The sequence below is a fragment of the Bradyrhizobium sp. Ash2021 genome (assembly GCF_031202265.1).
In the GTDB taxonomy this organism is placed as follows: domain Bacteria; phylum Pseudomonadota; class Alphaproteobacteria; order Rhizobiales; family Xanthobacteraceae; genus Bradyrhizobium.
This window is the reverse complement of sequence record NZ_CP100604.1, coordinates 2,896,259-2,953,929: the sequence shown is the minus strand read 5'-3', so window position 1 is coordinate 2,953,929 and position 57,671 is coordinate 2,896,259. Positions and strand designations below refer to the sequence as shown.

Here is a 57,671-nt window from a genome sequence, read left to right as displayed (position 1 = left end):
GAACGGATCGCATCTTCGTAAAGACGCTCAGCGTCGAGCTGGCGGTCCTCGATGCGGGCAATCTCGGCACCGACTAGTGCAGCACGGCTCTCGAAGTTCTTGGGACAGTTCTCCGCCCAGCGCGCGAGTTGTCGGTGATGGGCGAGGAGCACAAGCAGATGGCGCGGCCGGTCCTCGGCGGGCGCCGCGCCGAAGTGTGCTGCCCTCGCGAGCGCGCCATAGAAATGGTATTCGGCTTCCTCGAAATTGGATTGCGAAGTCCAGAGAAGTTTTTCTGCCTTCGACGCGGCGGCAGCGGCATCAGCCCAATCGCCCGCGTGAAAACGTGCCTGCAGTTTGCGTATCCAATACCAGCAGACGGCGATCGCGGAACGCGAACTTGCCTCCAGGTGGTGCTCAAACCGGCTCTCGTCGAACTCCCCATCGTCGAACGATCCCAATTCCGCGGTCAACCCCCGGAGCGTGCGAATAAGTCGCAGCGATCCCGTCATCATGTCGGCGACGAGACCGAAACCCGACTTCCGGACGAACGCAAGCGCACTGTCGGCTTCCCGCTGCACGTCGGCGAGGGTATCACCGGCGGCAAGGCGGAGGGTGATCAGAGAGTTGCTGGCGTAGGCCGCAAAAGTGAGATCGCCGGTCTGCTCGCCGGTATCGAAAGCACGCCGGAGCCACTCGACGCTAATGCGTAGCTGATCGTTCCAAGGACTGATCGAATGCCCGAACACCAGGTAGACGCGGGCTTTGAAGCGGTCCAGACCACGTTCATCCACCAGATTGAGGCCGAGCCTGCCGAAGCGGTACCCGGCCTCGAACTCGCCGAGACGAGTCAACAACTGCCCGACCCAAACATAGCCCAGCGACGTTGCGTCGCTGTTCCCGTGGTCAAGGCTGAGGTTTGCCATACGACCGGCAAGGAGGCGGGGCAGATTTTGGTCGGTAAATCGTGCCGGTGCCTGGAGCGACGTAAGCACATCGAGAGTTGCCTGGCATACGGGGTCCTCAATTGGGGGTAGATCGGCGAGATCCTCGATCGAACGGGTCCCGAGTTTCCGCCACATCCGCTCGTATTCAAGCTGGACCTCACTGCTCGTTGGATGCGGCGACCAGTTGATGTCAACGCTATGGAGGTAGTCCAGACATATTTCGACAGCGCGGTCGCTCCGATGCAGGGTTGTGTACAGGTCGAGCCGCAATCGCGTCACGGAGGCCTTGTCGACGACGCTCTCGGCGCGAGCCCAAAGCTGGAGAAGCCCTTCTTCAGCCGCTGCCAGGTCACCGGCCAGGAACTCGCACTCGGCGCGGTGAAACGCTAGGGCGAAGGCTAGATTGTGCCTCCGCTCCCAACTGTCCTTCGCGAGTAGCGCGCAGCCGGCTGCGAGATATGTCAGCGCCGACGCGTAGGCCATGGAGGATCTGGCGCGCTTGCCTGCAATGAGATCAAGTTCGGCAATCTGCTCCCGTTCCTCGACCGTTCCGATCAGCGCCGTCGCCCGGTTGAACTGATTGACGATCTCAAAAACCTTCTCTTCAAGTTCCTGCGAAGGGGTTCGTGTCACCAGCACTCTGGCGATATGCAGGTGAGAAGCCGCCCGCTCGCCTTCAGAGATCAGCGCATAAGCCGCCTCCCGAACACGGTCATGGGCAAACGCATAGCCGCCGTCCAGTCGGAAGATAAGCCCCGTACGCACAGGCTCCAGCAACGCTGCGTGAATTTCCCCCTCGGGCAGCCCGGTGACCATTCCTAGTTTGAGGGTTTGAGCGCTGTTCCCGAGACAGGCGAGACATTTGATGATCTGCAGTGCACCGGTTGGAAGGCGACCAAGCCTGCCCGCCATAAGATCCGCCACGTTATCAGTGATGCCCTTGGCGCGAATCCGGTCGAGGTCCCAGCGCCAAGCCAATGTGTCCGGCTCGAACGCGATCAGCGCTTCGTCCACCAACGAATTGAGAAACTGTATGGTGAAGAACGGATTGCCGCCGGTCTTCGCAAACATCAGCTCGGCCAAAGGCTGCACAACTTCCGGTTTCGCATGCAGGGTGTCGGCGGCCAGCCGCCCGACGTCCTCAGACGCCAGTGGCCCGAGCTGGAGCTCCTTTATCTCGCTTCCCGCGTCAGCAATGGTTGCGAGCATCCGCTTGAGCGGGTGCGCCGGGCCGACCTCGTTATCGCGATAGGCCCCGACCAGCAGCAGGTGCCGCACTTCCGAGTGCGTAACCAGATGCTGGAGGAGGTCGAGCGTTGCCGCATCAAGCCATTGCAAATCGTCGAGGAACAGGGCGAGCGGATGCTCCTTGCGCGCGAACACCCCGAGGAAGCGCCGGAAGACCATCTGGAAGCGATTCTGCGCCTCCTGCGGCGGCAGATCCGGCACTGGCGGTTGTTTTCCGATCACGACTTCTAGCTCGGGAACGAGGTTGACGACGAGCTGGCCATTCGGGCCCAGCGCCTCGTTGAGAGAGTCTCGCCACCGGCCAAGCTCGGCCTCGCTTTGGCTGAGGAGCGAGCGGACAAGGCTCCGGAATGCCTGGCCTAGGGTCGCGTACGGGATGCCGCGCTGGTACTGGTCGAATTTTCCGGACGCGAACAGGCCACGGGACGGCACGAGCGCCTTGTGCAGCTCGTGCACCACCGAGGACTTGCCGATGCCGGAATATCCGGACACAAGCACGAACTCCGGTGTGCCGCGAGCCACAACCCGGTCGAAGCAAGCCAGCAGAGCATCGATCTCTCGCTCTCGACCGTAGAGTTTCTCCGGGATCAGCAGGCGGTCGGATACATCGCAAACGCCGAGCAGGAACGGATCGATACGGCCATGCGACTCCCATTCCACCAGACTCCGCCGCAGATCGGCTTCGACACCCGCGGCGGTCTGGTAGCGCGCCTCGGCTGTCTTGGCGAGGAGCTTCATCACGATTGCGGAGAGCCGCTCAGGGATGCCGGCGACCCGCTCGTCGGGCGGCACCGCTTGCCGCGCGATGTGGCAGTGCACCCACCCCATCGGATCAGTGGCGGAGAAGGGGAGTTGCCCCGTCAACATTTCGTAAAAGGTGACGCCTAATGCATAGAGATCGCTGCGGGAGTCCACCGAGCGGTTCATCCTGCCGGTTTGTTCCGGCGCCATGTAGGCGAGCGTCCCCGCGATCACTTCCGGCGGCGCGGGGGCTTGATGTTCGCGCGGCAGACGCGAGGCAATGCCGAACCCCGTCAGCCAGACGCCGCCGCTTGCCGCGTCAAAGAGGATATTCGCCGGCTTGATGTCCTTATGGATCAGGCCGCGCTCATGCACTCGGCAGAGCGCCCCCGCGAGAGAGATCGCGATGCGCAGGAAATGCAATACGTCCAGGGGGTGGCCAAGTAGTCGATCGACGGGCGTCCCGCCGGGATCGTCAAGCACCAGCGTCATCCGGTCGTCGTAGTGTGTCAGCGCGATGGGTCGCGCTGCCCAGTCAGCGTCAAGGTCAGCTTTGAGCGCATATTCGTTTTCGAGCCGCGCGACGCAACCGAGCGAGGTTTCTTCCGCGGCAACGAGCAGGATCGGTGCCAAGTCGTTGCCGGAGCCTCGGTAGAGAGAGATGTCTCCCTCCCTCAGCGGCGAGAATACGTAGCTCAAGAGCTCGTTCACGAGGGCCTCCTGCCAGGAGGACTGGTTCGGTATCTTGATTAGGTGACGTTTGCTCTCGCCCGTCAACCCAAAAACAGGCGCCCAAAAATGCGATCGGATCACGCTCGGTGCTATGTATGGCCAGGACGATGACGAGTTCCGCGCTGGCCCTTGCTCACAAGGCCGAGATGTTTGTCGAGGCAGAATGCGCCGACGAAGTGATCGATAAATCAACTGACTTCGCTGTTGGCAGATAGTATTGAAAAAATCCTTTTTGGGTGACGAACGAAATTTCTCAGGACCACTGATGCGTTTCGCTCGCGGCTACGTGAGGGGCCACATCGTTTCACGCAAAAACGACCACCAACCTTCATATACGCGCTAAAGAGGGTTGCAGCCGCAGAGATAGCTCAGAATCAATTATCGCGAGATTTTCGGCGTCGTCCGATTTTCGACTCTTGCAACAGTATCGGCACTTAGCTGATAATTTCCCGAATGTCCGCTCCGCGCCAGAAGCGGCCATTCAGACCAAGTCAGCTTTTGACCGACCCTCGACGGACATATAACTCGACGTCCGTGAAGAACCCTGATTTCAGACTGGATTGGTCGACGGCGCGGCGAAGAGAGCGGCCAGGATTTGGCGCAACAAAATCCTGAGCCAGCGGATCAGGCGGCGGAAGTTGTAGCCGACGGCGGCGAGGACGGCGTTGTTGGCGTCGCCGCGCCGGAACCAGAGATAGTTGCGGCCCATGCGGTGCTCGGCTTTGAGATGGCCGATGACGGGCTCGACGGCGGACCTGCGGCGGAGTTCGCGCTTGATCTGCGGCGTCACCCCTCGCTTTTGCCCCGAGATGAAGACCCTGAACTTGTAATCGGGCGGCGCATTGTGGCCGCGGTAGCCCTTGTCGGCGAGGATGCGCGCGATGGTGTTGCCGACGAGCGCTTCCATGTCCGGGATCACGGTTTCCAAGGTGTGGCCATCATATGGATTGCCGGGCAGCGCCTTCACATGGGTGACGAACTGGCCGCCCTTGCAGTGCTTGAGGGTGGTGGCAACGCTGACCTTGACGCCGAACTCGTAAGGCCGATGGGCCTTGCCCTTGCCGATGCATTCGACTTCCGGCGCATGCAGGGAATAGACCTTCGGTCCGCGTTGACGTTGCTGCTGCTCGCGCACGCGCCGCGCCAGCAATAGCAGCTGTGCGAACGTCCCTTCGAGCCCGCTGTTGCCCTCGATCTTGCGGCCGATGTCGCGGATGACGCGGCCGAGATAGGTGCGCAGCTTCTTGAGCATCCGGTTGGCACGCTTGAACTGCTTGGCGTGGGCATAGCGCTGATGCTGGATCAGGGCGAACTTGCCCAGGCGCGCATAGGACTGGCGCAAATCTACCCCGTGGCGCTGCGCCAGCCGCACCAGTTTCTCGCGCGCCCGGTTCAGAAGCTTCGCGTCGGTGGGGAACGTCACGTTCTTGGGCTGCACGGTGGTATCGACGATCACCCGTGACAACTCGGACGGCTTGATCGCCTTGGTTCTGGTGGCCACCGACAGGCTCTCCTGCAGCAATGCCTGCAGCCGCTCCTCGCCCATCCGGTTGCGCCAGCGCGTCAGCGACGAGCGATCGAACACCAGCCGGTGCTGGAAGAACTCCTCGCCGCAGAAGAACTGGTAATAGGGGTTCTCGACCCAGCGCTCGCACAGCACCTCGTCGGACAGGTCGTAGGTGTGCTTGAGGATCGCCAGCCCCGCCATCAATCGCGTCGGCAGTGGCGGGCGGCCGGGATCATCCGTGTAGACCGCCCCGAACTCCCGTTCCAGGAACTCCCAATCCACCGTGCGCCCCAGCGCCACCAGCGGATGCTTCAGGTCGATGATCTGGTCGAGCCGAGAGCGGAACAGATCCTGCTCTCCTGTCTCCCGCCGTTCCGGTGGTCGCATCTGGTCCCCCGCCAAAACATCCAAAGGCGAGTGAATCACAAATCAAATTTGCAAGGAATCCCCTTCCGCACACCCGATTCCCGGCAAACTCGGTTGCCCCAGCCTGCCGTTTCCAGATTCTAAATCAACGACTTGGGAATTCTTCACGGACGACCAACTCGACGCCAAGCGTCGTCACGAGCGAGCAACGGGCAATCCCGCTTGGAATGCGCAAAATTGTGGGAGCGCTTCAGGGCTTTTGCGGGTCGAGAGTTGCCAAGAATTGATCCGCGATCGGTCGCCACCGGTCTGGATAAAGCAGTAGCAAGTGGCCGTTGCCTGGAATCCCGTGGAATAACTCGAAGCGCGCGCAGCCGCCGGCCGCTGTGAACGCATGATAATATTCGCGGATCAGCTTCATCGTAGAGGCGGTCATTGTCTGCATAGAACCAAAGTTGCGGGACCTTTGTCCGCCGCGCCTAGGCCAGCATTCGCATAGTACGGTGTGGTGACCGGTCCATATGGGTACCAGCCGCCGGAGAAATTCACCACACCCATGACCTCACTCGGCTTGAGACCAGCATAGTGGATGGAAAGAAACCCGCCGCGCGACTCCTCGCCAATCTCGGTTCATGAGTTCGTGGCCTGAATTGTCATGGAAATAGCGCCTGGCGCCTGGCGCCTGGCGCCTGGCAGCGAAATTCACTCCGTCTTCTCTATATTCCAGAAGACCGGCGTAGCCGGTCCGCCGAGTACGCCGGTGAGCGATTTCCGCCACGCGCTGGGCTGGAGAAATTGTCCGAGCGGGACAAGAATCGCTTGATCATAGACTTCCTTCTGGATGTCGGCAGCGATCTTCTTCTGCTCCTCCGGTGACAGCGAACGCGCAAAGGCGTCCTTCAGCTGTTCGATCCTGGCGTCTTCCGCCCAGCCGAACCAGCCGCCGTTCCTGCCTCTGCCGCCGATGGAGACACTGGCGATAGGGTTCGCCGCGTCGGCGCTGGTGAAATTGGTGAAGAACATATTCCAGCCGCCTTCCTTCGGCGGCTTCTGGCTCGCGCGGCGGGAGACGACGGTTTGCCAGTCGGTCGCCTGCAGATCGACCTTGAAGCCGGCTTCGCGCAGCAATTGCGCCGCAACGACCGGCTGCGCCTTCAGCGACACCACATCGCCGGGCGCCAGAATCACGACGGGCGTGCCGTCATAACCGGATTCAGCGAGCAGCTTCTTCGCCTCCGCCATGCCGTCGCCCTTCACCAGCGTCTCCGAGCCGACATCGGTGGCAAACGGCGTGTCGCAGATGAACACGGCACCGCAAATCCGGTAGTATTCGGGATTGCCGACCAGCGCATCGAGAACGTCCTTCTGGTTCAAGGCTATGAAGGCGGCGCGGCGCACCTTGACATTGTCGAACGGCGGATAAAGGAAGTTCATTCGCCCGCCCGTCTGGAAGCCGAACTTGCTCAGGGTATCGACCTTGATGTCGTTGTTGGCGGCCAGCATCGGCAAGATATCGAAAGCCGGAACTTCCATGAAATCGATATCACCTGACTGCAGCGCGTTCGCCGCGGTCTGTGCGTCCGCCATCGTGATCCATTCGACGCGGTCGACCTTCACGACCTTAGCCCCGGCGGTCCAGCTCGGAGGCTCCTTGCGCGGAACATAGTCGGTGTTTTTCTCGTAGACCGCCTTCACGCCCGGCTGGAATTCGGCCTGCACGAACTTGAAGGGGCCCGAGCCGATCTGTTCCTTTATTTGCTGGCCGGCCGGGGTTTCCGCCAACCGCTTGGGCATCATGAACGGCGCATAGGATGAAGGCTTCCCGATCGATTCCAGCACCAGGCCGTAAGGCTCCTTCAGCTTCAGCGCGATGGTCCTGGCATCGGTCGCTTCAAGGCTGGCGGTGAAGTCCATCAGCTTCTGGCCCATGCCATCGTTCTTGCCCCAGCGCTTCAACGAGGCCACGCAATCTTCCGCGGTGACCGGCGTGCCGTCATGCCACTTCAGCCCATCGCGCAGCGTGAACGTATAAGTGAGCTTGTCGTCGGAAACCTTCCAGTCCGCCATCTGCGGCTGGATCTTGAAGTTCGCATCCATGGCCAGCAGCGTGTCGTAGACCATGTAGCCGTGATCGCGCGTGATGTAGGCGGTGGTGAATCCGGGATCGATGATCCGCAAGTCGGAATGCATCACGGCGGTGATGGTCTTGGCATCCGCCGGCGGAGACACGCCGAGCCAAGCCGCGAGCGCGCCCGCGGCCAAATACAAAAGACGTCGATGAGGAAGTTTCATAGCGCTCCTGACACCACAATTGTGCAATTCCCGTGCCCGGGAATGGGTCGCGGTTCCAGTTTAGCACAGATCGGCGCCTGTTGAGGACGAGCCCGGCGCATTTATGGGGTTCATCATTGCACTACCGCGCCACACGATGATGGTCATCGGCTCGAGCCCGGAGTGAATGACCTTCCATCACGCCGATCGCGCACGCGGGGTATGCCACAGGCAGCGTTGTTGCCGGTCCGAAAATCTGCCTCTATGGGTGTCGCGACGGCCCGTACGCGGCCGGTGCCACGCGCTTCCGAAAGCTGATGCCGGCTTTGGGTGGAGTTGGCCTTCGGCATGCGGGAGTGGCGACATGGCTGGCTTGGTAATCACTGGTGGCCGGGTGGTGGATCCGGCCAGCGGAATGGATGCCATCGGCGATGTGGCGGTGCTGGATGGCCGGATCGCCGCTGTCGGCACCGGACTCGGCAGCGCCGAACGGTCGATCGACGCGACCGGACTGGTGGTCGCTCCCGGCTTCATCGACTTGCACGCGCACGGCCAGTCGATCCCGGCCGACCGCATGCAGGCGTTCGACGGTGTGACGACGACGCTCGATCTCGAGGCGGGAGTCTTGCCGGTCGCATCCTGGTATCGACGCCAGGCCGCCAAGGGACGGGTGCTGAACTACGGCGCCTCCGCCAACTGGGCGTTCGCGCGCATCGGCGCGATGACCGGCTCCAACGCGGAAAGCTCGCTGGATGCGTTCGGCAATGCCATGCGCGATCGCCGCTGGATCGAGAACGTGGCCAGCGAGACAGAGGTGGCCGGCATCCTCGAGCGCCTTGCAGGCGGGCTGAATGAGGGCGGCATCGGCATCGGCATCCTCAACGCCTATGCACCGGGGGCCGGCGTGCAGGAATTGACGGCGGTGTGTCAACTGGCGGCGGCGCATGATGTGCCGACCTTCACCCACGTCGCCTACATGTCCCGCATCGACCCGGAGAGCGCCGCCGAGGCCTATATCCGCCTGATCGGCTATGCCGGCGCCACCGGCGCGCATATGCACATCTGCCATTTCAACTCTTCCAGCAAGACCGACGTGGAGCGCTGTGCCGTGCTGGTGGCCAAGGCCCAGGCCCAGGGGCTTCCGATCACGGTCGAAGCCTATCCCTACGGCACCGGTTCGACGGTGCTTGCGGCGGCGTTCTTCAGCGACCCCGAATTCGTGGCGCGCAACGGCACGGGCTACGATTCGGTGCAGCGGGTGACCGACGGGCGCCGCTTCCGCGACCGGGAGGAACTGCTCGCGGCACAGGCCACCGAGCCCTCCACGCTGGTGCTGTGGCATATCCTCGATATCGAGAACAACTCGCACCATCGCGACCTCCTGGATATGTCCGTGCTGTATCCCGGCGGCGCGATCGCGTCTGACGCCATGCCCTGGACGTTAGCGGACGGCCGCACTTACACCGGCGACGCCTGGCCACTGCCCGAGGACGCGACGTCGCATCCGCGTTCGGCGGGTTGTTTCACGCGCTTCATCCGCGAGTGGGTGCGCGAGCGGCGGGCCGTGTCGCTCCTCGAAGGCATCCGCAAGTGCACGCTGATCCCGGCGGAGATTCTCGGCCCCAGCACACCCGCCATGCGTTCCAAGGGAAGGCTGCAGCCGGGCGCGGATGCCGACATCGTGGTCTTCGATTTCGAAACGCTCACCGACCGGGCGACGTTCTCGGCGATGAATCGTCCGTCAGAGGGCGTGCGACACCTGATCGTCAGCGGCCAGCCGCTGATCACGGATGGCGTGCTGGATCTGGCGGCGAGGCCCGGCCTGCCGGTGCGGCGGACAGTTGGCGGTCGCTGAGGTGTCCGTCCCGGTTGTGCTCGTGGCCGGATTCCTCGGGTCGGGCAAGACCACGGTCGTGAACCAATTGCTGACGCATGCCGAGGGAAGGCGGATTGCCGCCGTTGTCAACGATTTCGGCGCGATCAACATCGATGCGGAGCTGATCACGGGCGCCGCCGGTGGCGTCGTCAGCCTGAGAAATGGCTGCATCTGTTGCTCGCTGGAAGGCGATCTGCTGCGTACGCTGGCCGTTCTCCTGCGGCGCGATCCGCGGCCGGAGCTCATCGTGATCGAAACCAGCGGGGTGGCCGATCCGACGGACGTCGTGCGCAACCTGATGGACCCGGTGATCTGGCGGGAGGCGCCGTTGGAAACGGTGCTGTGCGTGGTGGACGCGACTAGTCCTGTGACCATGCTGGACGATGCGCTCCTGCGCGCTCAGGTGCGGGCGGCCGACGTGGTGGCGCTGAGCAAAGTGGACCTCGCGGACCCTGCGAACCAGACACAGGTGCGCGATGCTGTCCGGGCGATGCGTCCGGCGGCGGTGCTGGTCGATGCTCCGCATGGCGACGTTCCCGCAGCGCTTCTTTTCCCTTCGGGCGCGGATCGTGTGCCGGCGCCGCGCGAGCCGGGGCGACGACGGCCGGCGGCGGATCGGTTCGAGACGCTGAGCTGGACGTCGGAACAGCCGGTGTCGTTATCGCGGTTGCAGCTGGCGATCGGTCGGCTCGCACCGAAACTGGCGCGGGCGAAGGGGCTGTTCGAAACCGTGGAGCAGCCCGGCAGGTTGATGGTGTTTCAGTTTGCCGGCGGGCGGGCGACACTGGCGCCGGGCGGGACGCCAACGGCGGGAACGCCGCGGACACGGATCGTATTCGTTGCCGAGATCGGCGTCCTGTCGAGCGCCGAGATCGACAGGATCATGGAAGGATGCATCGAAGCTGGCGCGAAGTGAAGGCGCGCGTTTTGGTCGCGATGCTTGTTACCGGAACTGCATGGATGTCTCTTCGTGGCACTTAGCCGAACCTTGCCGATTCGCTGATCTCCGCTTTGCGCCAGAAGCGGCCGATCAGGAATGGCATTGGGTGAGATCACGGCGCATTTTCTCATCGCTTCCCTTGAGGCCCCTGTCATCAAAAGCCCCTAGGGAAATCTTGCTGGCACGCCCGCCGAATGAGATTGGTAACAGACTGACCGCCAAGTCATTCGGCCATATTATTCGGGAGCTGTGCCACGAACGCAAACGGCTCCCGAGCGGCCCCCTATCGTGTTTCAATCTTCTGTCGCGGCATATCATCCCCACCAAAGGCGACATCTGCGACCTCCCATCCTCCCCCGAGGGCGCGATAAAGATTGACGAGATACGTCGCGATCTGCGTGTCGCTGTCGGCAAGATCATTTTCGCTCTGCAGCAACTGTGCTTGTGCCGTGATGACATTCAGGAAGTCGATCGCACCCTCCGAGTAACGTTGCCTGGCGGCTTGCAGAGCGGCCTGATTTTCAGTGACGGACCGGGCGACGTGGCCGCGCCGTACTTGCGCTTCGCGATAGGCCGTGATGGCATCGTCGACCTCTTTCCAGGCCCGCAACACGGTTTTCTGAAAGATGACGGCGGCCTCCCGCTCTCGCGATTCGCGCAGCGCCAGGGTACCCCGCAACCGTCCCCCCTCGAAGATCGGAATGGAAACGGACGGCCCCAGAGCGAATGCGGTCGACGTCGGGGAGAACAGATTGGTCAGCTGCAAGCTTTCCACGCCGACGGCACCGTTCAATGTCACGTCAGGATAAAAGCTCGCCACCGCGACTCCGGTCTGCGCCGTGGCTTCATGCAGTCGTGCCTCAGCCTCGCGCACGTCTGGCCGGCGGCGTACCAGCGTTCCGGGCAAGCCCACCGGAACCTTGTGCGGCACACGCGGCAATATTTGAGAGCGATGCAACTCGGCCTCGAGCGCGCGCGGAGCATAGCCCAGCAAGAGTCCGATAACGTTAATGAGCTCCGCCTCCTGGGTACGCAGTGGCGGCAGGGTTGCGGCGATGGTGGCCTGTTGAGCCCGGGCTTGCGCCAGGTCGAGCGTCGTGGCGACTCCGTCGCCGAAACGCTTGTTCACCAGGTCCACATTCTCTTCGGCAAGGCGAAGATTGCGTTTCGCGATCCCAAGACGGTTCTGGGTTCCGCGCAATTGCATGTAACCTTGCGCCAGTTCGGCGACCGCCGCGAGCGCGACGCCGTGCCGGTTCTCCACGGCCGCCAGGGTGGCGGCGTCGGCGGCTTCCACCGCCCGTCGAACGCGACCGAACAGATCCAGTTGCCATGATGACGTCAAGCCATCCCGGAACAGGGGATATTCCAGCGGCGCGCCGGGTCTAGGGACGAGCAAGGAGAGCGTGCCGTTCGGGCTCTCGCGATTATAGGTACTTGATGATTGTCCGTCGATCTGCGGCAGTCCCTGAGAGGCTGCGACCCGGCGCTGCGCCATGCTCTGGATCACGCGTTCCGCCGCCGTCTCGAGGTCCAGGTTTTGCGATACCAGCCTTTCGACCAGCGAGGACAGCTGAATATCCCGGAAGCTTTTCCACCAGGCTAAGTCGACCGCGCCCTCGACTGTCCGGCTCGGCACGCTTCCGCCATCTAACGCCGATCTCCTGGGTGCTTCTCTTATCTCGGGGCTCTGGAAGTCCGGCCCAACGGTGCAGCCGGTCAGACCGATGCCTAACATCGGGCCGGAGAGGTACGCCGCAAGACGTAAGGCACGCACCAGTTAACGCCCGGTCACGCGATCGGTTGATCTGCGCTGTTCGTCCACGACGTCCTCCAGTCCCGTATGAATGGTCGTCTCGACCGACAGGCCCACGCGCAGGAGCTTAGCCAAAGGTTGCCCGGGCGTCACGACGATCTTGACCGGCAGCCGTTGCACGATCTTGGTAAAATTGCCGGTGGCATTGTTGGGCGCGATCGGTGCAAAGGCGGTGCCGGAGGCCGGAGGCACGCTATCCACCGTCCCTTTGAGGTCGATGTCGTAGGCGTCAAGATGGATGGTTACGGGCTGGCCGCTGCGGACGTGCCGCAGTTCCACTTCGAGATAGTTCGCTTCGATATAGACCTGATCGAGCGGCACAACGGTCATCAACGTCGTGCCGGGGGCGACGTAGTTGCCGGCCTGCACGGACCGCTCGCCCACCATGCCGTCGATCGGCGCCCGAATCTGCGTGTAGGACAGATTAAGCCTGGCCTGTTCAAGTCTGGCCTCGTCGGCCTTGAGCGCTGCCTCCGCCGCGGATCTCTGGGCCTTGAGTACATCCAGTTGCCGGCGTGCCGCATCGAGCGACGCTTCGGCACTATCCAGCGAGGCCTGACCCTGCTGAAGCGTGCTGTCGGCCTCCTGGTGCTCCCGCATGGTGCCGGCTCCCGTCGTGGCGAGATTGTCGTAGCGGCGCGCGTCTGCCTGCGCGAAAGCAAGCTTGGCGCGCGCCGACGCAACGGCGGCCTGTTGTTCTGCCACGATCGACGGCTGGCGAGCCACAGTGGCGCCGATCTCATCGAATTGCGATCTGTCACGTGTGACCGCCGCCTCGGCCGCAGCCACGGCGGTCCCATTGTCGCGCGAGTCGAGCGTTGCGAGTACTTGTCCAGTCTTGACGACATAGTTGTCGTCAACCGGCACCGTGGCGACTTGACCGGAGATGCGCGGTGAGATCGTGGCGTAATGGACCATCACATAAGCATCAGCCGTCCGTACGTCCGGATGAGGCCGAAAAATGATGTACAGGACCACCGCGGCGAAGATCGCTACGACGAGTCCGACCACAACGAAGGGCCGGCGCGGCAGAGGTGCGGGAAGCTTATCTGCTTCCTGCACCTTGCGGTCCGTCGAATCGTCGTTCGTGTGCATCGGGGCCGGGTCTGACCTTTCGCTGCGCTTCGACTCGGCAGGCCGCGTCTCGAGTTCGGCTACATCCTCTGCCATGCGGGTTCCCTAATGCTTTGCAAAATGGATGCGCGGCGGCATGGCCCGGACCGGCAGCGTCATCACCACGACCATCAAGAACACAGTCACGGCTCCGAGGATCAGGTAGGTGTCACTCGTCGATAAAATCGTTACCTGCTGCTCGACGACGTGGCTCAAGGCCTGCAGGCTGCCCGGCACGCGCAGGCGCCCGTCGGACATCAACGGTGGCGGATATTGCGGCAGCACGCCATTGCTCTGGATCACGCGCCAGCGGTCCTGGCCGGCCTCATCGACAATGCGGTCGGAATGCAGTGCGTTGCGCCAACGATCGATCAGTTCCAGGAACCATGCGCCCGTTGCCTCCGCGATGGCCCGGGATGTATTCAACAGCGCAGACGCGAGAGGGCCGTCCGCCGGGCCGGTAACGGTGTTGGTGGCCTTCATCAGAAGTGGCATGACCACCATCGGCTGACCGATCGATTGGAACAGTTGCCAGATATAAAATTGATCTCGGTTCCAATAGACCGTGAGGAAAGACGAACCGATGCAGGATGCCAGGATGAATCCCAGCCCGACGATCGTGACAAGACGCGAATCTACCTGCTTGTAGTCCAGCAACAGCGCCATGGCGGGCAGCATCGCCAGCTGCAACGCGGCGATCTCCAGCGTGATCAGGTTGGACTGCAGCGGCCGGTAACCCTGGACTTCCTGCAGGTATCGTAGAGGCACGGTGGAGCCGGATTGGCTGATGATCACAAAGAGGAACAGACCGAGCACGCCATAGGCCAGATTACGCCGGCCGAGCATCTGCAATTTTAGAAGCGGCAGAGGGTGGAACCATTCATTGACGAGCAGCAGCGGGATGGTGATTGCGCTCACCAGAGCCAGGACGCATATGACCCGTGAGTTGAACCAGTCCAGCCGGTCTCCCTGATACAACATGGTGCTCAAGGCGCCGACCCCGATCACCAGCAGCAGCGCGCCGCGCCAGTCCAGCATCCGGAGCCGCTCATATTTCGGCTGGTCCTGGTCCACGCAGTACCAGACGAGAACGCCGGCCAGCGAGCAGAGTGGGATCGTCTGCAAGAACACGAAACGCCAATCCACGATATCGGTCCAAAGCGCGGCCACCGTCTCGGCCAGCGCGGGCGTGAAGGTCGCGGTCAAGGCGTAGACGGCCAGGCCGTAGAGCCGAATCTTCGGCGTGAGAATGCGAAAAGCCGTGGTCATCACGAGCGGAATGATCAGGCCTCCCGCGAGCCCCTGGAGCAGCCGCAGAGCATTGATCGCCTCGATGTTCGGGCTGAACGGGATCAGCACGCTCGAAACCCCGCAGAGCGCGATCGCAAAAAGCGTCCAGCGCCTTAACGTAAAGGTCACCAGCAGCCAGGGCGAAATCGCCATGCCGATGATTTCGGCCGACACATACAGGCTTTCGATCCAGGTTCCGGCATCGTGGCTGATCCCGAGTGCACCGCGGACGTCGCTCAGCGCGACCGACGTAACCTGGTCGTTAAACTCGGACGTTATCGCAGCGATGAGAGCGCCACAAAGGCCTAACAACGGCTTGATATCCATGAGCTATGACAACTCTTTTTCAATCAGTCGTGATTGCAAGCAGCTTGCGGACCATTCGGCCCGCCGAAGGCATTTATGATCAGTGGCGCGATAGCGACGGTTTGAACGTACGTCGCCGATCTTGCGGATCAACAATAGCGATGACGAAGACGTAAGAATATTAAATCCCTTTTTAATCGATCCTTCCGGCGCGGCGTATCATGCTGCTTGTGCACGGGCATCGCGGGCTTGCACAACAGGAGAAGCGAAATGACGCTGGCGGCTGAGAAGACGTTCGCAGTCGAAGGAATCCAGATTCCCGACAGTAGCCTCGCCCGTGAGATCACAGAGCTCGTCCGGGATACCGAGTCCGCACTGCTGTTTCACCATTCGAGTCGTGTCTACTACTGGGGTGCGCTTGCCGGAAAGCGTCGCTCGCTGAAGTTCGATCGCGAACTTCTCTATGCGGGTGCCATGTTTCACGACATGGGCCTGACGCCTGCGCACTGCAGCGCCCATGAACGCTTCGAAGTCGACGGCGCAAACGCCGCCCGCGATTTCCTCCGCAGCCACGGGGTTGCGCAGCGCGACATCGATACAGTCTGGACCGCGATCGCTCTGCACACGACGCCGGGCATCCCGCAGCACATGCACCCCGTCGTCGCCCTGGTGACGGCCGGAGTCGAGATGGATGTGCTGGGGCTGGCCTATGCCGAATACAGCGACGCTGAACGTGAAGCGGTCGTCCGCGCGCATCCGCGCACCGAACACTTCAAGGAAGACATCATTCAAGCGTTCTACGACGGCATCAAACACAAGCCCGAAACGACATTCGGCAACGTCAAGGCCGACGTGCTCGCGGACAAGGATGCCGCTTTCAGGCGCGGCAATTTCTGCAGCGTGATTCGTAGATCGGCCTGGAGGGCTTGACGGTCCGCGAATTCGACCCGGACTCGACGGTCCAGAGTGAAACCCAAAGGAGATTGAGATGGCCTCCAATTCCAACCGCGGCGTTGTCTACCTCAAACCCGGCCACGTCGAAGTTCAGAAGATCGACTTTCCAACCTTTCGCAATCCGGCGGGAAAAACGATCGATCACGGCGTCATTCTCAAGGTGGTAACCACAAACATCTGCGGCTCCGACCAGCACATGGTTCGGGGCCGCACGACTGCGCCGGCCGGCATGGTGCTCGGACATGAGATTACCGGCGAAGTGATCGAGAGGGGTCGGGACGTCGAGTATCTTGAGATCGGCGATCTTGTGTCGGTCCCTTTCAACGTCGCATGCGGCCGCTGCCGGACTTGTCGAGAGGGTGACACAGGCATCTGCCTTCACGTCAACTCCGATCGTGCCGGAGGCGCTTATGGATATGTCGATATGGGCGGATGGATCGGCGGCCAAGCCGACTATGTGATGGTGCCCTACGCGGATTTCAACCTGCTCAAGTTTCCGGACAAGGCGCGGGCAATGGAAAAAATCCGCGATCTGACCTGCCTGTCCGATATTCTGCCGACCGGATTCCACGGAGCGGTCACCGCCAAGGTCGGCGTCGGATCGACGGTCTATGTCGCGGGCGCCGGGCCGGTCGGCCTCGCGGCCGCAGCGTCCGCGCGCATCCTGGGCGCAGCAGCCGTGCTGATCGGAGACATGAACCAGGAGCGGCTCGCCCACGCCAGGAAAGTCGGCTTCGAGCCGATCGACCTCACCAAGCATGATCGCCTGGGCGAACTCGTCGCCGACGTGCTCGGCGTTCCAGAGGTCGATTGCGCGATCGACTGCGTCGGCTTCGAAGCAAAGGCGCAGGGAGCAGACGGAAAGACCGTCGAAGCGCCTGCTGTCGTGCTCAACAGCCTGATGGAGATCACGCGGGCAGCCGGCGCGATCGGCATTCCCGGCCTGTACGTAACGGACGATCCGGGCGCGCAAGAACAAGCCGCCAGGCACGGCAATCTCAGCCTGCGCCTCGGGCTAGGCTGGGCAAAGTCCCATGCCCTTCATACCGGCCAGACGCCGGTTCTGAAATACAATCGGCAGCTCATGCAGGCGATCCTTTGGGACAGACTGCCCATTGCTGAGATCGTCAATGTCAAGGTGATTGGTCTTGAGCAGGCCCCGGACGGCTACAAGAACTTCGACGCCGGCGTCGCGAACAAGTTCGTCATCGATCCGCACGGACAACTCTCCAAGGCTGCCTGATACGAGAGGCTGCCTAAGATCCGTGCGATTCGCAAAAGCGCGCCAGTGGCGGGCCATTCTGCGAGGATCAGGGACCTTTTCTCTGACAGCGGCAATGCCTGGCTGGCGACGCAGTGCTAATCGCACCCGTCTCCAGGCGAATTCCCTGCTAACAGGGAATTTCGCGATTTCAGGGCCCCGAGATCCAGCTTCGGGGCAAGAAACGGCTATACTGCAACGTCTTTTCGTGAAATTCCCACGAAACTAACAGGGAATTTCTTTCGGAAGAACAGGGAACCAAAGTACCAAGAACACGGAATTAACCTGCAAAAAGCGCCGCTCCCCGACTCTGATTCCAAAACTGATAGGCTCGCTCTCAACTCGCGCCCTCTCAGTCACGAGATGCTGCGTGCGTACGAACGGCCGCTTGGCGCCATTAGCGGAAGTTGGTCACGGCACGCATGATCTGGCAGAGCTACCGCCTGCGCTCTAAGTCCCGGCCATATTGCTCGTACAGTTTGGCGGCGTTGTCCCAGCGAATAGCTTCCATATAGACATCGACGTAGCGCGCGGCCGCCGCGTAGTCCATGTGAGACACCGAATGCCGCGACAAGGCGCAGGAATTTCGAACGAGAAAGCTGTGTTTCCATGATTTGATCTCCTATCAGCGGATTCAGGCCTGCGGAATCCGAGGCAAGGCGGCCCCCTGTTGATAGGGTGAGACAAGGGACGTTGTCGGCAATCTGACCGGAATATGTGGCTGCTGTCCGCGTGTTGTAATAAGAGGCGACGTGACCGCCCCGCCGAGAGTAGAGATGGAGGTACGTCGCCGCATAGGCGCGCGCCTAAGACCGGTCTTGTCAGGCGAAAGCGAGGGCGAGCAAGCTCGAACACAAGAGCACGAGGGCCGCCGCGGTTACGACCAGAAATCCGTCCGATACGAAGTCATGATTTCGCATGGAACACCTGCTAATCCCAATGCTCGTCCGAATTTATTAGAGTTTTCGAAACGAACTCACTGAGGCGGGTGATGCTGCCTCGTGTAACGACACACCCCTTTTGCGATCGATGAATTCAGAAGAACCTTTCAATCGCTGGGCGAAACTCTATTCCACGAAGAACAGCATCACCGCGAGGCCTGTACCAACTGCTGCGGCTATGCCTACAGCTGCATTCAATTTTCGCGGTAAGATCGAGTCCAACGCCAAGGCTCTAACTAATTCCTCGGTTTTCATCGCAATCTCCAAGGGCATTTTGATCGCATGCTTCAATGCGCGCCGACCCCCCTCAACGGAAGCAGCTGTATGTCCCGGCTCCGTTCCCGCTCCGATGTGCCTGTGGGGATGGATCGAAAGTATCCACTGCGTGCCGGCCAGATGATCTCTGCGCGCAAACCCAAGCGGTCTGTCCTATTGGCTAGATTCAGGCTGGCACCGTTCGCACGCAACGCAAGTTCGACGATTGCGAGCCCCAACCCGCTCCCCGACGCGCTTTTGTGCCGCCCCCGAAAAAAGCGACTGGTGACCAGAGGAAGTTCCTCTTCCGGAATTCCAGGACCCTCGTCTTCTATCGAAACGATCGTGTTTTGTACGTCGTGCTTCACGTGCCATCGGACGGTGCCACCGCTGGGCATGTGATGAACGGCATTTTCGTGCAGATTGCGTAGTGCAAGGACGAGAAGCTCGTAGTTTGCGGTGAAGAATGTTTCGGCCAGCGCCGGATCCACGACCACATGAATGCGATGGTCCCGGATGGGCTGCATGTCGACAATCTCCTCGACAGCAGCTCCCACATTTAGATATCCATCCCTTCTCACGTTGTCCGAGGCATCCAGTTTTGCGATCGAAAGTAGCTGACGAACCAGGCGCGTGGTACGGTCAACGGCAACGAGGATTTGGTTGAGCGCCGTGTCACGCGTGGTGGGATCTGCCGTTGCAATCGCGATTTGAGCTTGCGTTCGCAAGCCGGCGAGCGGCGTACGAAGCTCGTGCGCGGCAAAGGCCGTAATCTCACGTTCGTGCTGGCGGGCGCTTTCAACCTTCGAGAACAGTCCATTAAGCGACGCGACGACGGGGCGAATTTCCGTAGGAACCCTGTCGGACTCTATCGGACTCATGTCATCGGCGTTTCTGCCTTGAAGCTCAAAGGCCATCGAACGCAATGGTCTTAGCCCGCGATTGAGGCTCGCCCAGATAAGAAAGCCCAAGAGGGGAATGATGAGAGCCATCGGGGCCAGCAGTCCCTTGATAAGGTCGGCGAGGAGTTGCTCCCTGATTCCCAGCCTGTCGCCGACGAGTACACGTATCCCTTTTCCTGCAACTTCCATCGTGAAAACGCGCCATGTGTCGCCGTTGATCAAACGCTCCGAGAAACCCGCTTTGCTATCGCTCAAGCTCGTGTCCGGAGCGCCGCGCGTCCGTGCGACAAGCCGGCCGTCCAGCGACCAAATCTGACAGGATAACTGCCGCTCGTAGTTGGGTACTGCCAAGATGTGGGGAGAGTCCGAGTCCTCGGATGGACTTGCAATGTTGTTGCTTGTGACAAGGGAGGACACCATCCGGGCTGCCTCCTCCAGGCGGGAATCGAGAACGTTCTCGACTTCGTGTTTGGTTTCGACGGAGATCCAGCCGATGGCAAACAACCAGATCAAACTGGTCGCAGTGACCAGAATGATGAAAAGCCTTGTCCTTAGGGAACTCACGATGCGCCTACCCTCATTCGGTATCCCAAACCGCGCACGGTTTCGATCACGTGCCTGCCAAGTTTTGCGCGCAAGTTATGGATGTGCACCTCGACGGTGTTGCTCTCTATTTCTTCCTGCCATCCATACAGGCGTTCCTCCAGCTTGTCCTTTGACCGGATTGTGCCGGGACGATCCATAAGCGCGGCGAGAACCCCAAACTCTCGGCGCGAAAGGCTGACGGACTCACCGTTCTTTGTCACGGAGATCTGAGCGGGATCAAGCACAATTCCGCTGCAAGACAAAAGCGGCGACGCGCGGCCTGACTGACGCCTGCTTATCGCCCGTACGCGAGCGCCCAATTCGTCGAGATCGAACGGTTTGCCGAGGTAGTCATCCGCACCCGCATCCAATCCTTTGATGCGATCGGTAACCTCGTCGAGCGCGGTCAGCAGAAGGACCGGTGTCCGGTCGCCGCGTGCGCGTAGTTCTCGCAGCAGATCGAGCCCACAGCCATCTGGCAACCCCAAGTCGAGAACGAGCGCATCGAATTCGGTCAGAGCCAGCGCGGCGCGCCCGTCTGCACAGCTCGAGACGCTATCCAGCGTCGCTCCGAACAAACTCAAACCGACCCGAAGCCCGTCGGACAGGACGGGGTCGTCTTCAACAACTAGAATGCGCATCGATAGACCCTCGGTAAGGGCTTGATCTCCCAACCCAAGCTTAAGGCTACCTTAAGGGGCCCCCGGCAAACCAACATTCGCGGCTCACAGGAGTGCCTTATGAAGTACGTGCGCTTGATCAGATTTGTTACATTGGTTCTGTCTACCCGCTGACGGCGGTGGCCGCTCTCGCAAATGTGAAGCCGGCAAACCAACCCTTCCGGCTCAGCGTCCTATTGGACGAAAAGGACAGGCTTGAGCTCCGCTGGTCGGTCGCTCCTGGCTACTTCCTTTATCGCGACAAGGTTTCTGCGACACTCGACGGAAAACCCTTGAAAGTCAGCACCGCGCGCGGAGACATGACGATCCGACGCTTGGCCCGCCCGAGATTTATCATCGCGAAGCCAAAGCGTACGTCGATGGCGAGGATCTGTCGGAGTCCGGAGAAATACTGGTCACCCATCAAGGGTGTCGAGAAAATGCCGTCTGCTATTCGCCGATCACAAAGTCGATCGACCTCGCCACGCACAGCCGGATGCAAGCTGAATGAAGCGGTCGTCAGATCTCAACGATGAGATGATAGAGGCTTTCGCGGCAAAGTTGTTGCGTGTCGCCGACCGGTGAACCACACCATAAAAGAAGTCGGACTGACGGCATTTTCAGCCCGACCTCTTCGAGGGGAGTCGCGTCCGCACCGATACCGATCCGGATTTGTTGCGTGGCAGCAGCGGACCGCCAGGTCGGTTCGCGACACGCGATGGATCAATAACGTAGCGCAGGTTCGCAAGGGGGGCCGTTCTCCCAGGGCTGTGTGGCAAATGCCCCAACACGAGGGAGCTATCGCCAATTTTTGGTGACGGCCTGATCAGTCAGGCGGCGGCGGTTGCGGGCTGAGGGGCGGCCAGCTTGGCGGTGACCTCGATCCCGTCGGTGAATTTCACACCGAGAATGATCTTTGGCAAGTGTGCATGTCCGTCGAGCCGTCGCCAGGATCGTTGCGCCCCTTCGACCAGCTTGAATACCATGGCGAGAGCGGTCTTGTTTGAGAGGCAGCCTTTCGATCGGATCGTGCGGTGGCGGACGGTCGCGAAAGTGCTTTCAATCGGGTTGGTGGTGCGCAGGTGCTTCCAATGCTCGGCCGGGAAGTCGTAGAAGGCGAGCAGCAGGTCGCGATCCTTCGTCAGACAATCGACGGCCTTCTGGTATTTCGGCGTGTAGCTTTCGATGAAGGCGTCGAAGGCGACTTCGGCATTGGCCTTGGTCTCGGCCATCCAGATTTCCTGCAGCGCCCGCTTGGCCTTTGGTTGCACACTCTTGGGTAATTTGCCCAGCACGTTCGCCGTCTTGTGCACCCAACAGCGCTGCTCGCGTGCTTTCGGCCAGACCTCGCCGGCCGCTTTCCAGAAGCCGAGCGCGCCGTCGGCGATCATCAGCTCGGGCCGGGCATCGAGCCCGCATCGCTTCAGATCCAGCAGCAGATCGCGCCAATCCTGCGCACTTTCCCGAGCGCCATCGGTGAACCCGACGAGCTCTTTCTTGCCCTCGGGCGTCGCGCCGATCAGCACCAGGATGCACTGCTTTTCATCTTCCAGCCGCGCCTCGAGGTGGATGCCGTCCGCCCAGACGTACACGTAGCGCTTGCCCGACAAATCACGCTTGCGCCACTGGGCATGATCATCCTGCCAGCCGTCCTTCAGGCGGCCGATGGCGCTGGCCGAGAGGCCGGGCGCATCCTTGCCGAGCAAGGCCGCCAGAGCGTCCGAGAAATCGCCGGTCGAGATGCCCTTCAGGTAGAGGATCGGTAGCAGCGTCTCGATCGACTTCGAGCGGCGCATATAGGGCGGCAAGATCGATGGCGAGAAGCGGATGCGGCGGGGATCGCCGGCTGCGGCCTCGCGATCGCGCACGCGGGGCTGGCGCACCGGGACCGCGCCGATGCCCGTCATCACCTCGCGCTCGGGCAGATGACCGTGGCGCACCACGCGTTGGTGGCCATCCTCGGTCTTCAAATCGGCATGCTTGGAAAGAAACCCGGCGACCTCGGCCTCCACCGCCTGGGCGAGAAGGGCACGCGCCCCATCGCGCAAAATGTCGGTGAGTTGGTCGCTGAAAGTTCCTGGCTGAATCAGTTTTACGACGGTATCCTTAGACACGGCATATCGCTCCTTTGGTGGAGAAGTGGAGGCGTTGAACACCCCCACGATATGCCGCCTTCCCGATTCACGCCGTCACCAACTTTGGGCCATAGCTCCAACACGAGGAGCTAGGTGGCAGTGACGCTCGTCACTATTGCGTGCGCCGGACGTGACGCTCGCATTGGCGTCCTCTACGAGGTGCCGCGAGGTTACATGGTTCTTCCGAGCCATAGCGGGAGTTGTGATCATGGCTGTCGCGATCAGTGCAGCCGACAGCAGTTTAAGCTTGGTCATACAGGTTCTCCATTTATGAAAAGCCAATACCATTTGGCTCCTTAGGGTTGCGGGCTTAGCTTCCGGCGATCGCCGAGCGACAGAGCCTACAAGATGGCTCTGCTATTCCGCATCAATTAGAGACTCGGCAGGCGATTGATCTATTCCGGCGAACCTTGCTTGCTGGGACAAGTATCGTATCGACGACCCAACATTCGCGTGAATACAGGTTTGCAATCACGTTGCCACTTGCGTTCCCGGCCACTGTCGTGACGTTAAAGTTGGGTCGACCAGCGCGCAGCGCTGTTACTGACGGTCTCTGTGATGAAAGGATGCCGACCGGATCGGCAGCCTTCCATCATCTCTGGCAAGAACTCCGATTATTCGGGAGCCACGTCTTCGAATTCCACTAGACTGCCCGATGACCGGCCAAGACTGTGATCGTGATTCCGAATCAAGAACTGATCGATGGCCAGTGGTCCCGATCCTCCCAGCACCAGGGCACAGAGCGCTGCCAGATACAGAAGATCGGTCTCATACCCCGGCTGCCCGAAGTGGGCACCCGCTGCAGTAACCGCTTCCAGCTTGATCGAGCTGAACCCGTACGGGAGATGAACGGTGAAGATGGCCACCAGCAGGACCGCCGCCATTGGAATGCTGGCAAGTGGAATGAATGCCCCTATGAGGACCGCGAAGCCCCCGATGAGCTCTACCAGAATAGTAAGCCCGCCGAGGAGAGATGGTTCCGGAACCCCAATTGCATGCAGAATGTTCACGAATGATTCGGGACCGCGAGCGAGCTTTGCGTAGCCGTGTTCCATGAAGCCGTAGCCTACCATCAGTCGCAGCGGGATGGCATACCAAGCCCCTTCAAGCAGAGTGGTCAAGCGAGCGTAACTTGCGACAAGTGCATTCATAGTCAAATTTCCCGTTTTTGAGTTTAGGTTGGCGACGCCGTGCAGAGGGATTGCCAGCGCGTCGGCGGGGATATCGATCATTGCCGCCTTAAGGCAGACTTAAATGCAGGAATGGTCACTGCCGCATCGCAATCGCCAGTGGCTGCCGACGTGGATCATCCGATTCCCTACTGGCGTCGAAATTTGAATGCTGGCAGAGGTTGCGGCGCCGGTTTAACAACTCTTATTTTTCTCGCGCTGCCAGACGTCCTCGAATACCCTTCGCGCGCGTGCCAGACGCGACATGACGGTGCCAATCGGCAAGGCCGTGATCTCCGAAATTTGACGATAGGAAAGCTCGTCGAATTCGCGCAACACCAATATTTCGCGCAAAGGAAGAGGCATCGTATCAAGGACGAAATGGACGGTCTGTCTTTCTGCTTCCCGCACCAGCATCGCTTCCGGAGTGCATTCATCAGAGGATATATTAAGGATGAGATCTTCGGTGTACCCGGCGTCGTGGGAATCGACCTCCAACCGCGACTTTCGTCTTCGGCTCATCAGCCAGCTGAAACAGCAATTACGCACAATCTTGAGGATCCAGGCGCGCGCATTCTCGCCGCGATATCCAGCAAAGCTTCGATGGGCTCGAAGGAATGCCTCCTGTACGATATCCTGGGCCGCGTCAGCATCTCTGCTTAGAAGACGCGCGAGCTTGTGGGCAGCGCCGAGGTGAGGAACGATATTCTGCTTAAATTCGGCAAGGGTATCGTCCGCACTCTGCCGTCCGCTTTGCACCAGCAGTTCCCACTGGTCCAATGCCGACGTCGCCGTAGATTCGATGTGCCAGCCTCGCTCGTATTTCATAGGACACTCCCGGTCAGCAGGGAGCTCCGATTTGCGGGTGGCGCCTTAAGGCAGTCTTAAGTCCAGGTTGGGAGGCCAAGCCGTACCGCAGGATCTGCAGCATGCGCATTTTCGCCCAGTTGCGCTTGAGCAGTCCATTCGACTGGACGCAATCACTCGCAACACTCGATGCTCGTGACGGGAGGCGCATTCGTGGCTGCCCCACACACAATTTGGTTGCCGATAGCGAAGCTGGCTCGAATCAAAACAACCATCTCATCTCGTGTAAGCGCGGGGCCACGGCGTAGCGCCGCCGTGCAATGGATCCGAGGCAACCGCCGTGGCGTTTACTTTCGCGGCCTACCCCGTTTCGGAACCACTAATCCCCGCGCGTCGGCAGTGGACCGAAGCTGGCCTGCCAATTTGAGTGCCTCGTTGCGTTCCGGACCATGGGGCATCTGGCGGGCAAGCTCCAAAGCGTCTGTTGCAAGGCTGTCCCAAGCAAGCCTGTCAGATGAGTATTGTGTTTCTTTGTTCATCGCTCTGCAGATCTCCGGCTGCCTTGACCTGTGAAGTCCTCTCTCAAAGCAAGACCCTCATGCGAGGGACGTTATTCTCACGGCTTCGATTGCTTCATGACGAACCACGATTCCGGCTGACGCTCTCGCGAGAGCGTCGCACCGCTGCAAGGCGACCTTAGCCTAAGATCAACAATGTGATCGATGAATTCTGATCCAGCAAAGGGGTTGATTGTCCGCACCATTACTTTATCGACATTCGCCGGAATAAGTCGCTCGCCGATCCAGTCTACCAATCTATGAATCAGATCATCGCGAATAGAGAAGGTATCTCAACAATGAACCGTTCCAACGCAAATGGATTTGCTCAAGTCGCAGAGAGGACTGGTCTCGCCATTATGGGTGCGCTGAGCGGACTCTATGTTGCAGCGCTCATGGCTAAAATAGATATCGAAGAGATCAATTCCGTTGGAGTTCTCTTCTTAGTGATCCTGTACGGCTCCGTCGGCTTCTATTTGGGAACCAACCTTCCCTCGCTGCCTTCCGGCGTATCACGCCGCGTTTTTTCCGATGGCGATTCCAGACCGAGGACGAATCTCATCGCGCTGGTCAGCGCCACCGGCACATTAATTGCCGCTCTAGCAGCGCTCATGTCGGTTTCCATGATCGTGCTTGACGAGATTCCGCCCGTCACCTGGAATGTTGCCATCGCTTTCTCATGGATGCTTGGCGTTCTCCTGCAACTCGGCGCAGGTACGGCAGCGCGCCTTGGACAGTTCACAGGCGCCGCTGGTCAAGCGCGACGCGACGCGAAGCGCGCATAGTGGGGCGGGATGGATTCTCCCGATGGCGATATCGCAGATCGCAGCGCGGTCTCCTGGTCATCTCTCGGATTATCGACGTGCGACGGCCGCGCGGCTACTGCAGGGATTGTTTATGAATTCCACCTATCGCTAAAGGTTTGTTGATCTCCGGAAGAACCCTTTCGCTTTTCATTTTGAGCTGGCCCCGGTTGTCTGAACAAAAATTCCGCGTCGATAAGTGGAGCCTCTGCCGAGGTTAGGCCGCCGCGCGGAGCGGCGGAAGATCGAAGTAGGCTTGATCCGGGGTCATGTCGTCAAGACTCGAATGAGGACGTCGGCCGTTGTAAAAGTCGAGATACCGGCCGATCGAATGTCGCGCCTCGCCGACGGTTTCGTAGGCTCGCAGATAGACCTCCTCGTATTTGACGCTGCGCCACAGCCGTTCGACGAACACATTGTCCCGCCAGGCCCCTTTGCCATCCATGCTGATGGCGATGCCATTGCTGGCGAGCAGGCCGGTGAACGCCGCGCCGGTGAACTGAGAGCCCTGATCGGTGTTGAAGATGTCCGGCTTGCCGTGGCGAGCCAAGGCATCTTCCAGGGTCTCGACGCAGAAGGCCGCCTCCATCGTGATCGACAGCCGCCACGACAGAACACGACGTGTCGCCCAGTCCAGCACCACGGCGAGATAGACGAAGCCGTGCGCCATCGGAATGTACGTGATGTCCATGGCCCAGACCTGGTTCGGCCGCCGGATCTCGATGCCGCGCAGCAGATACGGATAGATCTTGTGGCCGGGCTCGGGCTTGGTGGTGCGCGGACGGCGATAGAGCGCCTCTATCCCCATCCGCCGCATGAGCGTCTTCACATGCCGGCGGCCGATCTTGCACCCCTGCAAAGCCAGCAGGCCTCGCAACATACGCGAACCGGCGAAGGGATACTCCAGGTGCAGCCGATCGAGACGCTGCATGATCTCGAGGTCGGCTGAAGAGACTGGACGCGGCAGATAGTACACGCTGCCGCGACTGACCTTCAAAATCTCTGCCTGCTTGGTGATCGACAGATCGTGCTTACGGTCGATCATCGCTTTGCGCTCAGCAATCCCGCCTTGGTGAGCGCGCCTTCTAAAAAATCGTTCTCCAGCGTCAGCTCCCCGATCTTGGCATGCAGCGACTTCACATCGACCGCGGGCGTGGCCGGCGTCCCGCCCCCCGATCCGAAAATATCAGAGGCGCCGCCCTCAAGCTGTGATTTCCAGGCCGTAATCTGATTGGGGTGAACGTCGAAATGCTCCGCCAGCTGGGCTATCGTCCGATCGCCCTTGATGGCGGCCAGAGCCACCTTCGCCTTGAAGGCCGGTGAGTGGTTCCGCCGGGGTCGTCTGCTCATGGTCTCTCCTGTTCACGGCAATTATCGCCGCTGTCAGGCAGAAATTCCACTTATCGTTCTGTCCAGATTTCCGCGACCGGCTCTTTTCGTCCTTGCTTCTCGCGCCGTTTCGGCCCGTGGGCCTCGCATATAGTGAGCTTCGGGCCGATATTGCCTGACCGATCCTCCCCAGAAGGTGCTCAGGAAATTTTGAGCGATCTTACGTAATCCTGTTCGCATCGCCCTGAGGGCAGTATCGGAAGACGAATACTCACTCACTTGAGTCTCGTGTCTCTTGAGCCCAGTTCATCAACAAAGCCGGGGGTCGTTACTCTGTCTCCCTCCGGCGAGGGCCGCCTTGTTGGATTAGTCCAATTGGTGCGTAACAGTCCTTATGGACAGCCATAAGCGCAGTACTCAGCTTGAACGGCTTGAGAGCTATCGCTGAAAGTTGGTGACGGCGGGAATCGGAAAGGCGGCATATCGTGGGGGTGCTTGACGCCTCCACTTCTCCACCGAAGGAGCGATATGCCGTGTCCAACGATAACATCATCAAGCTGATTCAGCCAGCAAACGTCGACGATCAACTCACGGAAATCTTGCGTACTGGGGCACGTGTTCTGTTGGCCCAGGCGGTCGAGGCCGAGGTCGCGGACTTTCTCGGCAAGCATGCCGATTTGAAGACCGCAGACGGCCACCAGCGGGTCGTGCGCCACGGTCACCTGCCGGAGCGCGAGGTGATGACCGGTATCGGTCCGGTCGCCGTCCGCCAGCCGCGTGTGCGCGATCGCGAGGCGGACGCTACCGACCCCGACCGCATCCGGTTCTCGCCCTCGATCCTGCCGCCCTATATGCGCCGCTCTAAATCGATCGAGACGCTGCTGCCGATCCTTTACCTGAAGGGTATCTCGACCGGCGACTTCTCCGAGGCGCTGGCAGCACTGCTCGGCAAGGATGCTGCCGGATTGTCGGCATCCGCCATCGGCCGCCTGAAGGACGGCTGGCTTGACGAACACACCGCGTGGCAGAGGCGCGATCTGTCGGCGAAACGTTACGTCTACATCTGGGCCGATGGCATCCATCTCCAGGCACGCCTCGAAGACGAAAAGCAGTGCATCCTGGTGCTGATCGGCGCGACGCCGGAAGGCCGCAAGGAACTGGTCGGCTTCACCGATGGCGCCCGCGAGAGCGCGCAGGACTGGCGCGATCTGCTGCTCGATCTGAAGCGGCGCGGGCTCGACGTGCCGCCGCGGCTTACCATCGCCGATGGCGCGCTCGGGTTCTGGAAGGCCGCCGGTGAGGTCTGGCCGAAAACGCGCGAGCAGCGCTGCTGGGTGCACAAGACCGCGAACGTACTCGCCAAGTTGCCGAAGAGCCAGCAGCCGAAGGCCAAACGCGCGTTGCAGGAGATCTGGATGGCCGAAACCAAGGCCGCCGCCGAGCTGGCGTTCGACGCCTTCATCGCGAGCTACACGCCCAAATACGAGAAGGCGGCCGACTGCCTGGGCAAGGATCGGGACACGCTACTGGCGTTCTACGACTTCCCGGCCGAGCACTGGAAACACCTGCGAACGACCAATCCCATTGAAAGCACCTTCGCTACCGTGCGCCACCGCACGATCCGATCGAAGGGATGCCTGTCCAACAGGACGGCGCTCGCGATGGTCTTCAAGCTGCTCGAGGCCGCGCAGAAAAGCTGGCGTCGTCTCGATGGCCACAACCAGTTGCCAAAACTCGTTCTCGGTGTGACATTCAACAACGGGATCGAGGTCATCGCTAAACCCGCTGACCGTCAGCCCATAACCGCCGCCGCCTGACCGGCCCGGCCGTCACCAAAAATTGGCGATAGCTCACGGCTTGAGGTGGTCGAGACTGGTCGCCGGCGGCGCTGGTCGGATGACGAGAAGCTGCGGATCGTCACCGAGAGCTTTCAAGCGCCGCGCGCGATATCGTCGACGGCGAGACGCCATGGCATATCGCGTTCGTTGCTGATGACATGGCGGCGCTCGTTCGGTCCCGAGCCGATCAGCCCTCAAAGCGAGCAATCCGGCTTTGCGCGGGTCGTCCTTGCCGCTGAGGTCGATCCGGCGGTTGCTGCCACGCCGACGAGCGGGCAGATGGTGATCGTCGTTGGCAGGGATCGTCGGGTGATTGTCGATGCCGGCGTCGATGCGGCCGCCCTGGCGCGGGTGCTGCAGGTTTTGGAGCGTCGATGATCCCGATCTCTTCGAGCGCACGCATCTGGATTGCGACCGGCTACACTGACATGCGCAAGGGCATGCAGGGTTTGTCATTATTGGTGCAGGAAAACCTTGGTCGTGATCCGTTCGCCGGAGATGTCTTCGTGTTCCGCGGACGCGGCGGTTCGCTGATCAAGGCCTTGTGGCACGATGGAATTGGATTGTCGCTCTACGCCAAGCGGTTGGACCGTGGCCGTTTTGTCTGGCCGGTGACGGTGGGCGGTGTGGTGGGGCTGACCGCGGCGCAGATGAGTTATCTGCTGGAGGCGATCGACTGGCGCAACCCGCAGCACACGTGGCGGCCACAGAGCGCAGGATAGGCTTAAAAAATGTTCTGAGGTGCGGAAGAAAAGACGCCTCAAATCGCCCCTTTTGTGATTCCATCAGGGCCATGGGTGACGGCCTTGAATCGCTGCCAGACGACATCGAAACGCTGAAAGCGGCATTGATCGTTGCTCGCGCGGAGGCGGCGGCCGCCCGCGCTCGGCAATCCGACGACCAGGCATTGATCGCCCATCTGAAGCTGCAGATCGAGAAACTCAACCGCGACCGCTATGGCCCGCGCTCGGAGCGTACCGCGCGGCTATTGGATCAGCTCGAACTGACGCTGGAGGAGCTGGAGAGTTCGGCGACGGAGGACGAACTCGCAGCCGAAATGGCCGCGGCCAAAACCACGAAGGTGGCGTCGTTCACCCGCAAGCGGCCGTCACGTCAGCCGTTCCCGGAGCATCTGCCTCGCGAGCGGGTGATCGTACCGGGACCTGTGGCGTGTGCCTGCTGTGGCGGCGCGCAGCTGTCCAGGCTCGGCGAGGACATCACCGAGACGCTGGAGGTCATCCCGAAGTCCTGGAAGGTGATCCAGCACGTCCGCGAGAAGTTTACTTGCCGTGATTGCGAGAAGATCAGCCAGGCCCCGGCGCCGTTCCATGTGCTTGCCCGCGGCTGGGCGGGGCCAAGCCTGCTGGCGATGGTGCTGTTCGAGAAGTTTGGTCAACATCAGCCGCTGAACCGGCAAGCAGAGCGCTATGCCAAGGAGGGCGTGCCGATCAGTCTGTCGACCCTGGCCGACCAGGTCGGCGGCTGTACGGCGGCGCTGGCACCGTTGTTCAGGCGCCTCGAGGCCTATGTGCTGAGCGCCGAGCGATTGCACGGGGACGACACCACGGTCCCGGTCCTGGCCAAAGGCAAGACCGATACCGGCCGGATCTGGGTCTATGTGCGCGACGACAAGCCTTTTGGCGGGCAGGCCCCGCCGGGGGCGGTGTTCTATTACTCGCGCGATCGCGCCGGCGAGCATCCCCAGGCTCACTTGGCCAACTACAGTGGAATCTTCCAGGCTGACGCCTACGGCGGCTATGGCAAGCTCTATGAGCTTGGCCGCACGCCTGGGCCTATCCTGGAAGCGGCCTGTTGGGTCCACGCCCGGCGGCCATTCTTCGTGATGGCCGATCTGGCCGAGAACGCGCGTCGCAAGGCTCAGGGCAAGAAGCCGGCAGTGATCTCGCCGCTGGCGCTGGAAACAGTCCGCCGGATCGACGCCCTGTTCGAGATCGAGCGGGCCATTAACGGTCAGAGCGCCGAAAGGCGCAAGGCCGTCCGGCAGGAACTCAGCGCGCCGCTCGTGGCCGATCTGCAAGCCTGGATGCGCGCGCAACGCGCCAAGCTCTCGCGCGGCAACGATGTCGCCAAGGCCATGGACTACATGCTCAAGCGCTGGAGCGCATTTACCCGCTTCCTCGATGACGGCCGCATCTGCCTGTCAAACAATGCGGCCGAGCGTGGCGTGCGCGGCATCGCTTTGGGTCGGAAGTCGTGGTTGTTCTGCGGCTCGGATCGCGGCGGCGAGCGGGCCGCGGTGATGTACAGCCTCATCGTCACCGCCAAGATGAACGACGTCGATCCGCAAGCCTGGCTCGCCGACGTTCTCGCGCGCATCGCCGAGCATCCTGTCCAAAGGCTCGACGAACTGCTGCCATGGAATTGGCGCTCCGCCATCCGCAACGTTGATCAAGCAGCCTGAGCCGAAAATGACCCGCGCGCGGTCTTCGCCGGATGCTTACGTTACTCTGCCGAGTCTTGGCCTTGCGATCTTTGCGCCAGGAAGAGCGCGCAACCTTAAGCAACGACGCTGCTTGCGACGACATAGACCAGCACCGCTCCCGTCAGGGCGATGCTAGGTTGCAGATCATTCAGCCCGCCGAACGTTTGCGAGTGAGCAACTCGGGCCGTCTTTGCCGAGACTTTGGCCACCTCGGCTCGACGCTGATCCGGGATTGAGAAAGGATCAACGCGAGCGTCGATCGAACGACATCGTTCTTTGACTAGCGACAGCGCCACTCGTTCGATCCGGTCAAGAGGCGGATTCTCGCCCTTCGGCGTGACCTTCATGATTCGCCGACCGACAATCATCGCCTCTTTCATGTGGTGAGTGAACTCAGACACCACGGCCGGGCATCCTTAAGGTCCGCTTAAGGTGGTGAGCTTCTGCTCATTCCAGCAAAGAGCTGGAAGGAAAGCGCATCATGCGTGGTGCATTGCTTCCGCGGTCGCTCGCGGACCTGACGCCGTTGCCCATCAGGCGAACTGTTTTCGTCACCGAGAGCGGTCACATTTCCCACGAACTCGGCAATCGTTGCTCAGCTCAAACCAAGGAATGTCCAAATGTCTCGTCTTACAGTTTTCGCCGCGGCAGCTGTTCTGTCGGCGTTGGCGACAACCGCGGTGGCCTTCGCTAAGGAGCATCACCACACCCACAAAGTGCTGCAATCCACCAGGATCGTTCGTCCCAGCCACGTTTACGCGGTTCCGGGCTGGTCCTACGCAGCGCCTCGGCCGACAGTCCACCACGACGATACGCCTAGCTACGACGATCCGTCCAAGTTTGGTGGCGACGAGGCCTTGCCGGTAAAGTAATCGCTGCGAGGTCCAGTCTCTCGGTTAGACCGGACAAAGCCGCTCATCCCGAGCGTCTCGAACGGAGAGTCACCTTGGCTAAGCTCGTTTCCAGAATCGCTCACGCGAGCAGCGCAACATACAGGCGTGCGATCGGATATAGCGCAGCCTTCGCAACAGGACTCGTCTTGGTAGGTTTGGTTGCGGCGCCAGTCAGAGCCGATCGGTCCGTTGCCAGGAGAACCGTGATCGGACCTGCCGACGAGGTTCATGCAGCGGCTTCCCAGAACCGGACGATACCATTGACCTCGAATCTGCCTTGGCTCGCTCCCGTCGGTCATCGTCAGCCGAGCAGATCCGACGTGCCTATCGAATCCTTGGGGCCGATTGACCGCGAACAGCAACTCTTGGACGCGGCGGTCGATCGTAAATTTACCATCTGCAGAGGATGCTGAAGAAACCCGCCTATTCGCCGGCCGCATAAACCTTATCACTGGCTTGCCGCTTCGCGGATGGGATGGGGTTGCTCAATTGTCCTCCCGCGACGAACGACCATCATGGTCGCAAACAGAAGAAGATTAAAATGCGTGTTCGGGACATTCTTCAAACCGAGAGCACTGAGACTGCAGAGAGACGCGCGCGTGAGCAATAGCCCGACCTTGATCGCCAGCATCGGCATCGCGATGGCGATCCCCGGCGGCGGATTGAAGATTATCCGGCGCCAAAAGAGCTTGCGAACGCGGCGCTGGTCGAACAGGTAGAATGTGAAAACGTGATCCCGACGCAGTCCCTTCGGCGATATGCCGATGAACCGCAAGGTGATGGCAACCGCGCTGCGCGGCACGAAGCACAAGGGCAAGGTGAAAACTCCCGGCATCTGCGCGCCCCTCGGCCTGCGGCCTTTCACGCCGCACGACCTGCGCCGGACGGCGGCGACCTTGGCTGGCGATTTCGGCTTTGATGATGCGTGGATCGCTAGGTGTCTCGATCACGCCGCGAGCAAAAAGCAGGAGCAGATCGTGCCCAGCGTCACCGGCAAGGTCTATAATCGCTCAAAGCGGATGAAGCCGGAGCGCTCGGTGCTGGACGGCGTCGCTGCCGAGCTGCGGCGGATCATCGGCGGCGAAACGCAGCAGGTTGAGACGCGTATGGCTGCCTGATCGTTTCAACAGTTTCTCGCCACGCTATCGAACCCGCCGGAGCCGTCCAGCGGGTTTTCCTATTCGCGCCAAGCGCACAATGTAGAGGCTGAGCGTCAGGCTGCGAGATTAGGCTGCGGGCCGAGCGCAAGGCTGGCGCGCTGTTGCGCGAGATGGAGAAGGCAAAGGGTGGTGGTCCGATGAGCCAAGGTCACCGCCTGTGGGATCGATGTCGCTGCACACTCACGGAGCCGACGCCACTTTCTCTTGCGGCATAGGCCTGCAGGGCGGCGGGCCCCTCTAAAATCAACCTGGCGGCGGGGGTTGGCGCGCCTCCGTTCAACACGTCGAGATAGGGATGATAGAATGCGAATGCGCCCGGCTCTTGGACAGCGGCCTGCGCGAACACCGGCGTAGCCGCAAGCGCGAACAGCGCGACGGCCGCTGCGACAGTCTTGAGTGAACTCTTAGTCAACGTGTGACTGCGAACGAGATGATGAGACATGATGCACTCCTTTGGTTGCATTGAGCAACGATTGCGGAGTGAACTTAAGTGAAACTTAAGGGCTGAGATCAGACCCTGAATTCCAGCCAGTCTTGTTCATATGCTCGATGGTCTCGAACTCGACGAAATGTGGTCGTCCGGCGCCCACGCGCGTGCTGATCTACTGCGGTGATTACACGTGTTCGGTTCAGCACGGCACTGCGGGGACGAAAGGTGAAGGCCGGCTCCGTTCCACGGATTCCAACGCCTGAGATCGAAGCCATCGTCGACAATGCGGTGAGGGAGCGGTTGAAGGACCAAGGCGCGTCAAAGGAAGCCCTATTCGGTCAGATCGAGCGCGTTGTCCTAAGGGAAGACGGGATCGACGTGACGCTCAACTCCCAAGATAAGAAGGAGCTTGCGCCGGCCGAGTCGATAGTGATCCCGTGGGCAAGAACCGAGCCGTGCAACCGTCTCGGGGCTACCTCCAGCCGAGCAACCCGACCAAAAGCTGTTGCAAGGCATTATCCAAGCCCATGCATGGCTGAACGACATCACGACGGGCCGACATTCCTCCGTCGAGGATCTTGCGCGTGCTGCCAAGCTGCATCCGAAGGTCGTTCGCCAGGGACTACGGCTTGCGTTCCTATCGCCCGCCGTAACGGCAGCGATCCTGGAAGGCCACCAAGGTCTCACGCTGGTAAACATTCCAAAATTGCCGCCGCTGCCGTGGCGCGAGTAGCAACGCCTGCTGGGCTGAATTTCGGGTCCCCATGCCATCACATCTGCAGTTAACGCTTTCTCCCTTCAAAGGCAGGCGATGCTCATCGAAATCGGGTACGGCCTGTATGCGATTGTGCGCTCGAGCAGCAGTCCGCTCTCATCGTCGGTCAGGAGCTCCAGGCTCTCGATATTGTGCCCTTGGACGGTGCCTTGGTCGTGCGAGCGTCGATCTTGCCTTCGAAGATGTACTTGCCGGGATCGTCGCGGCTCTGTGCCGAGCTTGGAATCGCAATCGAAACGAGCGCTCGGCCGACGATCGACCTTATCAGAACCGGAGTGTGCATCACAACGTTTTCATTGAGAACCACAGCGGCCTGTGCCGGAGTCATTGGGCCACCTTCTCGAAGTTTACGGAATGGATGCATTGTATCGACCCTTTCGTTTCTGGCTTTGCGTGAGTGATAGTGTTGAGATTGGATCAAACATGTCCGTGAATTGGGGGCTCAATCGAGACGTCGTCGAACGGGAGTTCAACGAGATCTCCGCCATGCGGCCGGCCAGCCTTACTCCAACACAACTGGCGCTCGGGCGGGTCTGGGCCTGATCAAAAGCAAGGTCGGAACGAGGCCAATGAGGGTGATCGCCGCCATAACCCACCAGGCCACTCGGAAGGCCTGTACCCACTCCGCGACCTCATGAGGCACGCCGACGATGGCGACCAGCAGAGCGACTCCGATTGCGATTCCAGTCTGGCGGATCATGTTGATTGCTCCGGAACCTGTCGCGAACGATGAGGGAGGCAGCGATGACGTACTAACCCCCCATCAAGGTCGGCAGCGCTAATCCGACACCGAGGCCGATCGGAAGCATGCCAAAAGTCGCGGCGAGAAAGCTCGGCTCAAGACCGGGCACAACGGACCACCAGACCTGTCCGAGAGCGAATGAAATCATCCCCGCGGCGCAAACCGCGGCGACGCCGAATCGGGCTATGAGCCGGCGCGAGAATAGAAGCGATACGACGGGTATCAGCAGCGGGCCGGGCGCCATCGCGAGACCGATCTTCAGAGCCGACCAACCCCAGATCATCTGATCCCACAACACCATCGACAACAAAAGCGCGCCAAAGGCCGCCGAACCCGGAGCGATAGCCAGCGCGGCTCCCGTGAACGGACGGATGCGGAACAGGTGCGGGTCGATAAAAGGGTCGAACGACCGAAGGCAGTGCGCAACGAACCACCCGAGGAAAATGACCGTCGCAGCGCAGGCAGCACTGATGCCCGGAGAATGCCAACCCCAGTCGTTCACCTTGACGATCGCGAAAACCAGGGATGCCACGCCGGCGGTCACCAGTAGCGCTGCCCCGAAATGGGGGTGTGAACTGTTGTGGCCAGCTACTCTCGGGAGTTTTCGCCAACCAACGACCAGGGTGATTAGCCCGAGCGGGAGATTGACGAGGAAGATCCAGCGCCAGCTCGCCGTGACCAGAACCCCGCCGATGAGCGGCCCGAGCGCCGCCGCAAGGCCGCCGACAGCGGTCCACGTTCGCACGGCGCCGCTCCGGCCCTCAGGGGGAAAGCGGATAGCAGTAGCCCAAGCGATGTCGGCGTCATGAGCGCGGCGGCTGCCGCCTGCACGGCATGAAAACCCACGAGCATCTCAGTATCGGTGGCAGCTGCGCACGCGGCTGATGCTGCGGTAAAGGCCCCGATCCCGACGAGGAAGCTTAAATTGCGTGGATAGCGCTCTGACAAGCGTCCAAAAAATACCAAAAGGACCGCATACGCTATCGTGTACCCGTTAAGTATCCAAGAAAGTCTCTCAAGGCTGGGATTGCCGAAATCCAGAGCAATGTTGGGTAGGCCGACATTCACAACGAAGAGATCGAGATTAGCCAGAATCATTCCGACTGAGACGATGGCCAGCACCTGATTCGGAGTGGTTGCTGAAGAGAGATCGCCAGAACGTCGCCCGGTCGGAGTGGCATCGAGTTCAGCTGGCGAGGCAGAGCCGCCGACGTGTTGGGTATCAATCGCCCTGTTCTGCTCGGCCGTGGACTCCATCATGTGATCTCCTTGCCCTGTCCTGTTCGTACTTCGTCAGCCGCGTAACCGACGATTTTCCAGCTCAAATCCACGACCGCAGACGGCAGAAACGTCTTGGCCGACAGTTTTCTGGCGTGACGGGGATTGGCGGTGCATGCCGTCCCTTGCCTGAGCGGGAACGGCCTCTCTGCAACAAAGCTCAAGCGCCCACGGGCGAAATGGCCGAGACCCCGCCGTCGATCAGGAAGTCTGCCCCGACGACGTACGCGGAATCGTCGGACGCGAGGTAAACCGCCAGCTTCGCGATTTCCGACGGATCAGCCATGCGCTTGCTGGGATTGTTGGTTGCAAGGACGCCCTTGACCGCATCGCCCTGCTCTTCACCGGCGAAGCGACCGAACATCGCCGTGTCCGTCGGGCCTGGGCTTAGGGTATTCACGCGAATCCCGCGGTCCACGAGTTCGGCGCTGAGGATTCGCGCGAGGTGGACGACCGCGGCCTTGCAGGTCGAGACGGTCGAGGTCGTCGGCCACCCCTTGCGCGCGCCAACGGACGCATTGATGATGACAGATGAGCCTCGCCTGAGCAGCGGCAAGGCCTTTTGAATCGTGAAGTAAGCCCCTTTGAAATTGGAGCCTATCACCTTGTCGAAGCTATGCTCTGTTACCTCTTCGAACGGCAGGAACTCGCTGTAACCTGCATTTGCGAAGATGCCGTCCAAGTGCCCGAACTCCCGCTCGATCGTGGCGAACATCGTATCGAGGTCGGCGAGTTTGCTGACGTCCGCGCGAATGGCGAGACTTCCGGCCCCGAGTGTCCTCTTAGCCGCCAGCAGCGTCCCCTCCTTCAAGCCGCAGATGGCGACGCGCGCGCCCTCTCGATCGAATTCCTGGGCTGCAGCCAGCCCGATGCCGCTGTTCCCGCCAGTGATAAGGATATTCTTGTCCGCTAGTCTACCCATTGTCGTCACTCCTTGGATTAAACATATCCGTCTCGGTTACATTTTGGGGCAAATTTAGCGGACGCCGCGTACCAGCTCCGCCAAGCTCGTTTTGCTGAGAGCCTGCTCAACGGCGTCGTTCGCAGCGTCGAAGATTGGGCCAAGCCTTCGTTTCATCGCACAGGCCACCACGCATCCCTCATGCACCTGGCCGCGCATCGCAAAAACTCCGCTCTCGCTTTCAACCGCCTTGTAAATCTGACCGACGGTAATGCGAGATGCCGCGCGTCGGAGACCGACGCCGCCTTGGCGGCCTTGGCGAAGAGCGACCAGTCCCTCTTGCTCGAGGAGCTTGAGGATCTTCCGCACCACGACCGGGTTGGTCTGGAGGCTTTTCGCGATTGCCTCCGAAGTCGTCCCCTCGTCGCCGGCGTAAGCGACGAAACTCATGATGTGGACAGCACTCGCCATACGACTATTCGCGGTCATAAATAGAGCCGTATCAGTTACATTTCAGGCTGTCAAGGCTCAGTCCGTTATATTAGATGATCACTGACCTCTATATAATAACCGCGGACGGACAAGCGCAATCTATGGCCACACAGGAAAGTGATGCGTCAAATCTGATGAGGAGGGATTGAATTAGATGTCGATCGACATATTAAGGGATTCTGACGCAGCATAGCCGAACTGATCTCGCGCCTTGCTGGACTGTCGCCGCAAACTTTGAACGGAGGTGTGCGTGAGAAAGCTTTTTTTGATTATCGGCGCAACAGTGGTCGTGCTTGGTGGAATCAACGCGAAGGCTGAAGAACGTCCGGCTTTCGAAGGATTCGGATTTCCAATCACGCAGACCCAGGTTGCTGTGTTGGGTTCTGCTGGCGTCCGAGAGAGATCACCGACGCCGACGCTCATGCTCTACGGAATGCCGGCGTCCCCGCATCAGTTGGCGGTTCTGTCGCCACGGCCGCGCAGCGTGAAGGAAATGGCTCCAAGCTCGTCAACTACTGGTTTGGCGCCCCCTCCAGCGACGCCCCGCTAAACTACAAATTTGCGATAGGGATTCCGCTTGCTGCACTCGTTGACGACCGAAGTTGTCGGTGCGGTCTTATGCGCGCCGTCCACGACGACACCTTCTTGTCGGAGATCCTCGAAACGTCGAGATCGGGCCCTTATGCCGAGTCGCCGGCGTATGCCCGTCAGACGGGGAGACCGTCGCGTCGGGCCAGGTGATGGGCCATGCGCCGAAAAACCGTCACTCCCAAGACGACAATTTGGCGCGTGCGGCGGCCAAAATCTCGTTCGAGACCTTCGGATCAGCAACAATTCTGGAGATCGTCAGCGCGCCAAGCATCGTCGCGAGGAATACACTGGCGGATTTCTTCGCCCGCTCGGTGCCCGGATCCTTCATCCGTTCGGCGACTTCGGCGATCATCTTGAGGATCCCTTTGGTGGCCGCGGACCGTGTCGACTTGTCCGACCTCGCGAGTTCGCTCCCGAGCGCGGCTAGAGGGCATCCGTGAGCCCGGTCCTTCCTGTGCTCAGGCGAAAGATAGTCATTGACGATTGCTTCAAGCGCTTTGCGGCCCCTGGCCGTGGAGGCGGAAGCTTGCATCTCGCCGATTTTGGCCGCGAACGCGCCCGCCGAAGCTTCGGAGACGAGTTGGTCCTTCGAGTCGAAGTGCCGGTAGAACCCGCCGTGCGTCAGGCCGGCACTTTCCATCAGATCGGCCAAGCCCGTTTCGCAGATCCCGTTCTGACGGAAACGAATTCCGGCGGTCTTCACGATGTTCCGTCGCGTCTCCGCCGTTTCCTCTCTCGACCTTCTCATGAGTAGTCTCCTGCAGGACACCTGAACACATCCTGCCCACGCATTTTAGTCGGGTCCACTAATTATCGCCGAGCGCGGTTTGGCCGCGTCATCCTCGCTGGACGTGTTTGATATTTGGAGTACAATCGACATCTAAAATAGACTATTGTCTGACAAGTCAAGAGCGATGTGGCTGTTCTTCCCGGACTTGCCCCGCTCGGGGGGCCGCAAGATGAAAAGATCAAGAACCGAAGCTGCCGAAGCCCGGCAGCGGTTAGTCAGAGCTGCCGCCGACCGGTTCCAACGAGAGGCAACGACGCAGGGAGAGGGCCGATGAAGTGGAACGCCTTGGCCGGGCAATCCTCGTCACTGTGCAAAGCATTGTCGGTGATCGGGGACCGTTGGACCCTCCTGATACTGAATCAGTGTTTCCTCAGGCTTCGAAGATATGGAGAAATCCAGTCTTCGCTGGGCTTGTCGAAACCGCTGCTCGCCGCGAGGCTGAAGAAAATGGTCCGCCTTGGGGTGCTGAAGAAAGTATCTTCGCGGAAGTCGGCGCGAGTTCACGAATATCTCCTGACCGAAAAAGGCCGCCAGCTCTATCCTGTCCTGCTGGCCCTCGTAAAATGGGGAAATGCCTTGGCCGAAGAGGAAGCCCAGCCCTCGATCCCCGAGCACGTTCCATGCGGCCGGCAGCGCGAGTGACCGCGCTCATACCGCTGAGGCATATGTATCCCCTACTCCGTTTTCCAAGAATTGACGTTCTTACATCTTGCGCAACACCACGCTCGCGTTGACGCCGCCGAAGCCGAACCCGTTTGAAAGCACGTGATCGATTTTCATCGCGCGGGCGCTGCCGCGGACCAGATCGATGCCCTCCGAGGAGGGATCGGGATTGTCGAGGTTGAGCGTTTCCGGCGCAATCTGATCGCGTAACGCGAGGATCGCGAAGATTGCCTCCAGGCCGCCGGCGGCGCCAAGCAGATGGCCGGTGGCGGACTTGGTTGAGCTGACGGCGACGCCGCCATTGGTGCCGAAGATGGTCTTGATCGCTTCCAGCTCGCCGTGATCGCCGACGGGGGTCGAAGTCGCGTGCGCGTTGAGATGCTGGATGTCGCGCGCGGAAATTCCCGCCTGCTGCAAGGCCATTTGCATCGCCCGCCTAGCGCCATCCCCGTCTTCGCGCCCGGCGGTCATGTGAAACGCGTCCGATGTGGTGCCGTAGCCGATCACTTCTGCGATCGGCTCCGCACCCCGCGCCTGCGCGTGATCGAGCGCCTCGATCACTACGACGCCGGCGCCCTCGCCCATTACGAATCCGTCGCGGTCGCGGTCGAACGGCCGCGACGCGCGCTCCGGCATGTCGTTGAAGCCCGACGAAAGTGCGCGCGCTGCCGCGAAGCCACCAAGGCTGACCCGATCAATGCAGGCTTCTGCGCCGCCGCAGATCGCGATGTCGGCCTCACCCGCACGGATTAGACGCGCGGCGTCGCCGATCGCCTGCACGCTCGCGGCGCAAGCCGTGACCGGCGCGCCGATCGCGCCCTCGAATCCGTAGCGGATGGAAATATGACCGGCGGCAAGGTTGACGAGAAACGACGGCACTGTGAAGGGGGAGAGCCGACGAATGCCTTTGATGTCGGTCGTGCGGACTGCGTCTGCGATCGCCGGAAATCCGCCGATACCCGAAGCGATCACAGTTGCGGTGCGCTGGCGCGATCGCACGTCCTCCGGCCTCCAATTGGCTTGCGCGATCGCTTCATCCGCCGCCAGGAGCGCAAATAAGATGAAGCGATCCATTTTGCGTTGGTCCTTGCGCGGGCCCACGCGATCCGGATCGAAGCCGCCTTCGGGATCCACCGCGACGTCGGGGACCTGGCCGCCGACCTTTGCACTCAGGTCGGCCGTTATCGCCTCGGGCAGCGTGCGAATGCCGGACCGCCCGGCGAGCAGGCGCGACCAATTGGTCTCCACCCCGCAGCCCAGCGGCGACACCGCTCCCATCCCCGTCACAACTATTCGGCGCATCTTCTATCCAGTCTCGATCTGTGCGCTAACGTGTCTGACGTGGCAGCGCCAACCAGGATTGGCGAACTTCCTTGTCACCGCATCTGCCCGGATTCTCGCAAAACGGGCGGCATCGGGGTCGCTAATGAACGACATCACCACTGGTGATGCCGTTGACGGCAGTCCTCAATAAAATTGAACTATCAGTCCGCAGGCTGAAGGACGGAAAGTCCATTTTTGATAAAAAGCTGCTGAAGCTCACCGGCCTGGAACATTTCGCGCACGATGTCGCATCCGCCGACGAATTCGCCCTTGACGTAGAGTTGCGGGATCGTGGGCCAGTTGGAGTAGATCTTGATTCCATCCCGCAGTTCGGCCGAGTCGTAAACATTGAGCGCCTTGTAAGCGACCCCGACATATTCGAGAATCTGGACCAGTTGACTCGAAAATCCGCACTGTGGAAATTGCGGCGTTCCTTTCATGAAGAGCACGACGCCGTTCGACCTTACTTCGTTCTCGATGAATTGTTCGATGCGCATGATCTCATCTCGTCCTTGTGTTGCGGGACGCAACGGCCCCTCTAATTACCAGAGCCTGGACCCGAAAACTCTTTCGCAGTAGAGGCCAACAATCGGTGTTGCCTCCACCTACATAGATGATAATCATAATATAATGCAACTGCAATCGGCTGGAACCCACTAATATGTCAATCGACATCTTATTCGATCCCTCTCATCAGCTTTGGGGCGCCTAATCACTTTCGTGTGTTGGGGGATCGATTTCGCTGGTCCGTCAGTTCGTGCTTACGATATAGATGTCAATTATACTCTAATTACTGCAATCGCCAAATACGGTGGGTACGCTACGGACAGTTCTCGTGCGAATCGCGTTCCTATGTCCGTGCCAGGACGCCGTGCCCACTCAGCTTACGGGAGCGAATATGCGAACAGTAGAGACGCCATCGGCCGCCGGCACAGGGTGGCGAAGGACCCTGAGCCAACTTTACCGGCTGATCGAGGCCGCTGAGACGTCTCCTTTGGAGAGTCTCTATGAACGGGTCTTGCGGCTTGAACAGGAAGTTTCTGCGCTCAAGCGCAATTTGCTGATCGGCTCTGTAGACCACGAGTGAATCGACTGGGGCCAGCAATAACCGCAGCAGCGCGGCGCGACGGTCTTCGGATAGGTGTCTTCATCGTGCACCAGCTTATCGGAATCCTGGGACACCGCTTCGACTTCGCTTCCACGCATCCTAAGGATCCCGAATTTCCATTTTCGCGATCCGAGCCGAATGAAGGTGAGGTAAGCGCCGCGTACCTCTACAGCAGCGCGAAAGGTAATCGATGGTTGTGTGGATCAGATCGTTAGCCGTCTTTGCGGCCATCTTGCTGGCCTTCCAGTCAGCGCATGCCCGTGATCGCGATGGCAAATATGCCAATTCGCCACTTCACGAATGGTTTGAACAATTGGCCAGCAAAAAGGGCCTATGTTGTTCGGACGCCGATGGTCGGGCGCTCTCGGACCTCGATTGGGAATCACGTGACGGTCACTATCGCGTTCAGATCGATGGCGAATGGGTCAACGTCCCCGAGGATGCCGTTGTAACAGAGCCAAATCGTGCGGGGCGGACGATGGTTTGGCCTACCTGGTTGGACGGGCACCCTCAAATTCTCTGCTTCATGCCGGGGAGCATGACCTAGAGATTTCCATAGTTCAATGACGAGATCGAGATTGATAACGCGGGAGGCTCGGGTTGAACATACAGTCGAACTCGGATGCACAATCGCTGGCATCTTCGATTTCCTCCGATTATGCGGCAATGGAATCGTCGATCGCCTTCTCGATCGGAATCGGACTGAACCGATCCCTTCGGAGCCGTTTGAGAGCGCTCGCCGGTGCATCGGAAAGTCAACCGATCTTCGTGCGCCACATGCAGACAAGTGCATGGATAGAGATCGATCCTAAGGGATCGGTTGCCGCGCGCCGCCAAAAGCCTGAAGGGTTGCCTTCGATCGACCTTGGGCAAGCGGTGACGCGCGAACCGGCACTCGGCGATGCGGTTTACGCGGCATTGGCGGAAACAAGGGCCCTCAGAAGGGCGTGGAAGCTGATGGAGCCCTTGGTCCACGGATGGGGTTTGCCGTCGCGGCAGCAGTTCGGCCGTTTGATCGAATGGTCTCCCGTGCTCGAACATCTCGCCTATCGATGTGCGACTAGGATGAGTAGCCTAATGGACACGATCAGGTACGATATCCTCGAATCCAAAATGAACGAGGCCAGACTTGCCCAATATTGGATGGCGATGCACGCCATGGGCAACACGATACTTCTGTCGTCGGCGCCGGAGGCCAACCCTTGGCTGTCGGATATGGCGAAGCGCATACAGTGGGTCTCGTGGACGCCCACGTTCCCTCTGCTGCGCGAACGGACGCTGTGGCTGGCGGCCTGCGCCGCCCGTTCGGCGATAGCATTCGGAATTGACGTCGTGGAAAAGTATCTGCGGGTGGTCTCCCACGCGACGCACCCGGTCAGAGTGTTCGACGCCTTATACGGACTTTCCGCGATTGCCCTGGAGGACGCGGATGCAGCCAGAACCGTCCTTGCCGAACTCCGTTCGCTCAGGGACGCGTTGAAGTGCCGATATCTCGAACACCTGCCCTTGATCGAGGCGGCGTTCTCGGGGGCGATAGAGACGATCTCGGAACCTGATTTCAAATTGAACGATTCCGATTGGGAAATAAGACTCCTCGGATGGCAGAGGACGTCAGAGTGGGGTTTGGCGACACCTGGTGCACTACGCGCCGACCCGACGACCATCCTTTCGTCGGGAGGCTATCTTGGACTGGCGGTACTGCCGTTCGTGATCAGCACTCCGGTGCGCGATTTCTACCCCGCCAACCGCGACGAGACCCGGACGCTCGGTATCTCCGCCAGCGAGATAGCAGAAACGGTCTTTCGCGCCTGGGGCTCGGACGAGCGTCCTTCGTCACGTTTGACCCTTCACTGACGTACGGTCCGCACAAAGCCTGTCGCCGAACGAAAGACCTACGCCGCGACACGCTTAGGACTTCATCGCCAGGTACATGGCTGCAGCTACGTGGTGAAGAGATCGCTCGCGTTGAAGATTTGGACGCGGAAACGGTACGACGAAGAAAAGTGGTTTTGTCGTAACGGCCGCTGATTCAACGTGTCGGAATGACGCTTTAACGATCGACTGCAAGTGCTTGATTTTGTAATGGTGGGCGCACCAGGGCTCGAACCGGCATCGTTGGTTACAACGTGCAGATTGCTGTTCTCCTTCAGATCGATGAGGTGCTAGCGGCTTTCAAGCGCAGGGACGACGCCCAGCAGGAGTTCGACGAGATACTCACCACGGCGAAGCGAAGACTGGATGGCGAGCCATAGGCGCGCCAACAATTGCGAAAACGTCTGAGAGCGTAGTCGCCAAAAGCCGGGGCCGCCGTTTCCCCCAGGGGAGGGCCAGTCGCTCTCTCGCTCACCTTCGTCTGCGAGGCAGAGTTACGACACCCATTCTGCAATCCGGACCCGCGCTCGCTGTTCCGGAGAGCGCTGAAGCGCAACTACGCCCATTCTGCAATGGCCCAGGAACGACGCGCACACGCCACGACATTCTCATACGGGTACCCGTTCCAAACGTCCCGCGTCTCATCTGTAATCGGCGACTTCGGAAGGAAGGCGAAGCCCATGCCCCCAGAGGCGTTTCGTTGCCACTTAGCAGGACAGGCGTGAATTTTGATCGTTCTGCATCCCTGGTCAGGGTCCTGCGTCACCACCCGGTCCCCATGCCGGCCGTGTTGCGCGGCAATGGATCGACGAGGATGACGTGGCATTTGTCCGGAACTTCACCTCGCGGCGAGGCGAGAATTCACCAGATTGCACTGCAAGCTCCACCACGCAGTGGTGATCAAACCCGGTCTCCGGCGTCAGTATTACCGTTCTCTCAGCGTCTATCTGCATCTGCGTGCGGTCGAGCGAGACCCGCGCCGCGTAGTTCATCTCCTGGCCCTTGGGCTCGCTGCTGGTGGTTTCCGTGCCCGCCGTCTTGTCATTGGATTTGTCCTGGGGTTTGTCGCGGGTGATGGCGTCCTGGGACACGTTAATGACCTCCCCATGCAGGAGACCATAGCGGGTGAAACTGAAGGTATCGACTTTGACCTCGGCTTGCTGGCCGGGATGCACGAAGCCGATGTCGCGATTCGACACCATTGCCTCGATTTCCAGATGGCTGTCGAGCGGCACAACCGCGAGCAGCGCCTGCGCCGGGGTCACCACGCCCCCGACTGTGTGCACGGCCAGCTGCTGCACCACGCCGTCGACCGGTGCTGTGAGCGCCAGGAGCTTGGTTCGTTGCTCGGCCTTGATCACGTCCTGGGCAAAGCCGCCGGCCTTCTGCTCGGCCTTCGCTAACTCTCCGTTGTCCTTGTGTGTGTGCAACAATTCGGCCGGTGTGCCGACTAGCCGTGTTGTCGCGAACAGTTGATCCGCCGAAACGACCTTGCCGGCAGCGAGAAGAAAGATTGGTACGCGAAGTTGCGTCAGATCGATCCGTTGCCCAAGGGCGACAGAGGCGTCGTTCAGCGATCTGGTTTTCCTTGAATAGCCATTTGACGACTTGAAGGTAGCATACCCCGGGTAAATTGAGCGTTTCGGCATACATTGCCGATGAACGGGACTGCGGCACGCGGAACAGGGTGATTGTATCGTTCGTGGTTATGAGTTCGGCCATCAGGTGCGATGAGGTGCATTTGTTAATCCGTGCGACGTCCTCGGTTTCTCGGCAGGATGGCAAGGGAGCGGACCGCTTGATTCTCAAGACAAGCGAAGTCGATCTCCTGGGAGAGACGGATCGACGCCTAACTTTTGACTTCGACTTGGCGTGCATTCTCTCTTTGTGCGTCCTCGGGCTGCAGCATGGCTCGCAACGTCGTCATCAGAATTACCTTGGACGTTGTCGTCGCGCTGCTTGCCAACACGACGATCAACGCGCGCGACCTCGGCCAATGGGACGACCCTGCCAACGCTGATTTGAAAAGATGGTATCAGGACTTAAAGCAACCTGATAACCCTGCGGTGTCGTGTTGCGGTGAGGCAGACGCATATTGGGCTGATGCCTTTGAGGCAACGTCAGACGGTCAATATATCGCGATCATCACCGATCCGCGTGACGACGAGCCATTAGGACGACGGCACCGCGATATTGGTACAAAGATTGTCGTTCCAAACAACAAGATCAAATGGAATGAAGGCAATCCTGTGGGTCATGGAATTATATTTTTGAATCGAGCCGATACGGTCCTTTGCTACCTGCCGCCATTAGGAATCTGAAGGCGCTTCACGTCCATCCTTGGCGGACTCCATCACCACTACTCCCGAGTTTGGTTTTGGGTATACACACCAATATTCAACAGAACTTGATTATTTGAACGGGCGGATCGGACAGCGTCGTAACATCGTAATTCAGCGGCTGAGCAGGTTGAGAGGATGCGCGTCCATCTTCCGCGCCATTCGCTCGCGTCGAACTCCCCGATATGATGTTGGGCATAGAGCTCAAGGCCAAGCTTAGACGAGGTCGATTTGGGTTTCAAGACAATCGATATGATGTTCCTCGTCGTGCATCAGCTGCTCGAAGAGTTCGCGTGTCACATAGTCCTTTACACCGTTCAACCGGCCGACACGGAAGCACGCATCGCTTGTCGCATTCCTCGCCGGAGATTTCGCCAATTTCAGCCTCAAACTCTCGAAATTGAGAATTTCGCGACGATCTGAGAATCAGAAAAGCCCCTATTGACGGGCGTTTCCATCCTTTCTTGGCTTCTTTCAGTTTGATTTTTGCTTCACGTAACGGCCAGGTGCCGGCTCGATGACGTTATAGTTGGCGTTGCCGGCCTGCGCCGGCGCAGGAATCACCCCGCTGGAGTGTCGCTTCATCCAAACATCCCAATCGGGCCACCAGCTCCCGGGTCTCTCTTCGGCATTCTCGAGCCAATCCTTCGCGTCGCATGCCAGGTCATCATTCAGCCAGTGGCTGCGTTTGTTGCGGGCCGGCGGGTTAATGACGCCAGCAACGTGACCGCTAGCCGCGAGGACGAAGCGTTGGTCTTTTCCGATCAGATCCTTCGAGCGGTACGCGGTCTGCCATGGAACAATGTGATCCTCACGCGAGGCCAGCATATAGAGCGGCACTTTGACACAGGAGAGGTCAATGGGAACTCCGCACTGCGTGGTCTTGCCCGGTTTCTTGATGTTGTTCTCCAAATATGTATTGCGCGCGTACCAGCAATACATCGGGCCTGGCAGGCTGACGCTGTCGGAGTCCCAGTACAACAGGTCGAATGCGTCAAGCGTCGCGCCTTTCAGATAGCTGTCGACCACATAGCGCCAGATCAGATCGTTGGCGCGTAACGTTCCGAACGTGAAGGCCAACTCTTTGCCGGGAAGGACGCCGCCTCTTCCGATCGTCGCCTCTCGCAAGACAACCGAGCCCTCGTCGATCAGCAGGCCGATATCGCCTGTGTCGGTAAAGTCGAGCATGGTGGTCAAAAGCGTGATGGTCGCGAGCTTGTTTTCGTCACGCGCGGCGAGCACCCCCCCTGCGCAGCTCAAAATAGTGCCCCCAACGCAGAAACCGAGCGCGTGAACTTCGTCGACGTTGGCGATATCGCGTACCACATCGATAGCCTTGAGCGGGCCAAGCCTCAAATAATCATCCCAGCTCAGATGTCCGATCTCAGGCACCGCGCTCCGCCAGGAAATCAGGAAGACCTGATGACCTTGGGCGACGGCATATTCGACAAGCGAATTCCCTGTACCTAGATCGAGAAGATAATATTTGTTGATGCAAGGCGGTACAATCAGCAACGGCGTCTTCTCGACGTCGGGCGTCTTCGGCGTGTACTGGATCAGTTGGATCAATTCGTTCTCAAAGACGACGAAGCCCGGTGTAACTGCGAGGTTACCACCCACTTCAAAAGCAGATTCGTCGACCCTCGTAATTCGTCCCTTCTGAATATCTTCGATCAGATTCTGGATTCCGGCGGTAAGACTCGCCGCGCGGGTTTCGATTGCTTTCCGTATGACTTCCGGATTGGTCGCGGGGAAATTTGAGGGACTCATCGCGTCAATGAATTGACGCGCGTAAAAACGAAGCTGCAGCCTCGTTCTGTTATCGACCTGTGCGTGATCAACCAGCTCGTGAAGTTGTGTTGAGGCGAGGAGATACGATTGTTTGAGAAGATCGTAGTAAGGCGTCTCCTGCCACGCTTGGTCCTTGAAGCGCTTGTCGCCGCGAACTGGCAGGATCGCAGGTTTTGTGCCGAGGGTAAGTGTCCCTATGACCGCGGCGTTCCAGAACCGCCAGATTTGCGTGACGTACTCGCGCTGCATATCTATCGCGAACGCAAAAGGCGAAAAGACCTGACCCATGGGGGCCGAGCTCTTGTCGGATACTCCCATTGCCGCCGCGAGCGCATCGTCAAACCGCTTCATCGATTGCTGGCCCGCATGCATCAGGTTTTCAAGATAGGCAGACGGATCGTCCGGCGATGACGTACCTTTCATTTAAGCCTCCAACGATCGGCAACTCTTGTTGGTTTTGACCGGTATCATGCTTGATACGGACCCACACATTCCACAACACAAATGTCGATCGATACAGCCGCACACCAGCGATCGGTTCCGATGGATATCGCGCCGCAACAAAACCAACCATCGTTACCCTCTTGCTATCCTAACTCGCATCGGCCGGAACGAAACAACGGATGTCGATATTGCCGCGAACATTGACATACCAGACAACGGCTTCACCTAACGGATTACCTACGCTTCGAACGATCGCTTTCTCCGGGACCTGCCACCAGACACCGTCGATCGGTACCCAGTAGACTCCCACACGCACGTCGTAGATCGTTCGATGCCCGTCGGAAATGTCACGGCAAGGAACGCCGGCGGGGCTACGCACGCATTTGAACCATGCGCGAACATCGTCAGGGATATTCCCAAACTGCCCCCGAACAACGGCGCGCGCAGTTCCTACGGCGAGAATCCGCGATCCGGACAAGCACAACAGCGCGCGTAGTCTCATCGTAGGTCTCCGCACACCGATCTTCTGAACGATACGTTGATGTGGTGCCGAAGGCCATTAGCTGGCCGATTAAAATGTTCCCGCACTGCAAAAACACCGATCGGCTGACAACTCTTGTCAATGCGATAGAACGGGACAGTCATCAAGTGATGGGGACGTAGGATCAAGCGAGCCCCGTTGCGTTTGTCGTCTGTACAAAATTCAAGTTCACGCGATTTGGCGGTCGTTGATCTTTGCGCACCGCTGCAGTGCTCGAAGGAATGACTACATGTCTGTAGCGCCCTGGATCAAATCGTACCCGCGAGGCGTTCGCTGCGACGCAGAATTGACGATTATGCCGGTCCAGCAGATTCTGGAGCGATCTGCCGCCAAATGGTCGGATAATCCCGCGCTCAATTTTATGAACAAAAAGATCCTCTATCGGGAGCTGAACGACCTAGTTGTGGAGCCTCAACAGGTTGTCCTCGGTCAAGCCGAGGCGGCTGATGGGTGGTTTGGACTTTAGACTGCTGTGTGGTCGATGCCAGTTATATCGATGCAGCCAGATCGGCAGGTGCTGAGCCCGATGATCGGATGTGAGATAGGCTTGGGCATAGGCCCATTCGCGCAACGAGGTTTGGACGAAGCGCTCGGCCTTGCCGTTGGTTTTCGGCGTATAGGGCTTAGTGCGCAGGTGCTTGATTTTGAGCAGGCGCAATGCCTTAGGGTAACGACGGGATCGGAAGCTAGTGCCGTTGTCGGTCATGACACGATAGACTTTGACGCCATGGGCCCTGAAGAAGCGCAACGCGTTAAAGAGAAAGCTCAGGCAGGATCGACGTTTTTCATCGGGCAAGATTTCCGAATAGGCGACGCGGGAATGGTCGTCGATTGCCAGGTGCAGATATTCCCAACCGACCCTGCGGCTCTTGCTTTGGCGATCGCCGGTGATGCGGTGGCCGACTTGCTCGAAACGGCCCAGCTTTTTGATATCGATGTGGATGATCTCGCCGGGGTGTTCGCGCTCGTACCGGCGCACCGGTTCGGCCGGCTCCAGTGCCGAGAGCTTGTTGATGCCGAGCCGCTGCAGGATGCGGCTGACGGTCGCCGGAGACACGCCGACCTCGACCGCGATCTGCTTGCCGGTGTAGCGCTGGCGGCGCAAGGCCTCAACCACGGCGCATGTGGCGGGCGCCGTTTGGCTTGGCAATGAAAGAGGCCTGGAGGAGCGGTCGCGCAAACCATCGACACCGCCTGCGCGGAACCGTTCGACCCATTTGGCGACGGTCTTTGGCGTGGTGTTGAACTGGCGCGCGGCGGCCGCTTTGCTCAGTCCCGCTGCCACACTCCGCACCATGGCCTCTCGACCTTTCGGCGTCAGGCGAGCATTCTTATGGCTGTTCATCTGGTCTCTCCGTGGAACACTGAAGCTTCGCAACCTCAGCTTCCTCGGTTCGGACCAGATGGACAACCTCCTGAAAGCCCACATCTAGCTAATCGAGCGGCCAAGGGATTCCAAAAGCTCGGTGTGCGCCCTGGCGTACACGTCGGTCTCTATCTCCCCAACACACCTCATTACGTCATCGCATTCTTCGGCGTGATGAAGGCGGGTGGCACCGTAGTCAACTACTCGCCTCTGGATGCGGAAAAGGTCCTCGAGCACAAGGTCGAAGACAGCGAGACTGACATATTGGTGACGCTCGATCTCAAGGCGCTTTACCCGCAGATGGGCCGGCTGCTCGGCAGGACGAGATTGAAAACACTCGTAGTCGGCAACTTAGCGGAAATGACTCCGGCGCCCGAAGCCGTGCGCGCTCAAATGTCGCACAATGGCGAAACCGTCACAGTCCCCAAAGATAGCAAGCACGTGACGTTTGACGAGCTTGTTAATAACAATGGTGAGTATGTTGCGTTTCCGGTTGCCGATCTGCGTGAGTCCGTGGCGGTACTTCAATACACCGGGGGTACGACCGGACTTCCAAAAGGCGCGATGCTCACGCACGCCAACCTTTCGTCCGCAACCGCGCAATACGTTGAGACGACGCATACGGAGCCGCAACTCCTCGACGAAGGGCGCGAGCGGATTCTTGCCGTCCTGCCGCCGTTCCACATCTATGCGCTGACGGTCAATATGCTGTTGGGTATGCGCATCGGCGCAGAGCTGATCCTGCATACCCGGTTCGACGCGGCAGCGGTGGTGAAGGACATTTCCGAGAAGAAAGTCACGGTATTTCCCGGCGTACCAACGATGTATGTCGCGATCATCAACTATCCGGGCGTTGAAGATCTCGATTTGTCTTCGATCAAGTGGTGCGCGTCCGGAGGAGCCCCTCTTCCTCTGGAGGTCCAGAAACGCTTCCAGGACATCTCTGGCTGCCGATTGGCCGAGGGCTGGGGCATGACCGAAACGTCACCGACAGGTACCTTCACACCACTGGAAGGTGCGGTGAAGCCCGGCTCGTGCGGGATTCCCATTCCCGGCATCACCATCAAGTTTGCTGACGTCGACGATCCGTCTCGCTACGTGGGCTTGGGCGAAAAAGGCGAGATTTGCATCGGCGGTCCCAACGTCATGCGGGGATATTGGAAGCGCGCAGATGCAACAAAGGAGGCCATGACCAAGGACGGTTTCCTTCGAACCGGCGACGTCGGATACATGGATGAAGATGGATACGTCTTCATTGTCGACCGTACCAAGGACATGCTGCTGTGCGGCGGATTTAACGTCTACCCGCGCATCATCGAAGAGGCAATTTACCAGCATCCAGGCATTGAAGAGGTCATCGTGATCGGAATCCACGACGACTATCGCGGCCATTCGCCAAAGGCCTTCGTGAAGCTCAAGACCAACTCAAGCCCCGTCACGCTCGAGCAGATGAAGGACTTTCTCAAGGACAAGTTGGGAAAGCACGAAATGATCGGCGCGTTGGAAATTCGCGATGCCCTGCCGAGGACGGCCGTCGGCAAGCTGTCCAAGAAGGAGCTTTACGAGGAGGAAGCCAGAAAGCGCGTTGCCCAGGAATGAATTCTGAATTCAGAGCTCCGTAGTCCTGAAAGTTTTTCTCGCGATCACGCGCGGCGCGCATCGCAAACAATGTGCCGCCATCCTTCTCGAAGCCAAGCCCGCTGGGATGCCAGCCTTGCCGGCAAGCCCCGGATGAAATTCCTGACGCTTCAAACGTCGGTTCAATTTATTCGGTTGCGGCCTTCGGGGTATTGGACAACACTTGCGAAACAGAAGGCATTCGTCTTCCGGTCTGTTTTTTTCGCGGTTGGCGATTCTTACGAGCCTTCGAAAATTCGAAAAAGAGCGACCAAGAGGGAGGAGTGCCATGCGTCAGTGGATGATAGCTGCTGCCTTGTTGCCTATGCTCGGCGGTGCGGCGCTTGCGCAAGAGACGGTCAAAATCGGCTACATCGATCCGCTCTCGGGAGGCGGTGCCAGCGTCGGCGAGGTCGGCTTCAAGACCTTCCAATTTCTCGCTGACGAGTTGAATGCCAAGGGCGGCATTCTCGGCAAGAAGGTCGAGATCGTTCCCCTCGACAATAAGACCAATCCTCAAGAAAGCCTGATTCAGGCGCAGAAGGCGATCGACGCCGGCGTGCGCTACATCACCCAGGGCAACGGGTCGTCAGTCGCCGGTGCGCTGACGGATTTCGTGTCAAAATATAACGAACGTAATCCCGGCAAAGAGATCCTCTATTTCAATTACGCCGCGGTGGATCCGGTGCTCACCAATGCAAAGTGCAGCTTCTGGCATTTCCGTTGGGATGCAAATTCCGACATCAAGATGGAAGCGCTCACGAACTACATGAAGAGCGCTTCAGCCATCAAGAAGCTTTATCTGATCAACCAGGACTATTCGTTCGGCGAATCGGTCCGCTCCGCTGCAAAGAGCATGCTCAAGGCGAAGCGGCCGGACATTGAGATCGTCGGCGACGAATTGCATCCGTTGCTGAAGATTACCGACTTCGCACCGTACGTTGCGAAGATCAAGGCGTCTGGTGCTGACAGCGTCATCACCGGCAACTGGGGGCAGGATTTTGCGCTGCTCCTCAAAGCTAGTGCCGACGCGGGACTAAAGGTGAACTGGTACACCTACTATGCGGGCGGCACCGGCGGTCCCACCGCGATCAAGCAGGCGAACCTCAATCATCAGGTCTTCCAGATCGCCGAGGGTATTCCGAATCTCGGCAATCCGGCGGCGGACGCTTTCGAGAAGGCGCTGCGGGCGAAATATGATTTCAGCCTGTTCTATCCGCGCGCCGTCAACGAGATGAGGATGTTTGCGGCCGCGGCGGAAAAGGCCAAGTCGCTCGATCCGGTCAAGGTTGCCGCAGCGCTCGAAGGCATGGAATTCGACGTCTATGACGGCGGCAAGGGCACCATGCGGAAGGACGATCACCAGTTCTTCCAGCCCATGTATATCGCCTCGTTCGGCGATCGCACGGAAAAAGAGCTGTTCGACGAGGAAAAGACCGGTTGGGGCTGGCGGCAAGCTGCGAAGATCGATCCGGAGCAGACCATGCTCCCCACCACCTGCAAGATGGAGCGCCCGAACTAACCGGCGTCACCGCGCAAACTTCGTGCGCTCCGGCGCTCGCCGGAGCGAGGTCGGCTCATCTCTCGGGAGTGGAGTGTCGTGCTAGAACTTGTCGTCATATCCACGCTGAACGGCGTTCTATTCGGAATGCTGCTGTTTTTGATGGCAAGCGGCCTGACCGTCATCTTCAGCATGCTCGGCGTTCTCAATTTCGCGCATGCAAGCTTCTACATGCTCGGCGCATTTTTTGGCTTCCAGATCAGCCGATGGGTTGGCTTCTGGCCCGCGCTCTTCACCGCTCCATTGCTGGCAGGAGCGCTCGGTGCGGCAGTCGAGCGATTTGGGCTGCGACGGGTTCACCGTAACGGTCATGTCGCGGAGCTCCTGTTTACGTTCGGCCTGGCCTTCGCAATCGAGGAGATCGTGCAGATCGTCTGGGGCAAAAGCCCTGTCGATTTCCGCATTCCGGCGTCATTGGATTTTCCCGCTTTTAGAATCTTCTCGACCAATTACCCGGCCTATAAGATGTTCATGCTGCTGGTATCGATAGCGATCTTTGTCGGCCTGCTAGTGGTCCTCAAGAAGTCGCGCATCGGCTTGATCGTCCAAGCAGCCCTTACCCATCCGCATATGGTCGGGCATCTCGGCCACAATGTCGGGCGCATCTTCATGCTGGTGTTCGGCGTCGGTACGGCGCTCGCCGCCGTCGCTGGCGTGATCGCAGGCCCCGCGCTGGTGACGCAGTCGAACATGGCGGCACTACTTGGACCGATCCTGTTCGTGGTCGTGGTCGTTGGAGGACTCGGTTCGCTACCGGGCGCCTTCGTTGCATCCCTGCTGATTGGCCTCGTCCAGACTTTCGCGGTCTCGATGAATGGCTCACTTGCCGGCGCGCTTGGCCCGCTAAGTCCGACCTACGCGCAAACCTGGCTGGCAGACATCTGGGGCGTCACGGTCGCTCAGATCGCGCCGATCATGCCCTATGTACTGCTGGTTCTCATTCTGATCTTTCGTCCGATGGGCCTGCTGGGAACACGTGAAACATGAGCGAATTGACTTCAAGCGTAGCGCCGCCCTACCCGGCCTTCAGCGAAAAACTGAAATTCTATGGCATCTGGGTTGCCACAGCGCTGATGCTGTTGGTGCTGCCGAAGATTTTCAGTTCGGGGGGCGCTCTGACGACCTTTAGTCTGATCGGCATCTCCATCATTTTCTCCCTATCCTATAACATCCTGCTCGGCCAAACCGGACTGCTTTCGTTCGGACACGCCGTTTATTACGGCCTTGGCGGCTTTCTCGTGATTCATGCCATCAACATCATCAGCGCCAACACACTTCCGATCCCGTTGCCCGTCGTTCCTCTGGTCGGCGGCCTGGCCGGATTGTTCTTCGCTGCACTGCTTGGATGGGTCTCGACCCAGCGCAGCGGAACGGCGTTCGCGATGATTTCACTTGGCGTTGCCGAGCTGATCGCCTCGTCGGCCCTCATCTTGCGCACGTTCTTCGGGGGCGAAGCCGGCATCTCAGCGAACCGTACCAAATTGTTTCGGGTTTTCGACTGGAATTTCGGACCTCAAATTCAAATCTACTATCTGATCGCGGCATGGACGTTGCTGGCGGTCATCGCCATGTACGCGCTGACGCGCACCCCGCTTGGCCGCATGTGCAATGCCGTGCGTGACAATCCTGAGCGCGTTCAGTTCGTTGGCTATAACCCCCACGTCGTTCGTTATCTGGCCTTTTGCTTCGCCGGCTTCTTTGCCGGCATCGCGGGAGCCCTGGCCGCGATCAATTTTGAAATCGACAACTCGGCCTATCTCGGCGCCGTACAGTCCGGAACTGTGTTGTTTTCGACGTATATCGGTGGCATTGGCTATTTTATTGGACCGATTGTCGGAGCCATATTCGTTACCGTGCTATCGCTGAGCTTAAGCGATCTGACATCGGTCTGGCAGCTCTACTTCGGACTGTTTTTCATAGCGGTCGTGACGTTTGCGCCCGGAGGCCTCACAGGGCTTCTGATGATGCACCGGCCGCTGCTCAAGGGCGGCACATTGGGTAAGGTATTGCCGTCCTATTTGATAGCCCTCGTTCCGACGCTTGCATTGGTCGCAGGTCTCGTTCTCGCGCTCGAAACTATCGTACATCACACCGTGAACCCGGGCGATGACCCAAATATCAAAGCCTTCGGCATGAACTTCAACGCCTCGAGTCCGATCACGTGGATCATTGCTCTGTTCCTGATAATCGCCGGATTCATCGTTGCGCGGGAGACTTGGCGCAGGCTTGCGCACGCGTGGGACGACGCGCTCATGGCGGCGCATGCAAGGGGATACCACGCATGACCCAGCCCGCCATAGAGCTGAAGGACGTGCAAAAAAGCTTCGGCAACATCTCGATCATCCGCGACCTGAACTTAAGCGTAGCACAGGGCGAACGGCACGCGCTCATTGGCCCCAATGGTGCGGGCAAATCGACAACGTTCAATCTCATCAGCGGCTACATGGCGCCCACCTCCGGAAGCGTCAAGCTCCGCGGCGAGCCGATTTCCGGCCTTCCGCCCTATCAGATCAACCGTCGCGGATTATCGCGCAGCTTTCAGGTAACGAACGTATTCGCCAATATGACCGTTTGGGAAAATCTGCGTTGCGCGGTGCTCTGGACCGACGGCCATCATTACTCGTTCTGGAAGAACATCGATAATCTAAAGGAAGTCCGCGACCGAACGGCGCAGGTGCTCTCGGACATCGGTCTGGCTGCACGCCGCGACGTACCGGCCGGGCTGCTAACATATGCCGAACAGCGCGCGCTGGAAATCGGCATTACCATTGCCGGCGGCGCCGACGTCATCCTCCTCGACGAGCCGACCGCTGGCATGAGCCACGCGGAAACGGAGCGGGCAGTTTCGCTCATTCGCCGCCTCACTGAGGGACGAACATTGGTGATCGTAGAGCATGACATGAGCGTCGTGTTCGGACTGGCCGACCGAATTTCGGTGCTGGTCTATGGCCACATCATTGCGACCGGAAGGCCGGATCAGATTAGGTCGGATCCCAAGGTCAAGGAAGCCTATCTCGGCGAGGAGGCAGCCTGATGCTCGAGGTCAAGGACCTGCACGCCTACTACGGCAAGAGCCATATCCTCCAGGGCGTCGATCTGCGGATCGATGCCGGCGAAGTCGTTAGCCTGCTCGGCCGGAACGGCGTCGGTCGCTCGACGACCGTCAAGGCGATCATGGGAGAAGTGCCGCCGCAGGGTACGATCCGGTTCAAAGGAACTGACAT

Annotated in this window: 47 protein-coding genes and 3 pseudogenes (2 of these 50 running past the window's edge); 24 read left to right on the top strand and 26 right to left on the bottom strand. The window is 59.8% G+C overall.

The features are described 5' to 3' along the window. The 3 genes from NL528_RS14210 to NL528_RS14200 all read right to left on the bottom strand — a co-directional run. Nucleotides 1-3,626 carry the 5' portion of an AAA family ATPase gene (locus tag NL528_RS14210; RefSeq protein ID WP_309183271.1) on the bottom strand. It extends 2,632 nt beyond the left edge of the window, so only the first 3,626 of its 6,258 coding nucleotides appear in the window; its start codon is at nt 3,624-3,626; its stop codon lies beyond the left edge, outside the window. 571 nt (nt 3,627-4,197) lie between these two features. Further along, nucleotides 4,198-5,541, bottom strand: a complete 1,344-nt coding sequence (locus NL528_RS14205; protein WP_309176729.1) for an IS5 family transposase — start codon at nt 5,539-5,541, stop codon at nt 4,198-4,200. 681 nt (nt 5,542-6,222) lie between these two features. Then, entirely contained in the window at nt 6,223-7,812 is a 1,590-nt protein-coding gene (locus NL528_RS14200) for an ABC transporter substrate-binding protein (RefSeq protein WP_309183270.1), read from the bottom strand. A gap of 343 nt (nt 7,813-8,155) precedes the next feature. Here NL528_RS14200 and NL528_RS14195 point away from each other — a divergent pair, with 343 nt between their 5' ends. After that, nucleotides 8,156-9,646, top strand: a complete 1,491-nt coding sequence (locus NL528_RS14195; protein WP_309183268.1) for an amidohydrolase family protein — start codon at nt 8,156-8,158, stop codon at nt 9,644-9,646. Between the two features lies 1 nt (nt 9,647). Continuing rightward, nucleotides 9,648-10,583: a GTP-binding protein gene (locus tag NL528_RS14190; protein WP_309184895.1), complete on the top strand. Its 936-nt coding sequence runs from the start codon at nt 9,648-9,650 to the stop codon at nt 10,581-10,583. A 307-nt stretch (nt 10,584-10,890) separates the two neighbouring features. Here NL528_RS14190 and NL528_RS14185 read toward each other — a convergent pair whose 3' ends face one another. From NL528_RS14185 to NL528_RS14175, 3 genes are all read right to left on the bottom strand, one after another. After that, on the bottom strand, nt 10,891-12,384 hold the full coding sequence (locus NL528_RS14185; protein WP_309183267.1) for an efflux transporter outer membrane subunit: 1,494 nt from the start codon (nt 12,382-12,384) through the stop codon (nt 10,891-10,893). Nucleotides 12,385-12,387: 3 nt separating this feature from the next. After that, complete coding sequence (locus NL528_RS14180; RefSeq protein WP_309183266.1) at nt 12,388-13,518, bottom strand: HlyD family secretion protein; 1,131 nt, start codon at nt 13,516-13,518, stop codon at nt 12,388-12,390. An 84-nt stretch (nt 13,519-13,602) separates the two neighbouring features. After that, nucleotides 13,603-15,153: an MFS transporter gene (locus tag NL528_RS14175; RefSeq protein ID WP_309183265.1), complete on the bottom strand. Its 1,551-nt coding sequence runs from the start codon at nt 15,151-15,153 to the stop codon at nt 13,603-13,605. A gap of 249 nt (nt 15,154-15,402) precedes the next feature. Here NL528_RS14175 and NL528_RS14170 point away from each other — a divergent pair, with 249 nt between their 5' ends. Together NL528_RS14170 and fdhA are read left to right on the top strand one after the other, a co-directional pair. Further along, nucleotides 15,403-16,062, top strand: coding sequence for an HD domain-containing protein (locus NL528_RS14170; protein WP_309183264.1), 660 nt, complete (start codon nt 15,403-15,405; stop codon nt 16,060-16,062). Between the two features lie 58 nt (nt 16,063-16,120). Further along, nucleotides 16,121-17,329: a formaldehyde dehydrogenase, glutathione-independent gene (gene fdhA, locus NL528_RS14165; RefSeq protein ID WP_309183263.1), complete on the top strand. Its 1,209-nt coding sequence runs from the start codon at nt 16,121-16,123 to the stop codon at nt 17,327-17,329. Nucleotides 17,330-18,414: 1,085 nt separating this feature from the next. Here the strand turns inward: fdhA and NL528_RS14160 are convergent. Genes NL528_RS14160 through NL528_RS14150 form a run of 3 tightly spaced genes read right to left on the bottom strand, consistent with a single transcriptional unit; the run spans nt 18,415 to nt 20,671 of the window. Beyond that, nucleotides 18,415-18,543, bottom strand: a complete 129-nt coding sequence (locus NL528_RS14160) for a hypothetical protein (RefSeq protein ID WP_309183262.1) — start codon at nt 18,541-18,543, stop codon at nt 18,415-18,417. A gap of 32 nt (nt 18,544-18,575) precedes the next feature. Then, entirely contained in the window at nt 18,576-20,009 is a 1,434-nt protein-coding gene (locus tag NL528_RS14155; RefSeq protein ID WP_309183261.1) for an ATP-binding protein, read from the bottom strand. Continuing rightward, entirely contained in the window at nt 20,006-20,671 is a 666-nt protein-coding gene (locus NL528_RS14150) for a response regulator transcription factor (RefSeq protein WP_309183260.1), read from the bottom strand. Before NL528_RS14150 ends, NL528_RS14155 begins: the two co-directional genes overlap by 4 nt. 92 nt (nt 20,672-20,763) lie before the next feature. Between NL528_RS14150 and NL528_RS47085 the strand changes: the two are divergent. Beyond that, a pseudogene (locus NL528_RS47085) lies at nt 20,764-20,919 on the top strand (hypothetical protein); the annotation flags it as partial. After that, nucleotides 20,916-21,200 (top strand): protein-disulfide reductase DsbD domain-containing protein, encoded by a 285-nt coding sequence (locus NL528_RS47080; protein WP_375144055.1) that lies wholly within the window; start codon nt 20,916-20,918, stop codon nt 21,198-21,200. The pseudogene NL528_RS47085 and the gene NL528_RS47080, both read left to right, overlap by 4 nt. Before the next feature lie 319 nt (nt 21,201-21,519). On the opposite strand, the gene NL528_RS14145 is transcribed toward NL528_RS47080, so the two are convergent. From NL528_RS14145 to NL528_RS14135, 3 genes are all read right to left on the bottom strand, one after another. Continuing rightward, nucleotides 21,520-22,803 (bottom strand): IS256 family transposase, encoded by a 1,284-nt coding sequence (locus tag NL528_RS14145; RefSeq protein WP_309176722.1) that lies wholly within the window; start codon nt 22,801-22,803, stop codon nt 21,520-21,522. Nucleotides 22,804-23,438: 635 nt separating this feature from the next. Beyond that, a complete protein-coding gene (locus NL528_RS14140; RefSeq protein ID WP_309183259.1) occupies nt 23,439-24,056 on the bottom strand; it encodes a DoxX family protein in 618 nt (205 codons plus the stop codon). A gap of 132 nt (nt 24,057-24,188) precedes the next feature. Next, on the bottom strand, nt 24,189-24,821 hold the full coding sequence (locus NL528_RS14135) for a sigma-70 family RNA polymerase sigma factor (RefSeq protein ID WP_309183258.1): 633 nt from the start codon (nt 24,819-24,821) through the stop codon (nt 24,189-24,191). 835 nt (nt 24,822-25,656) lie between these two features. On the opposite strand from NL528_RS14135, the gene NL528_RS14130 reads away from it, so the two are divergent. Next, nucleotides 25,657-26,142: a hypothetical protein gene (locus tag NL528_RS14130; protein ID WP_309183257.1), complete on the top strand. Its 486-nt coding sequence runs from the start codon at nt 25,657-25,659 to the stop codon at nt 26,140-26,142. 235 nt (nt 26,143-26,377) lie between these two features. On the opposite strand, the gene NL528_RS14125 is transcribed toward NL528_RS14130, so the two are convergent. Beyond that, nucleotides 26,378-27,510, bottom strand: a protein-coding gene (locus NL528_RS14125) for an IS3 family transposase (RefSeq protein ID WP_143206051.1) whose coding sequence is annotated in 2 segments (ribosomal slippage) — nt 26,378-27,255 and nt 27,255-27,510 — 1,134 coding nt in all. Because the reading frame shifts where the segments join, the coding sequence is not laid out codon by codon here. Nucleotides 27,511-28,022: 512 nt separating this feature from the next. Here NL528_RS14125 and NL528_RS14120 point away from each other — a divergent pair. The 4 genes from NL528_RS14120 to NL528_RS14105 all read left to right on the top strand — a co-directional run bounded on the left by NL528_RS14120 (nt 28,023) and on the right by NL528_RS14105 (nt 31,749). Next, nucleotides 28,023-29,306 (top strand): IS256 family transposase, encoded by a 1,284-nt coding sequence (locus NL528_RS14120; RefSeq protein WP_309176837.1) that lies wholly within the window; start codon nt 28,023-28,025, stop codon nt 29,304-29,306. A 45-nt stretch (nt 29,307-29,351) separates the two neighbouring features. Beyond that, nucleotides 29,352-29,705: a transposase gene (locus tag NL528_RS14115; protein ID WP_309183256.1), complete on the top strand. Its 354-nt coding sequence runs from the start codon at nt 29,352-29,354 to the stop codon at nt 29,703-29,705. Then, nucleotides 29,702-30,049: an IS66 family insertion sequence element accessory protein TnpB gene (gene tnpB / locus NL528_RS14110; RefSeq protein ID WP_309176639.1), complete on the top strand. Its 348-nt coding sequence runs from the start codon at nt 29,702-29,704 to the stop codon at nt 30,047-30,049. The genes NL528_RS14115 and tnpB overlap by 4 nt, the downstream gene beginning before the upstream one ends. A gap of 71 nt (nt 30,050-30,120) precedes the next feature. Further along, entirely contained in the window at nt 30,121-31,749 is a 1,629-nt protein-coding gene (locus NL528_RS14105) for an IS66 family transposase (protein WP_309176638.1), read from the top strand. A 95-nt stretch (nt 31,750-31,844) separates the two neighbouring features. Here the strand turns inward: NL528_RS14105 and NL528_RS14100 are convergent, their stop codons facing one another. Then, on the bottom strand, nt 31,845-32,174 hold the full coding sequence (locus tag NL528_RS14100; RefSeq protein ID WP_309183255.1) for a hypothetical protein: 330 nt from the start codon (nt 32,172-32,174) through the stop codon (nt 31,845-31,847). 216 nt (nt 32,175-32,390) lie between these two features. Between NL528_RS14100 and NL528_RS14095 the strand changes: the two genes are divergently transcribed. Next, complete coding sequence (locus NL528_RS14095) at nt 32,391-32,642, top strand: hypothetical protein (protein WP_309183254.1); 252 nt, start codon at nt 32,391-32,393, stop codon at nt 32,640-32,642. Between the two features lie 785 nt (nt 32,643-33,427). Further along, the gene (locus NL528_RS14090) at nt 33,428-33,781 is read left to right on the top strand and encodes a hypothetical protein (RefSeq protein WP_309183253.1); all 354 of its coding nucleotides are present in this window, start codon (nt 33,428-33,430) and stop codon (nt 33,779-33,781) included. Nucleotides 33,782-33,971: 190 nt separating this feature from the next. Here the strand turns inward: NL528_RS14090 and NL528_RS14085 are convergent, their stop codons facing one another. Further along, nucleotides 33,972-34,265 (bottom strand): hypothetical protein, encoded by a 294-nt coding sequence (locus tag NL528_RS14085; protein WP_309183252.1) that lies wholly within the window; start codon nt 34,263-34,265, stop codon nt 33,972-33,974. A gap of 493 nt (nt 34,266-34,758) precedes the next feature. Between NL528_RS14085 and NL528_RS14080 the strand changes: the two genes are divergently transcribed. Further along, the gene (locus NL528_RS14080) at nt 34,759-34,986 is read left to right on the top strand and encodes a hypothetical protein (RefSeq protein ID WP_309183251.1); all 228 of its coding nucleotides are present in this window, start codon (nt 34,759-34,761) and stop codon (nt 34,984-34,986) included. A 794-nt stretch (nt 34,987-35,780) separates the two neighbouring features. On the opposite strand, the pseudogene NL528_RS14075 reads toward NL528_RS14080, so the two are convergent. The 4 genes and pseudogenes from NL528_RS14075 to NL528_RS14055 all read right to left on the bottom strand — a co-directional run bounded on the left by NL528_RS14075 (nt 35,781) and on the right by NL528_RS14055 (nt 39,780). Beyond that, nucleotides 35,781-36,868 (bottom strand): annotated as a pseudogene (locus NL528_RS14075) (MFS transporter). A 340-nt stretch (nt 36,869-37,208) separates the two neighbouring features. After that, the gene (locus tag NL528_RS14065; RefSeq protein ID WP_309184894.1) at nt 37,209-37,970 is read right to left on the bottom strand and encodes an SDR family oxidoreductase; all 762 of its coding nucleotides are present in this window, start codon (nt 37,968-37,970) and stop codon (nt 37,209-37,211) included. Nucleotides 37,971-38,024: 54 nt separating this feature from the next. Next, on the bottom strand, nt 38,025-38,420 hold the full coding sequence (locus NL528_RS14060) for an Rrf2 family transcriptional regulator (RefSeq protein ID WP_309183248.1): 396 nt from the start codon (nt 38,418-38,420) through the stop codon (nt 38,025-38,027). A 784-nt stretch (nt 38,421-39,204) separates the two neighbouring features. Beyond that, nucleotides 39,205-39,780 carry a TetR family transcriptional regulator gene (locus NL528_RS14055; protein ID WP_309183247.1) on the bottom strand — a complete coding sequence of 192 codons (576 nt, stop codon included), beginning with the start codon at nt 39,778-39,780 and terminating at the stop codon, nt 39,205-39,207. 312 nt (nt 39,781-40,092) lie between these two features. On the opposite strand from NL528_RS14055, the gene NL528_RS14050 reads away from it, so the two are divergent. After that, complete coding sequence (locus tag NL528_RS14050; RefSeq protein ID WP_309183246.1) at nt 40,093-40,464, top strand: helix-turn-helix domain-containing protein; 372 nt, start codon at nt 40,093-40,095, stop codon at nt 40,462-40,464. A 60-nt stretch (nt 40,465-40,524) separates the two neighbouring features. On the opposite strand, the gene fabF is transcribed toward NL528_RS14050, so the two are convergent. Both fabF and grxD read right to left on the bottom strand, forming a co-directional pair. Further along, the gene (fabF, locus tag NL528_RS14045) at nt 40,525-41,787 is read right to left on the bottom strand and encodes a beta-ketoacyl-ACP synthase II (RefSeq protein WP_309183245.1); all 1,263 of its coding nucleotides are present in this window, start codon (nt 41,785-41,787) and stop codon (nt 40,525-40,527) included. 182 nt (nt 41,788-41,969) lie between these two features. Continuing rightward, on the bottom strand, nt 41,970-42,305 hold the full coding sequence (grxD, locus tag NL528_RS14040; RefSeq protein WP_309183244.1) for a Grx4 family monothiol glutaredoxin: 336 nt from the start codon (nt 42,303-42,305) through the stop codon (nt 41,970-41,972). Nucleotides 42,306-43,106: 801 nt separating this feature from the next. Here grxD and NL528_RS14035 point away from each other — a divergent pair. Together NL528_RS14035 and NL528_RS14030 are read left to right on the top strand one after the other, a co-directional pair. Next, nucleotides 43,107-43,463, top strand: coding sequence for a hypothetical protein (locus NL528_RS14035; RefSeq protein WP_309183243.1), 357 nt, complete (start codon nt 43,107-43,109; stop codon nt 43,461-43,463). Between the two features lie 119 nt (nt 43,464-43,582). Then, entirely contained in the window at nt 43,583-44,770 is a 1,188-nt protein-coding gene (locus tag NL528_RS14030; protein ID WP_309183242.1) for a hypothetical protein, read from the top strand. Between the two features lie 767 nt (nt 44,771-45,537). Here NL528_RS14030 and NL528_RS14025 read toward each other — a convergent pair. Next, complete coding sequence (locus tag NL528_RS14025) at nt 45,538-46,437, bottom strand: HlyD family efflux transporter periplasmic adaptor subunit (protein ID WP_309183241.1); 900 nt, start codon at nt 46,435-46,437, stop codon at nt 45,538-45,540. Nucleotides 46,438-46,695: 258 nt separating this feature from the next. Here NL528_RS14025 and NL528_RS14020 point away from each other — a divergent pair, with 258 nt between their 5' ends. Then, nucleotides 46,696-47,109, top strand: a complete 414-nt coding sequence (locus tag NL528_RS14020) for a hypothetical protein (protein WP_309183239.1) — start codon at nt 46,696-46,698, stop codon at nt 47,107-47,109. A gap of 194 nt (nt 47,110-47,303) precedes the next feature. Here the strand turns inward: NL528_RS14020 and NL528_RS14015 are convergent. The 4 genes and pseudogenes from NL528_RS14015 to NL528_RS14000 form a co-directional block, all read right to left on the bottom strand. Continuing rightward, nucleotides 47,304-47,445, bottom strand: a pseudogene (locus tag NL528_RS14015) (bacterioferritin); the annotation flags it as partial. 156 nt (nt 47,446-47,601) lie between these two features. Further along, entirely contained in the window at nt 47,602-49,341 is a 1,740-nt protein-coding gene (locus NL528_RS14010; RefSeq protein WP_309183238.1) for a class I poly(R)-hydroxyalkanoic acid synthase, read from the bottom strand. 169 nt (nt 49,342-49,510) lie between these two features. Further along, entirely contained in the window at nt 49,511-49,864 is a 354-nt protein-coding gene (locus tag NL528_RS14005) for a hypothetical protein (RefSeq protein ID WP_309183237.1), read from the bottom strand. A gap of 436 nt (nt 49,865-50,300) precedes the next feature. Continuing rightward, nucleotides 50,301-51,248, bottom strand: coding sequence for an IS481 family transposase (locus tag NL528_RS14000; protein WP_309183236.1), 948 nt, complete (start codon nt 51,246-51,248; stop codon nt 50,301-50,303). Between NL528_RS14000 and NL528_RS13995 the strand changes: the two genes are divergently transcribed. The 6 genes from NL528_RS13995 to NL528_RS13970 form a co-directional block, all read left to right on the top strand. Then, nucleotides 51,237-52,868 (top strand): long-chain fatty acid--CoA ligase, encoded by a 1,632-nt coding sequence (locus NL528_RS13995; protein WP_309183234.1) that lies wholly within the window; start codon nt 51,237-51,239, stop codon nt 52,866-52,868. The genes NL528_RS14000 and NL528_RS13995 overlap by 12 nt on opposite strands. A gap of 307 nt (nt 52,869-53,175) precedes the next feature. Next, on the top strand, nt 53,176-54,408 hold the full coding sequence (locus tag NL528_RS13990; protein ID WP_309183233.1) for a branched-chain amino acid ABC transporter substrate-binding protein: 1,233 nt from the start codon (nt 53,176-53,178) through the stop codon (nt 54,406-54,408). A 78-nt stretch (nt 54,409-54,486) separates the two neighbouring features. Further along, complete coding sequence (locus tag NL528_RS13985; RefSeq protein WP_309183232.1) at nt 54,487-55,434, top strand: branched-chain amino acid ABC transporter permease; 948 nt, start codon at nt 54,487-54,489, stop codon at nt 55,432-55,434. Further along, a complete protein-coding gene (locus tag NL528_RS13980) occupies nt 55,431-56,732 on the top strand; it encodes a branched-chain amino acid ABC transporter permease (RefSeq protein ID WP_309183231.1) in 1,302 nt (433 codons plus the stop codon). The genes NL528_RS13985 and NL528_RS13980 overlap by 4 nt, the downstream gene beginning before the upstream one ends. Further along, on the top strand, nt 56,729-57,481 hold the full coding sequence (locus NL528_RS13975; protein ID WP_309183230.1) for an ABC transporter ATP-binding protein: 753 nt from the start codon (nt 56,729-56,731) through the stop codon (nt 57,479-57,481). Before NL528_RS13980 ends, NL528_RS13975 begins: the two co-directional genes overlap by 4 nt. Next, a protein-coding gene (locus tag NL528_RS13970) for an ABC transporter ATP-binding protein (protein ID WP_309183229.1) crosses the window boundary here: on the top strand, nt 57,481-57,671 show its start. Its footprint extends 505 nt past the window's final position; only the first 191 of its 696 coding nucleotides appear in the window; it begins with the start codon at nt 57,481-57,483; its stop codon lies beyond the right edge, outside the window. The genes NL528_RS13975 and NL528_RS13970 overlap by 1 nt, the downstream gene beginning before the upstream one ends.

Coding starts and splice junctions, on each gene's coding strand:
- NL528_RS14180 (WP_309183266.1), bottom strand. CDS start 13,518: ATGCACACGAACGACGATTCGACGGACCGCAAGGTGCAGGAAGCAGAT.
- NL528_RS14130 (WP_309183257.1), top strand. CDS start 25,657: ATGAACCGTTCCAACGCAAATGGATTTGCTCAAGTCGCAGAGAGGACT.
- NL528_RS14065 (WP_309184894.1), bottom strand. CDS start 37,970: ATGGGTAGACTAGCGGACAAGAATATCCTTATCACTGGCGGGAACAGC.
- NL528_RS14010 (WP_309183238.1), bottom strand. CDS start 49,341: ATGAAAGGTACGTCATCGCCGGACGATCCGTCTGCCTATCTTGAAAAC.
- NL528_RS14195 (WP_309183268.1), top strand. CDS start 8,156: ATGGCTGGCTTGGTAATCACTGGTGGCCGGGTGGTGGATCCGGCCAGC.
- fdhA (WP_309183263.1), top strand. CDS start 16,121: ATGGCCTCCAATTCCAACCGCGGCGTTGTCTACCTCAAACCCGGCCAC.
- NL528_RS13980 (WP_309183231.1), top strand. CDS start 55,431: ATGAGCGAATTGACTTCAAGCGTAGCGCCGCCCTACCCGGCCTTCAGC.
- NL528_RS14005 (WP_309183237.1), bottom strand. CDS start 49,864: ATGAGACTACGCGCGCTGTTGTGCTTGTCCGGATCGCGGATTCTCGCC.
- NL528_RS14160 (WP_309183262.1), bottom strand. CDS start 18,543: ATGAAAACCGAGGAATTAGTTAGAGCCTTGGCGTTGGACTCGATCTTA.
- NL528_RS14085 (WP_309183252.1), bottom strand. CDS start 34,265: ATGTCTCATCATCTCGTTCGCAGTCACACGTTGACTAAGAGTTCACTC.
- NL528_RS13995 (WP_309183234.1), top strand. CDS start 51,237: ATGGCTGTTCATCTGGTCTCTCCGTGGAACACTGAAGCTTCGCAACCT.
- tnpB (WP_309176639.1), top strand. CDS start 29,702: ATGATCCCGATCTCTTCGAGCGCACGCATCTGGATTGCGACCGGCTAC.
- NL528_RS14200 (WP_309183270.1), bottom strand. CDS start 7,812: ATGAAACTTCCTCATCGACGTCTTTTGTATTTGGCCGCGGGCGCGCTC.
- NL528_RS14025 (WP_309183241.1), bottom strand. CDS start 46,437: ATGCCGAAACGCTCAATTTACCCGGGGTATGCTACCTTCAAGTCGTCA.
- NL528_RS14170 (WP_309183264.1), top strand. CDS start 15,403: ATGACGCTGGCGGCTGAGAAGACGTTCGCAGTCGAAGGAATCCAGATT.
- NL528_RS14050 (WP_309183246.1), top strand. CDS start 40,093: ATGAAGTGGAACGCCTTGGCCGGGCAATCCTCGTCACTGTGCAAAGCA.
- NL528_RS14095 (WP_309183254.1), top strand. CDS start 32,391: ATGTCTCGTCTTACAGTTTTCGCCGCGGCAGCTGTTCTGTCGGCGTTG.
- NL528_RS14060 (WP_309183248.1), bottom strand. CDS start 38,420: ATGGCGAGTGCTGTCCACATCATGAGTTTCGTCGCTTACGCCGGCGAC.
- NL528_RS14105 (WP_309176638.1), top strand. CDS start 30,121: ATGGGTGACGGCCTTGAATCGCTGCCAGACGACATCGAAACGCTGAAA.
- NL528_RS14175 (WP_309183265.1), bottom strand. CDS start 15,153: ATGGATATCAAGCCGTTGTTAGGCCTTTGTGGCGCTCTCATCGCTGCG.
- NL528_RS14090 (WP_309183253.1), top strand. CDS start 33,428: ATGAACCGCAAGGTGATGGCAACCGCGCTGCGCGGCACGAAGCACAAG.
- NL528_RS14035 (WP_309183243.1), top strand. CDS start 43,107: ATGGTTGTGTGGATCAGATCGTTAGCCGTCTTTGCGGCCATCTTGCTG.
- NL528_RS14205 (WP_309176729.1), bottom strand. CDS start 5,541: ATGCGACCACCGGAACGGCGGGAGACAGGAGAGCAGGATCTGTTCCGC.
- NL528_RS14000 (WP_309183236.1), bottom strand. CDS start 51,248: ATGAACAGCCATAAGAATGCTCGCCTGACGCCGAAAGGTCGAGAGGCC.
- NL528_RS14150 (WP_309183260.1), bottom strand. CDS start 20,671: ATGCGCATTCTAGTTGTTGAAGACGACCCCGTCCTGTCCGACGGGCTT.
- NL528_RS13990 (WP_309183233.1), top strand. CDS start 53,176: ATGCGTCAGTGGATGATAGCTGCTGCCTTGTTGCCTATGCTCGGCGGT.
- grxD (WP_309183244.1), bottom strand. CDS start 42,305: ATGCGCATCGAACAATTCATCGAGAACGAAGTAAGGTCGAACGGCGTC.
- fabF (WP_309183245.1), bottom strand. CDS start 41,787: ATGCGCCGAATAGTTGTGACGGGGATGGGAGCGGTGTCGCCGCTGGGC.
- NL528_RS14140 (WP_309183259.1), bottom strand. CDS start 24,056: ATGATCGATATCCCCGCCGACGCGCTGGCAATCCCTCTGCACGGCGTC.
- NL528_RS13975 (WP_309183230.1), top strand. CDS start 56,729: ATGACCCAGCCCGCCATAGAGCTGAAGGACGTGCAAAAAAGCTTCGGC.
- NL528_RS14055 (WP_309183247.1), bottom strand. CDS start 39,780: ATGAGAAGGTCGAGAGAGGAAACGGCGGAGACGCGACGGAACATCGTG.
- NL528_RS14030 (WP_309183242.1), top strand. CDS start 43,583: ATGGAATCGTCGATCGCCTTCTCGATCGGAATCGGACTGAACCGATCC.
- NL528_RS14135 (WP_309183258.1), bottom strand. CDS start 24,821: ATGAAATACGAGCGAGGCTGGCACATCGAATCTACGGCGACGTCGGCA.
- NL528_RS14020 (WP_309183239.1), top strand. CDS start 46,696: ATGGCTCGCAACGTCGTCATCAGAATTACCTTGGACGTTGTCGTCGCG.